At 56.7% G+C, this 57,671-nt stretch carries 42 protein-coding genes (1 of these 42 running past the window's edge); 30 read left to right on the top strand and 12 right to left on the bottom strand.

The features are described 5' to 3' along the window. Window positions 1-173 precede the first annotated feature (173 nt). On the bottom strand, window positions 174-707 hold the full coding sequence (locus tag WHS88_09170; protein MEJ5260345.1) for a hypothetical protein: 534 nt from the start codon (window positions 705-707) through the stop codon (window positions 174-176). Continuing rightward, window positions 707-2,707: a glycoside hydrolase family 127 protein gene (locus tag WHS88_09175; protein MEJ5260346.1), complete on the bottom strand. Its 2,001-nt coding sequence runs from the start codon at window positions 2,705-2,707 to the stop codon at window positions 707-709. Before WHS88_09175 ends, WHS88_09170 begins: the two co-directional genes overlap by 1 nt. 166 nt (window positions 2,708-2,873) lie before the next feature. Between WHS88_09175 and WHS88_09180 the strand changes: the two genes are divergently transcribed. Both WHS88_09180 and WHS88_09185 read left to right on the top strand, forming a co-directional pair. Next, entirely contained in the window at window positions 2,874-4,031 is a 1,158-nt protein-coding gene (locus WHS88_09180; GenBank protein MEJ5260347.1) for a peptidyl-prolyl cis-trans isomerase, read from the top strand. A gap of 913 nt (window positions 4,032-4,944) precedes the next feature. Next, window positions 4,945-6,114 (top strand): hypothetical protein, encoded by a 1,170-nt coding sequence (locus tag WHS88_09185; GenBank protein ID MEJ5260348.1) that lies wholly within the window; start codon window positions 4,945-4,947, stop codon window positions 6,112-6,114. Here the strand turns inward: WHS88_09185 and WHS88_09190 are convergent. Continuing rightward, on the bottom strand, window positions 6,107-7,087 hold the full coding sequence (locus WHS88_09190) for an FAD:protein FMN transferase (GenBank protein MEJ5260349.1): 981 nt from the start codon (window positions 7,085-7,087) through the stop codon (window positions 6,107-6,109). The genes WHS88_09185 and WHS88_09190 overlap by 8 nt on opposite strands. Before the next feature lie 99 nt (window positions 7,088-7,186). On the opposite strand from WHS88_09190, the gene WHS88_09195 reads away from it, so the two are divergent. Beyond that, entirely contained in the window at window positions 7,187-9,001 is a 1,815-nt protein-coding gene (locus tag WHS88_09195) for a TIGR03960 family B12-binding radical SAM protein (GenBank protein ID MEJ5260350.1), read from the top strand. Window positions 9,002-9,056: 55 nt separating this feature from the next. Here the strand turns inward: WHS88_09195 and WHS88_09200 are convergent, their stop codons facing one another. After that, window positions 9,057-13,418 (bottom strand): hypothetical protein, encoded by a 4,362-nt coding sequence (locus tag WHS88_09200; protein MEJ5260351.1) that lies wholly within the window; start codon window positions 13,416-13,418, stop codon window positions 9,057-9,059. Window positions 13,419-13,467: 49 nt separating this feature from the next. Further along, window positions 13,468-15,567, bottom strand: coding sequence for a PA14 domain-containing protein (locus tag WHS88_09205; GenBank protein MEJ5260352.1), 2,100 nt, complete (start codon window positions 15,565-15,567; stop codon window positions 13,468-13,470). Window positions 15,568-15,829: 262 nt separating this feature from the next. Between WHS88_09205 and WHS88_09210 the strand changes: the two genes are divergently transcribed. The 6 genes from WHS88_09210 to WHS88_09235 are packed head-to-tail and all read left to right on the top strand — an operon-like array spanning window position 15,830 to window position 21,621. Then, window positions 15,830-16,801 carry an alpha/beta hydrolase gene (locus WHS88_09210; GenBank protein MEJ5260353.1) on the top strand — a complete coding sequence of 324 codons (972 nt, stop codon included), beginning with the start codon at window positions 15,830-15,832 and terminating at the stop codon, window positions 16,799-16,801. Window positions 16,802-16,830: 29 nt separating this feature from the next. Beyond that, on the top strand, window positions 16,831-17,982 hold the full coding sequence (locus WHS88_09215; GenBank protein MEJ5260354.1) for a DUF4861 family protein: 1,152 nt from the start codon (window positions 16,831-16,833) through the stop codon (window positions 17,980-17,982). Between the two features lie 23 nt (window positions 17,983-18,005). Continuing rightward, window positions 18,006-18,836, top strand: coding sequence for a 5-dehydro-4-deoxy-D-glucuronate isomerase (gene kduI / locus WHS88_09220; GenBank protein MEJ5260355.1), 831 nt, complete (start codon window positions 18,006-18,008; stop codon window positions 18,834-18,836). A gap of 19 nt (window positions 18,837-18,855) precedes the next feature. Then, window positions 18,856-19,617 carry a 2-dehydro-3-deoxy-D-gluconate 5-dehydrogenase KduD gene (gene kduD / locus WHS88_09225; GenBank protein ID MEJ5260356.1) on the top strand — a complete coding sequence of 254 codons (762 nt, stop codon included), beginning with the start codon at window positions 18,856-18,858 and terminating at the stop codon, window positions 19,615-19,617. 14 nt (window positions 19,618-19,631) lie between these two features. Further along, window positions 19,632-20,732 (top strand): sugar kinase, encoded by a 1,101-nt coding sequence (locus tag WHS88_09230; protein ID MEJ5260357.1) that lies wholly within the window; start codon window positions 19,632-19,634, stop codon window positions 20,730-20,732. A gap of 19 nt (window positions 20,733-20,751) precedes the next feature. Beyond that, window positions 20,752-21,621 (top strand): DUF72 domain-containing protein, encoded by an 870-nt coding sequence (locus WHS88_09235; protein MEJ5260358.1) that lies wholly within the window; start codon window positions 20,752-20,754, stop codon window positions 21,619-21,621. 7 nt (window positions 21,622-21,628) lie between these two features. On the opposite strand, the gene WHS88_09240 is transcribed toward WHS88_09235, so the two are convergent. After that, entirely contained in the window at window positions 21,629-22,474 is an 846-nt protein-coding gene (locus WHS88_09240; GenBank protein MEJ5260359.1) for a type II secretion system protein, read from the bottom strand. Between the two features lie 316 nt (window positions 22,475-22,790). Here WHS88_09240 and WHS88_09245 point away from each other — a divergent pair, with 316 nt between their 5' ends. The 7 genes from WHS88_09245 (at window position 22,791) to WHS88_09275 (ending at window position 30,484) form a co-directional block, all read left to right on the top strand. Further along, a complete protein-coding gene (locus tag WHS88_09245; protein MEJ5260360.1) occupies window positions 22,791-24,116 on the top strand; it encodes a GAF domain-containing SpoIIE family protein phosphatase in 1,326 nt (441 codons plus the stop codon). A gap of 382 nt (window positions 24,117-24,498) precedes the next feature. Next, the gene (locus tag WHS88_09250) at window positions 24,499-25,359 is read left to right on the top strand and encodes a prepilin-type N-terminal cleavage/methylation domain-containing protein (protein MEJ5260361.1); all 861 of its coding nucleotides are present in this window, start codon (window positions 24,499-24,501) and stop codon (window positions 25,357-25,359) included. 124 nt (window positions 25,360-25,483) lie between these two features. Continuing rightward, window positions 25,484-26,167 carry a (d)CMP kinase gene (gene cmk, locus WHS88_09255; protein MEJ5260362.1) on the top strand — a complete coding sequence of 228 codons (684 nt, stop codon included), beginning with the start codon at window positions 25,484-25,486 and terminating at the stop codon, window positions 26,165-26,167. After that, on the top strand, window positions 26,154-26,846 hold the full coding sequence (locus WHS88_09260; protein MEJ5260363.1) for a lysophospholipid acyltransferase family protein: 693 nt from the start codon (window positions 26,154-26,156) through the stop codon (window positions 26,844-26,846). Before cmk ends, WHS88_09260 begins: the two co-directional genes overlap by 14 nt. A gap of 9 nt (window positions 26,847-26,855) precedes the next feature. Continuing rightward, window positions 26,856-27,707 (top strand): 4-hydroxy-3-methylbut-2-enyl diphosphate reductase, encoded by an 852-nt coding sequence (gene ispH, locus WHS88_09265; GenBank protein ID MEJ5260364.1) that lies wholly within the window; start codon window positions 26,856-26,858, stop codon window positions 27,705-27,707. A 134-nt stretch (window positions 27,708-27,841) separates the two neighbouring features. Continuing rightward, window positions 27,842-29,635, top strand: a complete 1,794-nt coding sequence (locus WHS88_09270) for a 30S ribosomal protein S1 (GenBank protein MEJ5260365.1) — start codon at window positions 27,842-27,844, stop codon at window positions 29,633-29,635. A 111-nt stretch (window positions 29,636-29,746) separates the two neighbouring features. Further along, on the top strand, window positions 29,747-30,484 hold the full coding sequence (locus WHS88_09275; GenBank protein ID MEJ5260366.1) for a sulfite exporter TauE/SafE family protein: 738 nt from the start codon (window positions 29,747-29,749) through the stop codon (window positions 30,482-30,484). A gap of 318 nt (window positions 30,485-30,802) precedes the next feature. Here WHS88_09275 and WHS88_09280 read toward each other — a convergent pair whose 3' ends face one another. Both WHS88_09280 and WHS88_09285 read right to left on the bottom strand, forming a co-directional pair. Continuing rightward, window positions 30,803-30,994 (bottom strand): hypothetical protein, encoded by a 192-nt coding sequence (locus WHS88_09280; protein ID MEJ5260367.1) that lies wholly within the window; start codon window positions 30,992-30,994, stop codon window positions 30,803-30,805. A gap of 248 nt (window positions 30,995-31,242) precedes the next feature. After that, window positions 31,243-34,527, bottom strand: a complete 3,285-nt coding sequence (locus tag WHS88_09285) for a glycosyl hydrolase (GenBank protein ID MEJ5260368.1) — start codon at window positions 34,525-34,527, stop codon at window positions 31,243-31,245. 212 nt (window positions 34,528-34,739) lie between these two features. On the opposite strand from WHS88_09285, the gene WHS88_09290 reads away from it, so the two are divergent. From WHS88_09290 to WHS88_09355, 14 genes are all read left to right on the top strand, one after another. Further along, on the top strand, window positions 34,740-35,435 hold the full coding sequence (locus WHS88_09290; protein MEJ5260369.1) for a cytidylate kinase-like family protein: 696 nt from the start codon (window positions 34,740-34,742) through the stop codon (window positions 35,433-35,435). Between the two features lie 125 nt (window positions 35,436-35,560). Further along, window positions 35,561-35,866: a hypothetical protein gene (locus WHS88_09295; GenBank protein ID MEJ5260370.1), complete on the top strand. Its 306-nt coding sequence runs from the start codon at window positions 35,561-35,563 to the stop codon at window positions 35,864-35,866. A 46-nt stretch (window positions 35,867-35,912) separates the two neighbouring features. Further along, complete coding sequence (locus WHS88_09300; protein MEJ5260371.1) at window positions 35,913-37,910, top strand: V-type ATP synthase subunit I; 1,998 nt, start codon at window positions 35,913-35,915, stop codon at window positions 37,908-37,910. A 26-nt stretch (window positions 37,911-37,936) separates the two neighbouring features. After that, entirely contained in the window at window positions 37,937-38,413 is a 477-nt protein-coding gene (locus tag WHS88_09305) for a V-type ATP synthase subunit K (protein ID MEJ5260372.1), read from the top strand. A 54-nt stretch (window positions 38,414-38,467) separates the two neighbouring features. Then, on the top strand, window positions 38,468-39,061 hold the full coding sequence (locus WHS88_09310; protein MEJ5260373.1) for a V-type ATP synthase subunit E: 594 nt from the start codon (window positions 38,468-38,470) through the stop codon (window positions 39,059-39,061). Next, window positions 39,061-40,098: a V-type ATPase subunit gene (locus tag WHS88_09315; GenBank protein ID MEJ5260374.1), complete on the top strand. Its 1,038-nt coding sequence runs from the start codon at window positions 39,061-39,063 to the stop codon at window positions 40,096-40,098. The genes WHS88_09310 and WHS88_09315 overlap by 1 nt, the downstream gene beginning before the upstream one ends. A 66-nt stretch (window positions 40,099-40,164) precedes the next feature. Further along, window positions 40,165-40,485, top strand: coding sequence for a V-type ATP synthase subunit F (locus tag WHS88_09320; protein MEJ5260375.1), 321 nt, complete (start codon window positions 40,165-40,167; stop codon window positions 40,483-40,485). A 46-nt stretch (window positions 40,486-40,531) separates the two neighbouring features. Beyond that, complete coding sequence (locus WHS88_09325; GenBank protein MEJ5260376.1) at window positions 40,532-42,310, top strand: V-type ATP synthase subunit A; 1,779 nt, start codon at window positions 40,532-40,534, stop codon at window positions 42,308-42,310. Between the two features lie 35 nt (window positions 42,311-42,345). After that, window positions 42,346-43,761, top strand: a complete 1,416-nt coding sequence (locus tag WHS88_09330) for a V-type ATP synthase subunit B (protein MEJ5260377.1) — start codon at window positions 42,346-42,348, stop codon at window positions 43,759-43,761. A gap of 12 nt (window positions 43,762-43,773) precedes the next feature. After that, window positions 43,774-44,394, top strand: a complete 621-nt coding sequence (locus WHS88_09335; protein MEJ5260378.1) for a V-type ATP synthase subunit D — start codon at window positions 43,774-43,776, stop codon at window positions 44,392-44,394. A 129-nt stretch (window positions 44,395-44,523) separates the two neighbouring features. Further along, window positions 44,524-46,407: a hypothetical protein gene (locus WHS88_09340; protein ID MEJ5260379.1), complete on the top strand. Its 1,884-nt coding sequence runs from the start codon at window positions 44,524-44,526 to the stop codon at window positions 46,405-46,407. A 348-nt stretch (window positions 46,408-46,755) separates the two neighbouring features. Next, the gene (locus WHS88_09345; GenBank protein ID MEJ5260380.1) at window positions 46,756-48,123 is read left to right on the top strand and encodes a hypothetical protein; all 1,368 of its coding nucleotides are present in this window, start codon (window positions 46,756-46,758) and stop codon (window positions 48,121-48,123) included. Between the two features lie 27 nt (window positions 48,124-48,150). Then, complete coding sequence (locus WHS88_09350) at window positions 48,151-49,701, top strand: Hsp70 family protein (protein ID MEJ5260381.1); 1,551 nt, start codon at window positions 48,151-48,153, stop codon at window positions 49,699-49,701. Then, complete coding sequence (locus tag WHS88_09355; GenBank protein MEJ5260382.1) at window positions 49,701-50,849, top strand: hypothetical protein; 1,149 nt, start codon at window positions 49,701-49,703, stop codon at window positions 50,847-50,849. Before WHS88_09350 ends, WHS88_09355 begins: the two co-directional genes overlap by 1 nt. 9 nt (window positions 50,850-50,858) lie before the next feature. Here the strand turns inward: WHS88_09355 and WHS88_09360 are convergent, their stop codons facing one another. From WHS88_09360 to WHS88_09375, 4 genes are all read right to left on the bottom strand, one after another. Beyond that, on the bottom strand, window positions 50,859-51,974 hold the full coding sequence (locus tag WHS88_09360; GenBank protein MEJ5260383.1) for a cellulase family glycosylhydrolase: 1,116 nt from the start codon (window positions 51,972-51,974) through the stop codon (window positions 50,859-50,861). Then, entirely contained in the window at window positions 51,971-54,433 is a 2,463-nt protein-coding gene (locus WHS88_09365) for a glycosyl hydrolase family 65 protein (protein ID MEJ5260384.1), read from the bottom strand. Before WHS88_09365 ends, WHS88_09360 begins: the two co-directional genes overlap by 4 nt. Before the next feature lie 162 nt (window positions 54,434-54,595). Continuing rightward, window positions 54,596-56,794, bottom strand: coding sequence for a LamG-like jellyroll fold domain-containing protein (locus tag WHS88_09370; protein MEJ5260385.1), 2,199 nt, complete (start codon window positions 56,792-56,794; stop codon window positions 54,596-54,598). A 47-nt stretch (window positions 56,795-56,841) separates the two neighbouring features. After that, window positions 56,842-57,671, bottom strand: partial view of an NPCBM/NEW2 domain-containing protein gene (locus tag WHS88_09375; GenBank protein MEJ5260386.1) — the final stretch only. Its footprint extends 832 nt past the window's final position; the window shows 830 of its 1,662 coding nt (coding positions 833-1,662); its start codon lies beyond the right edge, outside the window — the gene reads right to left on this strand; the stop codon is at window positions 56,842-56,844.

The raw sequence follows: 57,671 nt of genomic DNA on the forward strand, positions 1-57,671 counted from the left end.
CCCTCGCCCAAGTCCCCGTCGTTCCCTCGCAGGCCACCGTCATTCCCGCGCAGGCAGGAATCCAGTTTGGAAGCAGCTGACTGCTCTTTCGGTTTCTTATTTGATAACTGACCACTGATGACACACGACTGATAACTGATGACTGATGACTGACAACTGATAACTGACACCCGTCAGAGTTTTCCCGGGGCGGCAATGCGGACGGCCTCCAGAAATTCCTGCGGCTGCTGTGTGCCGATGAGAATCCTTTTGCCGTTTTTCAGTTCCAGCTGGATTCCCTGATTGCCGCGGATGTTATACGCCGTGCCGGCGCGGCCGAATCGAATTCCCCAGCCGCCGTATTCGAGAATCGGCGAATAGGTCCGCGCATACAACCGTTCAATCTCCTCCCAGGCAATTTGCCGCCGCAAAAACGTCAGCGGCAGGCACACAACCTCTATACCTTCTCTTCTTACGTAGGTGAGCATGCCCCCCGTAGCAAGGAACCCGTCCACTACGGCCGTAAATACCCAGCAAAGCCACAGAAGCCCCATTAAGGTCCCTGACAGAACCCCTTTGAACTGCAGGAAGAGAAGAACTCCTCCAAAAACGACAATCCCTGCCCACAGAGGCACCTGGAGCAGCAGCCCAAACCGCTGCCGTTCTTCAAACAGGGGCATCGACAGCCCTTCCCACGGTTCAGAGCCGGTCGATTTGTCTGTTCCCATTATTTCTTCCCCACAGCGGTTTCCGTATAAGGAATCCACACCGCCATCGGCCCTTTGCCGCGGTGCGCCCAGGCATAGTACGGAATCGCCTCGAACTTTCGCGGTGTGCGGCGGATTTGCCCGTCTTCGGTTCGGCTGACTTCCGCCGCCGTGCCCCGCAGCACCACCAGCCCGCCCAGCAGGTTCGCCCGATACACCGCCTCCAGCGGCGCATCCTTTTCAATCATCACGTTCAGCACCTGTCCGCCTTCGACATCCGGCCACTCCAGACAGTACACCAGCGGCCCGCGCTGAAAGGCCGTCTTGCCGATGTTGTCTTTAACCCGTTCATCGCAGACAATCCGCCGTATCGGCATCGGCAAATCCAGCATCACCGTATCGCCCGCCTTCCAGACCCGGTCGATGACGGCATAGCCCTTCTCCGTTTCCGGCTCTATCGGCTGGCCGTTGACCGCAATCGCCGCGGGCCGCTCCAGCGGTTTTGTAAACGTGTACAAAGCCGAAGAGGAGAAGGCATCCGTCGCCCAGTCCGGAATCCGAATCTTCAGCACCATCGGCAGATTATCCGACTCCGGCAGAATCTGCAGGAGCACCCGGCCGTCCCACGGAAAATCCGTTTCCTGCAGGATTCGCACGGTCCCGCCGTCGGGCTTGAGCCGGGCTTCCGACTGGCCGAACAGATTCACATATACTGCTTTGCCTCGCACGGCATACGCATAGCCCGATACAGACGCCAGAAACCGCGTGATATTGCCCGGACAGCAGGCACAGCCGAACCATTCGCTTCGCTCGTAGTTGCCCGCCGACTCGAGCGGATTGGGGTAAAAGAACCGTTTGCCGTCCAGCGATACGCCCGAAATGACGCTGTTGTACAGGGCCCGCTCCATCACATCGATATATTTGGATTCGCCGTCCAGCAGAAACATCCGGTGGTTCCAATAGACATTGGCGATATTCGCGCAGGTCTCGCAGTAGGCGCTGGCGTTGGGCAGTTCGTAATCGTTTCCGAAGGCCTCCCCCTGATGGCGGGCCCCGATGCCGCCGGTCACATACAGTTTTCGGTTGGCCACGTTGTCCCAGAGGGCATGAATCGCGCGGATAAAGTCTGCATCGCCGGTCAGGGCCGCCACGTCCGCCATCCCGCTGTACATATACCCGGCCCGCACGGCATGTCCGACCGCCTCCGTCTGTTCCACTACCGGGATGTGCGACTGCATATAGGCATCTTTGTGTCCGGTGCGTCCCCGCTGATTGAGAAACCACCGGGCCTGGCGGAGGTATTTTTCCTCGCCGGTGACCCGATACAGTTTCACCAGTCCGATTTCAATCTCCTGATGACCGGGGACGCCTTCGTGCCTGCCCGGCCCGAACGTCTCGCAAATCAGGTCGGCGTTTTTGACGGCGATATCCAGAAAGGTCCGCTTGCCGGTGGCCATGTAATGAGCCACGGCCGCCTCGTACATATGCCCGGCATTGTACAGCTCGTGGCTGGCGGGCAGATTGTCCCATCGCTCCTTATCATAGCAGCAGGTGATTTGGCGTTTGCCGCCTTCGCGGGCATTGGCCGTATAGGCCGTGTACAGATAGCCGTCCGGTTCCTGAGCGGCGGCGATATACCCAATCAGCTGGTCCAAATACGCCTCCATTTTCGGGTCCGGCTTGACCATCAGCCCGTACGAGGCCCCCTCAATGATTTTGTAAGGGTCGGTGTCGTTAAACCCGAACTCTCCCTCCCAGCGGCCTTCCATCAGTTTGCCGGCAATCTTGAAATTGTCGATGCGGTGCGTCTTTTCGCACATCTCGAAGGCAAACGGAATCGTCACCGTCCGATTGGTTTCGATCCGCGGCTGCCAGAATCGATCCGTAAACCGCACCTGCGTAAACGGCACCGGCTGATAGGGATAATCCGCTCCGGCCCAAAGCAGCGGATTTGACAGGACGAACACAAACAAAAAGACAAAGGCGGCAAAGACGGAACGATTCAGACACAGGCGTTTCATAGAGGCCTCCCAGCAACTCATCTCGGATTTTCGTTTTCGCCTGATGATACCCGATGCCCTCAGGCCGGTCAATCACCGGCTGAGAAAGGGGTTTTTCTCTTTTGCAGGGCCGGCAGGTCCGCTATAATCGACGGCGAAAAGAAAGGATTGTTTCAGGAGATGTTTTATGGAGCAAACCGCTCGAATCGGTATGCGGCTGACAGGATTGTGGACGGCCGGGCTGCTTTTGCTGGTCCTCGGCTGCGGCCCCAAAGTCCCGCAGGGAAAGTTCACCCAGGAGCAAATGCTCAATATCCCGCTGGCCAACCGCTACAACCTGCCTGCTCCGACCGGCGGAATGACCATCCGGGTCGGCTCCAATACGCTCACATCGGAAGAGATTCTTTCCGTGCCTCAGCTTCAGGAAGCCCTCGCTCCCTTGGCCAAACGGGGCAATCTGGCCGCCTATGAAGCCCAGGCCATGCCGCTGCTGCGAAGCGTTATCCGTTCCAAAGTCGCCGACCTGCTCCTATATGAAGAGGCCCGCAAGAACGCTCCCGAAAACATTGATGAGCAGCTGGAGGCCGCCGTCAAAAAGGAAATCGAGCGATTCATCGCCGATTACGACAACAATGTCGCGCTGGCAGAGCAGGAACTCAAACGGATGGGAATGGACTGGCGTTCCTTTCAGGAGTACAACAAGAAACTTATCATGACCCATTCGTTTATCTCCGCCACGGTGATGGAGGAAAAGAAATTCACCCGCCGCGAACTGCTGGACTATTATGAACAGGTCAAAAACGAGCAGTTTTCCCGTCCCGGGCGGCTCCAGTTTCAGCTCATTGAACTGGTGCCTTCGAAGCTGACTTCCGAACAGATTCAGGAAGGAGAAACCCCCGAACAGGCCGCCCGCCGCATCGCACAGGAGATTCTCGAAAAACTTCAGCAGGGCGGCGATTTCGGGGAGCTGGCCAAACAGTTTTCCCACGACCCCCTGGCCTCCGCAGGCGGACTGTGGGCGCCCGTGACGATGGGAACGGACTCTCTGGCCCGCCCGTATGATAAAATAGAGAAGATTGCAGAGACGATGTCGGTAGGAGAGGTCAGAGGCCCCCTCGAAGAACAGGGCAGGCTTTTCCTTGTCAAGCTGGTTGCCTTAACACCCCCCGTCTCCAAATCCTTCGACGAGGTCCAGCATATTCTTGAATCTCAGCTTCAGTTTCAGCATAAGAATCGAAAATACAACGAGTTAGTTGAGAAGGTGATTAAAAGGGCCGATTTTGTCGAGTTAGAGCGATTCGCTGAATTTTGCGCTAATGAGGCCTACCGGCGGTGGAGCCAATAAACAGGGGAGAAGCCTGGAGAGAACCTCTCGAAAAAACACGGCTCTATTTTTTCATAAGTAATTTATTTTTCAAGGGGATAAAAAACATCCCACTCGTTTTTGTTGTTTTCCGTCCCCCTTTCGGATATACTAAGCATTGTAGAAACAGTCATGGCTTCGGTCATGGGGGAATGAAGACTCTTGTGAAGGGGTTCAGAAATGGCAAGGTTTTATGAGAAGATTTGGCACCCGTTCTTTGCCGGCAAGAAACGCATCCTGATTCTGGCTGCCGCCGCGTACATTGCGTTGTGCTGAACCGTAAAACCAATTTTTGAAAGGATTTCATTCGAAAACGCCGGGGAAAGAACACCGCCCCCCGGCGTTTTTTCTTTCCGAAAGCGCGTAGCTTAAAAAAAATCAGGGGCTCCGACCCCGTCAGCCCCTGATTTTTAGGCCTGCGAATAGAAGTTGCAGGCACTGATTTTGGTGTCTTTTCATTAATAAGTCCGCACAATCCCCGCCTTCATTGATAGGAAAAATTAAAAATTTTTTAAATTCGAAACAGCCGCTGTTTTTCCCTTGAATTTCCATTTAAAGTAAAAACCATTTCATAATTTTTTATATGGCTTGTTTTCGGTATTAAAAATGCGGTTTTTTAAGGTTATAAATAGTGTTGAAAAATTATAGGGACAATCACCAGTGAATTTCGGATTGACAGCATCCTCTCCACAAATACAATATCATTATGTTGCGGATTGACCGGATTGTAATAGCGGATGACCCACATCACAATCATACCACTTAGCGGGGCAACAACCGTCAGGATGTCTTTTTTTATGGATGGAGACCGTTGTCTGTATCTGTCCATTCTGCGAGAATACCGTTGGGAGGTTCCATTTAAGTTATGTGCAGGTTAAAAGAAATATTCCGGATTATGTCTTTTTATGACCAATGCCGGTGGGAAGAAGCGAATAACTATAATTTTATAAACTTCTTTCGGCCGAATTTAGATGCAGACACAAAAATTCTCACACACTGGTTAAGTTATATAACTGACAGACAAATGCCTTTCAAGCGAATATGGGATATAGGCGGATTTGTCTTTTCTGAAATGGTGTATGAATTGAAAAGAAAGAAAACGTTAGATCTTTTGAATCCTGAAGCTCAAAATTCCTTTATCGAAGAAAATGGAGGGAAGTTCACTTTTATAAGCCAATCTGCCGCAGGGGAGAATCGGGTTTTAGCTGCTTACGGGGAGTTTCCAGAAAATGAAAGGGTAACGTTCAAGTCGAGGTTTTTCCCTTCCGACTATATGGCGATACTTTATACGTTGGTGTTTTTGGAAGACTACGGTTACAGTTTTTCTAAATTTATAAAAGAAGTTTATTGCCGACACAAAGATAAAGCTGATTTTATCAAGCGAATATTATTTTCATTGTCGCTCGTAACGTATGAGGGTATTGGACAACCGAAAAGTAAGAACATAAAAAAATTTGCTTCTAATGAGCGAAGGGCAAAAGAGAGGAAAGACGAAATAAAAAGGGTTTTGGATAATGCCGGTGAATTTAATAGAAAGTACAGTGAATTTCTCGAAGGCAGAATCTATAATCAGAAAAGAGCATGGTGCAGTCTGCGAGATTATTTAAAATCTCCTGTACTTAAGGAGTATTTTAGAAAAGCATTAAGGGAAAGAGGTCTCTGTGACGACGATTTTAAGCGATTATTTTCATACCAAGCACTTACCCAATTGGAATTGCCGGGGGATGTATGGAATAACAATTCCAAATTCAGGAAATGTATTTTAAGAGATACCGCTTATGAAGATTTGACGAAGGCATTAAATAGAATCTTAAGAGAGTTTTATGACACGAATCATAAAGAGATTGACGGTTATCCTGAACAGTTCGATATTACCTTTGATTTTGTGCCGAGAATGTGTGAAAAAAACAATTGTACTTTATGCCCTATATATAAACTGGATAATGAAGAGAATTACTTTAGTAAAATATGCATTCAAGATGAGAGTAAGTTTTGTCCGGTGGCATTGATAAGCTGCAACTATAAGAGCAGTTGTAAAGGGAAAAATAATTGTAAACTCATTTAAGCAAGTAGGCGGCGGCGCCGGAGGTGAAAATCAGCTCCTCGGGTTTGTCGGCGGCAATCACAATCGCCTCCGCTTCCGGCAGCGATTCAATCAAGGCCAGTCCCTTTTCCCGGCCCAGCACACTCACCGCGGTTGATAAGGCGTCGGCCTCCAGAGCGCTGGGGGCCAGAATCGTCACACTGATTAACTCGGCGGCCGACTCGCCGGTGGCCGGATTGAGGATATGGCTGAGTCGTTTTCCGCCTTTCTCGATGAATCGGCGGTAATCTCCGCTGGTGGCGACGGCCAGCTCGTCCAGCCGAATTTTGGCGCTGAGGGCTTCGGCTCTGGGGTTTTGAAGGCCGATGGTCCAGTGTTGGGCGGGCGGCGGAGGCGTCCCAAAACAGCGGATATTCCCCCCGACATCCGCCATTCCGCCTCGGATTCCCAGCTCTTTCATCGCCCCGATGGCCGCATCCACGGCATAGCCCTTGGCAATTCCTCCCAAATCCAGCCGCATTCCCTCCGCCTCAAACCGCACGGTCTGCTGGGTCGGATTCAAAATCACTTTTTCATAGCCCACCCGACTCCGGGCCTCCTGAATCTCTTCCGGCGTCGGCTCGATTCCTGTTTTTTCCATCCGCCGCCAGAGGGCCACGAGCGGTCCGACCGTAATATCAAACGCCCCGTTTGTCAGCCGGCTGTATTGTTGGGCCGCACAGAGCACCGCAAACAGGTCCGGGCTGACCGGCACTTCCTGTTCGAATGCTGTTTGGTTTATCTGGGACAGTTCAGAATTCGGATCGCGGTCATTCATCGTCCGCTGGACGTTTTCGAGGACGTCAAAAGCGACCTGAATGGCCCTGCGTGCGGCTGCCGGGCTGTCAGCCACCGCTGTCACCTGCACGACCGTCCCCATCATCAGATGAAATCCGCTGTGTTCGACCGCAGGCGGTTTGTATTGCCGGTGTATCTTCACGGCCGCCGCAGCCATGAGTACACCCAGCACGAGTCCAAAAAGAATGTCTAATTTTACTTTCATTGTCGGCAAATCGATTCAAAAAAGGTCGAGATTGTGTATAATAGCCGCTCTATGATAGAGCGGCCCATACAATCTGTAAAGGAACAAGTCAGCCGACGGCTCCTGCCGTTTGTGCGCAAACCCGCCCGCTACATCGGCGGCGAAATCAATCAAATCTGCAAAGACCCGGCGGCTGTCGAGGTCCGGGTGGGCCTGTGTTTTCCTGATATTTATGAAATCGCCATGAGCCACACCGGCCTGGCGATTTTGTACGAAGTGGTCAATCGGCTGCCGTGGGCGCTGGCGGAGCGCATCTTTGCCCCCTGGCTGGATGCCGAGGAGCGGATGCGAAGCGAGCACATCCCGCTGTTTTCTCTCGAATCCCGCCTGACCGCCGGCAGTTTCGATATAATCGGATTCAGCCTGACCAATGAGCTGTGCTATACCAACCTGCTCAATCTGCTGGATTTGGCGGGTCTGGCGGTTCGTTCGGAGCACCGGCGCCCCGAAGACCCGCTGGTCATTGCGGGCGGCCAGGCCGCCAACTGCGCCGAGCCCATCGCTCCCTTTGTCGATTTGTTTGTACTCGGCCAGGGCGAGGAGGCGGCGGTTCAATTGCTGGAGTTGTATCGGCAAAACAAACAGCAGGGGCTTTCCAAGAGCCAGTTTCTCCTTCAGGCGGCTCGAACCCTGCCGTTTGTCTATGTTCCTTCTCTGTATGAGTGGGAGTACGTCGGGACGCATCCGGCTGCGCTGCGGGCTGCACATCCGGACATTCCCCTGCGCATTCACGATGCCGCCCTCGATGATTTTGAGAATGCTCCGGTACCGGAAGCCCCCATCGTGCCGTTTGTGCAGACCGTCCATGACCGAATTACGCTGGAGATTATGCGGGGCTGTCCGGGGCGATGCCGGTTCTGCCAGGCCAGTTTCTGCCGGCGTCCTGTGCGGTATCGTTCGGTCGGGCGGATTGTCGAGCTGGCCCAAAAGCAGTACTGGAACACCGGTCACGATACCATCAGTCTGCTCAGTTTATCCACCGGCGAATACCCCTGGCTTGAGGAGCTTGTCGAGCGGCTGACGGGGTTTTTTCGCCCGCTTCACGTGGGCATTTCGATTCCCAGTCTGCGTGTTCAGCAGCAGCTGCGGCTTCTGCCGAAACTGATGACGTCCGTTCGCAAAAGCGGTTTGACGATTGCCGTCGAGGCCGCCTCCGAGCATCTGCGGCAGGTCATCAACAAGCCCATCTCGGATGCCGACCTTTTTGCCGGTGTGCAGGCCGCTTATGAGGCGGGCTTTCAGAGCGTCAAACTTTACTTTATGGTCGGTTTTCCCGGCGAAACCGAGGCCGATATCCTCCAGATTGTGGATTTATGCCATGCCCTTGCCCAGCTCCGCCGGCAGGTTGCGGGCCGACCCGCTTCTGTAACCGCCTCGGTCAGCTGGCTGGTTCCCAAACCTCACACGCCGTTTCAGTGGCTCGGGCAAAAGCCCATTGATTATTTTCAGCAGGCCCGCCGGATTCTGCTGGAGCGCAAACAGCAGCTGCGGGCCGGCGCCGTCCAAATCAAGTATCACACCCTCGAACGCAGTGTTCTGGAGGCGGCGATGGGACGCGGGGACCGGCGATTGGCCGATGTCATCGAGACCGCCTGGCGGCAGGGGGCTAAATTTGACCTGTGGGATGAAACGTTTGATTTCCAGCGATGGCAGAACGCCTTTGCCGCACATGGTCTGGATGTGCATCAGGAGGCCCAGCGGTCTTTCCAGCCCGGGCAGCTCCTGCCCTGGGCCCATTTGGGCGGCCCAGAAGAATCCTACCTGCTCAAACACTACCGCCGGGCCCTCGGACTGCCTGATTCCGTCGAGAACAAGACAGTTATCTGACGGCCCCGACGGCCGTTTTGTGCCCCAATGGAGCGGCCGTCATTCCGGCGGAATCTTACGGCATCGGCAGCAGATTTTCCCAGCGGACGACCCAGAGGCCGTTGTTCGGGAATCCCGGCGCATGGCGTTTGGGGCCCTCATCCCAGCCGGCGGCCATCATCGCTGTCGCGGTCAGCAGGCCGCCGTTGCCCGGCAGATACAGCGGCAGATTTTCCCGCTGATAATTGTGCCCGTTGGGCCAGTAGAGATTCTTTTTGGATTCGATAAAGAAGGCGTCCACGGCCAGCTCAGGCAGTCCCACGCGGGCGGCGGTCATTGCCAGCATCGGATAATCCCAGCCCCATGTATCCGGCCAGTGCCACTCGGCATAGACCCATTGAGCCGTTCGGCGCATGATGTCTTCCTGAACCAGGGGGGTTTTCGGCAGCACCCCCAGCGCCGCCAGCATCGACGGATGGTCGGTCAGATTTGTATAAGGCTCCGGTTCCACGGCGGTGTAGATTCCGTCACGGACCGGCAGGGCGGACAAATGGTTCATCACATGGTCCCATTTTTCCTCTCGCGGCAGGCCGAGCCGCTGCCGCCACTGCTGGGCGGTGTTCAGCCCCCAGTACCAATAGCACAATTCGAAAGTCGGATTCCACGTGTCGGCGTATTTGTAGTTTTCCTGAGCCGGAATAACCGGCGGCCCGAGGACATACCGCTTTTGCTTTTCGTCCCAGTGGGCAAAGTCCGCCATAAAGCGGGCCGTTTCGAAGACAATCTCTTTGAATTGGTTCAGCGTGTCCGCATTCGGCTTCTGACGGTACACCAATTCCGCATAATAAATCGGGTGCGGCTGCTGCCAAATCAGAAGCGGCCCGATGCCGGATGGGGAATCCTGCCCGTCGGGGCTGGTCATCTTGGGCCAGCGCACCCCTTCATAGCCCTGTCGGCGGGCGATGGCCCGGGCGGCGGGAAGTATCTCCCGATACCAATCCAGGGCGGACTCGAGCATCGGCAGGCGATTCCACAGGGCAAAATGCACGCTGTGCCACCAGTGCATCTCCAGATGAAACTTGCCGAACCAGCTGCTGCAGGTCAGCCCCGTTTCCTGCGGCGGATATTTCTGAACGGACTGAATGGCTGTCAGGTATTGGGAAAGAACAATCCGCCGCTCCAGTTCCTTCCAGCGCGGGTCTTTGCTCAAAGACAAGTCGATGGCGCCGCCGGTTTCCCAAAAAGATTTCCAATGACGTCCGGCAGCGGCCCGCACCGTGTCAAAATCCGTCGCGCGAAGGGGGCTGTCCTGCTCCTGAAACAGCACGAGGCCCTCGATGGTGCCGCCCGAATGCTTCGGCTGCCAGAGAAAATGATGTTCGGCGGTCTTTTGCCAATCCCCTCCGCCGGACAAAAGCGTTGTGCAGACATACCGCTTGGAATCCATCACCCGTTCAAAGCGGAATTGCCTGTCGTTTTCCTTTTTCAGAATGGTTGTGTGTTTATCAGGGCTGTTCCAGTCCGCCGGGTCGGGGCCCCAGGTGCCTGCGGCGTAGGGGAACCGGATTTGAATGCGGAGCCTTCCGCTTTCGATGAGGGGCGAATCGATTCGGAAAGCAAGGATATCCTGTTCGGGGTGAACACAGGTTTGGACGTGAACCGGCAGCCCTTCGATTGTAAAGGTACTGTCGAGGAGACCTTCCCAGAGATTGAGGGTTTGTTCGATGTTTTGAATCTCTTCCAGGGAAACCGGTGAGCCGTCGGCTTTTTGCAGCACCAGTCCAATCAGCCCGAGGGTGATTTGGTGCGGATTGGCCCGCAGGTAGTCCGCGGCCGGCCCTCTCTGGTTGCTGTTGTAGGGCACCAGCCGGCCGTAAGTGTCAATCTGGACAAAGGTATCCTCCAGTTTGTGGCCCGCGGTGTTGGGGAACGAGTGCCAGCCCCATTCGGCCATCGTCGTCAAGGGGATGCCTTTGGCATAGGCCTGCGGAAAGGTCTGCAGACCGGTGATGTCGGCGGTAAAAGCGAACTGTCCGTTCCCGACGGACAAGGGCGAAAACTCATGGAAGCGGTCCATTCGGACATTGTGTCGGTTCACGAGGGCCTGCCGGTCAATTTTGCCGAACGGGTCGCCGCCGCGGGCCAGATATTCGAGATACTCTTCGAGGCAGGTAAAGCCGTCGTCGTCGGGATCCGCATTAGAGTCAGAAAAATCGCCGGCCGGAGAATGGGGGTTGAGGTGATGAATGACTTCCCACCAGTCCGGCAGGCCGTCTCCGTCAGAATCGGGGGCGGCCGGACCGCCTTTTAGGGTCGGATAGCCGCCGACGTCGTCCTGTGAATCAATGATGCCGGGCAGTCCGTCTTTGCTGCCGCGATAGGTAAAGGAACGCTGACGCACCTCCCGGACAATCCGTTCGTCGATGGCATCGCGTTTGGGCCGAACGGCCCCGACATCGTCGAGCACCTTTTCGAGCAGCTCATCGGCAGAGTAGGTCGTCACATAAGATGGGAAAAACGGCTCATTGCTGCGAATGTCTGCTTCCTGAGCATAGTTCGGGGAAACCCCTTTCCAGTTGTCCGCATCGTATTGGGGGTATCCTTCCATTTTATTGCCGGCAATGTAAAACTTTTGCGGATTGCCGGTCTTCATTTGGTCCCCATCGGGACGCATCAGAAGGAAATGTTTGGTTGCCGGGCCGGGCAGGTAGAGATTGTTGACAAAGTTGCAGCGATAGACGCCGCCGTCCGTTGTTCGATGGAGCCAGTTATAGACAATATTGTTCCGAATATCACAGAACCCTTCGTATTGACCGTCCTGCCCGAGTCCTCCTGCCAGTGACCAGTTCCTTCCGGCACAATGGGCCAGCAGATTGTGATGAAAACTGCCGATGTTTCCGCTGATGGAGCCCGCAAAAGAATGCTTGCCGTAATGGTAGGAGTTGTGCAGGGCCTCTGAGATGATATTGCGGGAGAAGGTGATGTTTTTGGCGCCGCGGGTGCTGACTCCCTCATCCAGACTCCAGCTGATGGAACAATGGTCGATGATGCAGTGGTCGCAGCCGGCCATTCCCATCCCGTCCAGCGGTTTTTTGGCGGAATCACCGACGCGGGTCCGGATGAATCGGATAACGGCATCCGTCGTGTTGTTCATTCCGAAGGAGTATCGGGCCAGACAAATGCCGTCGCCGGGGGCGGTCTGGCCCGCCACATACACATCGCCTCCGTCCGGAGGGATGGTCAGGGTATTCTTGAGGAAGATGGTGCCGCCAACCCGGAAGATGACCACACGCGGCCCTTTTTCGACTTCAAGGGCCTTGCGGAGCGAGCCGTCAATAACCGGCTCGCCGGCCTGCGGGTCGTAGTCATCCAGTGTGGTGACGGCGATGACGCGTCCGCCCCGTCCGGCGCGGGCGAAGCGTCCGTATCCTTCCGCTGAGGGAAAGGCGAGCCGGCGAACCCGGAAACTCCAGACGGTGCCCTTTCGAATCGTGCCGTCCTCGGAAACGGCATCCACCCGCCAGAAATAGGTATGTTTGCTGTGGAGATTCTCGGCGGGAAACGCGGTTTGTCCGGCGGGCAGGCGCCCTTTGTAAATTGCTGAATCGGACAAAGACGCCTTTTCAACGGATAAGCGGTCTGTGCCGAGGTACACATCATAGAAAGCGGCCCCCGGAACGGCGGACCATTTTAGTTCCGTACGGCCTTTGCCGGCCGAACCGGGGCCGGGATGGTCATTGTGTGCAAAGACGTGGAAATCTCCGTCTGCCGGCGTCGGATTGTCCGGGGTGCTGCCGGGGGCATACGGGCGGTCGATTTCAAAGCCGTTTAAGACCGCCGAGCAAATCTGTTCATTCAGTTTTCCGGTCGGTTCAAAATCGATAATCACCGGTTTGCCGTCTTCGGCGGTGATTTCGAAAAATGCCGTTGTGATGAGCCGGTCATCCGTTGCGGCCTGGCTGGGCTGGATGGTCCGGACGGTCTGTCCATTGAAGCGGATTCGGCAGGGGCTGATGGTCTTTCCAAACCGCTCCGCGGGCCAGGGGGCGTTGTGATAGGTCGTCAGGGTATGCCGCCCGGAGGAAAGCCCCTCGAGCGTCATCCGGATGGTTCCGCCGGCAAAACTCGGGTGCGTATTTTTCCCGTCCTCTTTCTGCGCATACAGGCAGTCCATCGCCAGTTTGTAGCCCTTCAGACCGTCTTTGTTGTGCCAGCCGATGGTCAGCTTCGTGTCCGCAGGCGGCTCGAGCAGCTCAAAGGAGATTTTGACAGGGCCGAAAGACCGTTGGAACCCTTCTTCAGGCCGCCAGGACTCAAATCCGGCAGCGGTTGAATCCCGCCTCACGTCCAGGTCAATCCGAAGCGGCTGAGCGGATGAATGAGCGGGAAACACAAACAGGCATACCAGCCAAATCCAACCTTGCTTTCTTTTGTTCATAGGCACCTTTTTTCTATCAGGGGATTCGTCGATGGATACAAATCGGTTTTCAGGGGGTTTCCGCCAGCCAGTTTTGGGCCATGCGGGCAAAGACGGTCAGGTCGATGCGGCCGCCGTCCGTTTCCCAGCCGGCTTCGTATAGCCACTGTTCAGCCAGGCAGGACAGGTCTTCTATATCCACCCGTCCGCTGCCGGTAAAATCGCCGTACAGCCAGTCCCGCGTCAGGCGGTCGGCTTCAAGCGGACGCTTGGTGAATGAAGGGCCGGACCAGAAGACGGTCAGGTTCGGACTGCTGCGACAGAAATATTCAGCCCGAATCGGATGCAGACCGGCCTGGAGCAGAATAGAGCCGGCGGCCTCCTGCGGGCCGTGGACTCCGTCATTATCGACGACTTCGATGGAATGGACAAAGAGACGGCTTCCGTCGGTGCTGCTGACGGAAAAGGTGTACCAGCCGTCTTCGGGAACGTTCAGGTATCCTTCCAGCACCGCCCCAAAGGGAGGCGGGACCGACAGGGAGCTGAGATTGAAATCGCGGACGGCTCCTTTGGCCGCAGGGGACAGGGCGTCAAAGTCCGGCAGGAATGACCATGTGCCCGGATAGATTCGACAGGCCAGTCCCGGCCCGCGGGCGGCCGGCAAAACCGGCGTCATCGCCGGACGGATTTCGACAAACCCCAGTGCGGCGGACGCGGAGCTGCCCGGGGCCTGAGCAATCGTCAATCGGCCGTCTGAAACCCGCACCACCGCCTGATATTCGTCATAATCCCACAGGACGGCCCCATCCGGGTCTTCGAACAGGATTCCTTCGAGCAGGACGCTGTTGAGCCGCGGAATGTTGTTTTCAGGGAAGAGGTTTCTCGGGTCGCCCGGGTCGCCGCACATCAGGGTCACGTGATACCAGCCGTTCGGGAGGGCGATTTCCCAGAAACGACTTTCGGCGGCGGTTGTGAGGAAGGCATTGCGGCGAAAATCGGCATCGACCGGCACCAGGTAGGTTTCGCCTTCTTTGGTGGTGCGTGTCTGTCGCCAGAAGGCGTTGGCGGTGTTGTCGGCGTTCCATCCGTAGGTATATCCGTTTCCGCGGCTGGCGAATGCGGCACCGGTATCGGAGAGCATGCCTTTGACGTCCGGGGCGGACGCGGGCCGGAAGTTGATGCGAATGACCGGCGGTCCCATCCATTTTTCAAACCCGCCCGGGCCGGCTTTGGCCTTGACCATGGCCGGCACCTCGGCCGCAGGGTTCAGGACGTACGGGTACGGCGGGACAAAATCGTTTCCGCTGGCGACGGCCAGTCCCGTCATCGAATCGAGGATGCATCCGACGGCTTCAACCAGTCCGCCGGAGGTTTCGCAGTAGGCGTCTTTGCCCTGCTGAAAGTACAGGTTTTCCAGCCGCATTCGGGTCAGAGAGCGCGGCAGCATTCCGTAGCTGCGCAGGCCCAGCAGCCAGCAGTTAAAGACGTGCACATCCGCCCACTCGCCGGTTACATTCCGCTGGGTGGTGTTGTCAAACCAGCAGTGGTGGAAGGTGTAAGTGCCTATCGGACTTCCGCTGCTGGGGCCGTTGGCGATGGCGGTTTTGTTGTGATGACTGAAAATCGTCCAGGAAACCGTTACGTATCCGGAGGCATAGGTCATATCCAGCAGTCCGTCTCCGGCGCGGCTCAGATGACAATGGTCAATCCAGACGTGATGCGCATTCCGCAGGGCAATCGCGTCATAATCATTCAGCTTTCCGTCATAATCGCCCATCATATAAGAATCGCGGATTGTCAGGTTTTTGATGATGATGTTGCTGACGCCGTTGAGATTCAGTCCGTGGTTGATGAGGGCGGCGTCATTGCCGAGGCCGATGAGGGTTTTGCTGCTTTTGACGGTGACGGTTCCCGGCGTCGGGGAGACAATCGGCCCGGCAATCTGGATGATGTATTTGGCGGTTTGTCCGGCGTAATATTTCAGGTCGGCCAGCGTTGTAACGGTTACGACCGTGCCGCCTGCTCCGCCTGTGGTTCCGCCGGCCAGATATTGACTGCCCTGACCATCAAGGGCGGCAAAGCCGATGGGCCGGTCTGAAGCGAAGGCCGCGGCTGAAGCAGTCAGAAAAAGAAGGGTGAAAAAAAACCGCCGATTTTTTTGCTCTGTCATACCCGTTGTCCCAAAGAATCGTCCGTCACTTATAAGGGTTCAGAATACGGCCCCTTGCGGCATTATAATGATTCGGAAAATGGCGGGGAAGTCGGGCAGAGGTCTTTTGCTGATTTTTGCGCAATTTGTCTTTTTTTGATGCACAAAATAGTTGTCGGCGGGGACAGAGTGCCTTGATTTTTCCGGTTCTGAACGTTGTTGAAGGGCGAAGTTTGTGGTAGGATAAGCGGCCGATGTTCGAGTTGTTTTTGGAGAAGTAAAGATGCGGTATTGGCTGGGAATCTGGATGGCGTGCAGCGCAGCAGCTCTTTGGGCGGCGGAAAGTCCGCAGGCAAATTGTCTGGTTCTTCCGCTCTGGCAGGAAACCATCCCCGGGGCTCTGGGGTCGCAGGACAAGGACAAACCGATGCTGTATGTGTATCTGCCCAGCGAGGCATCCGCCCCGACGCCGGCTGTGGTGATTTGCCCGGGCGGCGGATACGTCCGACACGCCATGGACCACGAAGGCAGGGAAATCGCCGAACGGCTGCGGAAGGAAAACATCGCAGGAATTGTTCTGAAATACCGTCTGCCGGGCGACGGCTATCGGCATCCGATTCCGATTCTGGATGCGCGGCGGGCGATTCAGACGGTGCGGTTTCACGCCCGCGACTGGAATATCGATCCGGACCGAATCGGAATCCTGGGCTTTTCGGCGGGCGGTCATCTGGCCTCGACGGCTGGAACGTTTTTTGAAGACATTCCTCTGTCGTCCGCCGTCAAAGATGCCGTCGGCTCCGTATCCTATCGGCCGAATTTTCTGGTGCTGGTGTATCCGGTGATTTCGATGCAGGACGAATGGACGCATCAGGGCTCCCGGACCAATCTTCTCGGTCCTCAGCCGCCGAAGGAACTGGTTGAGCGGCTGTCCAACGAGCGGCAGATTACCAGGGATACGCCGCCGACCTTTTTAATCCATGCCGATGATGACAAAACGGTTCTGCCGGAAAACAGCATCCTGTTTTATCAGGGTCTGCGGAAAGCGGGTATTCCGGCGGAGCTGCATATTTACCGCAAAGGCGGGCACGGATTCGGGACGCGTCCGACGGCCGGTCCCGCGGCCGGCTGGCTGGAGGACTGTCTGAAGTGGATGAAGCAGATGGGATTTCTCCAGCCGGAACAGCCGGAATCGACGGCGGATAAGCCCGTTTCGTTTTTGATGCAGCAGACCAACGAATCGAGTATAGAATCCTGAACAGCCGGAATCGAGAAGAGAGGTGAATCATGAAGTCGAAGTTGTTTTTCTCTGTCGGACTGCTTTTGCTGGCAGGGGCCTGTCGGGCCCAGACGGAAATTCGTATTGCCGTTGTCAATCCCACCCAAATTCTTCGGGTCCAGGAGAGCATTGAGCTGGATTGGGCGGAGATTCAGAAACGCTCGGCGGACCTGAAGCCGGAAGAGACGGCGGTGCTGGAGGCATCAACACGGCAGCCGCTGCGCACACAGGTCCTGCAGATTGACGGCAGGACGTCCCTGCTTTTTCAGACGGATTTGCAGCCCGGACAAAAAAAAGAGTTTATTCTGCTCAAGCGTCCGGAAGGGATGACGGAGCCGGATTCGCCGGCCCGGACGTACTGCCGGTTTATTCCGGAGCGCAAGGACGACTTCGGATGGGAAAATGACAGGGCGGCGTATCGGATGTACGGCCCGGCGCTGGAGGATGAGACCATCACCAGCGGGATTGATGCCTGGGGCAAATGCGTGCCGTATCCGGTGATTGACAAGTTCATCCGCGATTACAATGAGAAGAAGATTTCCTATCACGAAGACCACGGTGAAGGCGGCGATTTTTACAAGGTTGGACCGACCCTCGGCTGCGGGGGCCTGGCTCCGTTTGTGGACGGCAAGGTCTGCCTGCCTCCCCGCAATTTTGTTCAGTGGAAGATTCTGGCCAACGGTCCGCTGCGTTCCGTCTTTGAGCTGACATATAAGGCGTGGCAGGCCGGTCCCTACACCGTCAGCGAAGTCAAGCGGATTTCGATTGACTTGGGCAGCAACTTAAGCCGCATCGAGTGCACCTACACCTGTCCGCAAACGGATACCCTGCCGCTGGCGGCGGGCATTGTCCTGCGGGAAACCAGTCAGCAGACCTGGAAGGCCCCGCAGAGCATTGCCTACTGGCTGCCGACGGATTTCATCAGCGGCCATATGGGCTGCGGAGTCCTCTTCGGCGCCGGCTGGGCGGCGGAGCCGACGGAGGCCGACGGACACCTTCTCCTGACGCTTTCCCACAAGCTCAGCAAGCCGGTTGTCTATTACGCCGGCTCCTGCTGGGATAAAAATGAAGAGTTTCGTACATTTGAAAAATGGCAGCAGTATCTGAAGACGTTCAAGCAGCGGCTGGACAATCCGGTCGCAGTGGAATGGCTGCCGTAACCTTAATTTCGTGAAAGGATGTTATGCAGGTACGTTATGTTCCGGACCCGGTGCGGTTTTGCCGGATGACGACGCAGGAGATTCGGGAGGCGTTTCTGATTGAAACGCTCTTTGCACCCGAGCGGATTGAGATGCTCTATTGCGATGTGGACCGTGTGATTGTCGGCTCGGCGGTGCCGGTCGGGGCGTCGCTGACGCTTTCGGCGGCTGAGCAGCTGCGGGCGGAGTATTTCTGCCAGCGGCGGGAGCTGGGCATTCTGAACATCGGCGGGGCCGGCCAGGTGGTTGTGGACGGCCGCTCGTTTCCGATGGCGAATCTGGATTGTCTGTATGTCGGACGCGGCAGCCGGCAGATTGAATTTGTCAGCGGCAATTCCGCGCAGCCGGCGCGTTTTTATCTGCTCAGCTACCCGGCCCACCGGGAGTATCCGACGACTCTGATTCCCAAGGCACAGGCCAACCCGGTTCATCTGGGCAGCATCGAGCAGGCCAACAAACGCACGATTTATCAGTGCATTCATCCCAAAGGCGTGCCGAGCTGTCAGCTGGTGATGGGCTTTACGGTTTTGGAGCCGGGCTGCGTGTGGAATACGATGCCGCCGCACACGCACGAGCGCCGGATGGAGGTGTATATGTATTTCCATATGCCGTCGAACGCCCGTGTGTTTCATCTGATGGGCAGACCCAGCGAGACCCGTCATATTGTTGTGGCGGAAGGGCAGGCGGTCATTTCGCCCAGCTGGTCGATTCATTCCGGCGTCGGCACGGCGGCTTATACCTTCTGCTGGGGCATGGGCGGCGAGAATCAGACCTTTGAAGATATGGATCACTTGACGATGGATGATATTCGGTAAGGAAGGAAGGCAGGACAGTATGATTCTGGACAAATTTAAATTGGACGGCAAAAAAGCGATTATCACCGGTTCGGCCCGCGGCCTCGGGCAGGCCATGGCCATTGCTCTGGCGGAGGCGGGGGCGGACATTGCACTGGTGGACATTCTGGATATGTCCGAAAGCAAGGCCCGCATCGAGCGGCTCGGACGCAAGTGCATCACCATCACGGCCGACCTGAGCAAAAAGGACTGTGTGGACGTGATTGTCAGGGAAACCGTCGAAAAGCTGGGCGGGATTGATATCCTTTTCAACAACGCCGGGATTATTCGGCGGGCTCCGCTGCTGGAGTTTTCCGAGAAGGACTGGGATGATGTGATGAACATCAACATCCGTACGCTGTTTTTCCTCAGCCAGGCGGTTGCCCGGGTGATGATTCAGCAGGGCCGCGGCGGCAAGATTGTCAACACGGCCTCGATGCTCAGTTTTCAGGGCGGGATTCTGGTGCCGTCTTATACGGCCTCCAAGAGCGCGGTAATGGGACTGACGCGGCTTTTGGCCTGCGAACTGGCCCCCTATAAAATCAACGTCAATGCGATTGCTCCGGGCTATATGGCCACCGACAATACAAAAGCCCTCCGCGAAAATCCCGAACGGAATAAGGCCATCCTCGACCGGATTCCGGCGGGCCGATGGGGCCAGCCGGAAGACCTGCAGGGGGTGGCGGTCTTTCTGGCCTCGGCGGCCTCGGATTATATGCACGGATACACGGTTGCCGTGGATGGCGGCTGGCTGGCGCGATAGGGAGGACAGAAATCATGGCAACTCTAAAACTGCGTCCTGCATTAGAATGCAAATACGATATCCTTTCTCTGGGGGAAGTGATGCTTCGGCTGGACCCGGGCGAAGAGCGGATTCATACCACGCGTACGTTTCGGGTCTGGGAGGGCGGCGGAGAATACAACGTCGCCCGCGGTCTTCGCCGCTGCTTCGGCAAGCGGGCGGCGGTTGTGACAGCCATTCCGGATAATCCCGTCGGGCGTCTTCTGGAGGATTTGCTGCTGCAGGGCGGCGTCAGTCTTGAATATGTCCGCTGGGTGCCGTTTGACGGCATCGGCCGCAAAACCCGCGTGGGCCTGAATTTTACGGAGCGCGGCTACGGGGTTCGGGCGGCGGTGGGCTGCTCGGACCGGGCCAACAGTGCGGCCTCGCAGATGAAAAAGGGCGATATTGATTGGGAGAAAATCTTCGGACGCGACGGGGTGCGGTGGTTTCATACCGGCGGCATTTTTGCAGGCCTTTCACCGACAACGCCCGATGTGATTCTGGAGGCGATGGAGGCCGCCCGCAAGTACGGCACGGTGATTTCCTACGATTTGAACTATCGGGCCTCGCTGTGGAAGGAATTCGGCGGCAAAGAGCGGGCCGTGGAGGTCAACCGCCGGATCGCCCCGTTCGTGGATGTGATGCTCGGCAACGAAGAGGACTTTTCGGCGGCGCTGGGTTTTGAAGTGGCCGGTCTGGATGCGGACTGCTCCAAACTCGACCCGTCGAATTTCAAGAAGATGATTGCCGAAGCCGTCAAGGTCTTTCCCAACTTCAAGGCCGTAGCCACGACACTTCGGAACGCCCGGACCGCTACGCGGAATGACTGGGGAGCGGTTCTGTACTATGACGGCAAATTTTACGATGCGACCCTGCGGGAGGATTTGGAAATCCTCGACCGCGTCGGCGGCGGCGACAGTTTCGCCTCCGGTCTGATTTACGGTCTGATGGAGGGCAAAAGCCCGCAGGAGGCGGTCGAGTACGGGGCGGCCCACGGGGCGCTGGCGATGACGACGCCGGGCGATACAACCACAGCGACGCTGGCGGAGGTGGAGCGGGTGATGAAGGGCAAATCCGCCCGCATCAGCCGCTGAGCCGCGGCGGTTTCTGTTTATGGAACAGTCTGTTTCGATTGCCGTTGGGACGGCCGGCTGGTCCTATCCGGACTGGGCGGGGATTGTCTATCCGAAAGGCTGCAAAGAAACACTGCGGTTTGTTTCAGGGCTGGTGGACTGCATCGAAATCAACAGCACGTTTTATCGTCCGCCGGAGAAAAAGACGACCTCCGTCTGGTGCAAGCAGGTGCAGGGACGAAAGGGGTTTTTCTTTACCGCCAAACTCCATCAGAAGTTTACCCACGAGGGACAAATCGATTCGGAATTGGTGCGGCAGTTTCGGGAGGGGTTGGCTCCGCTGCTGGAAGCAGGCCTGCTGCGCTGCCTTCTGATGCAGTTTCGATATGATTTCACTGCTTCGGATGACAATCGGCGCTATCTGGGAAATCTGATAGCGCAGTTCCGGGATATCTGCCCGATTGCCGTCGAAGTGCGGCATGCCTCCTGGCGGCAGCCCGCCTTTCTGCAGGAGCTGGAAGACAGCGGCGTAACGGTTTGTTCCATCGATTATCCGACGGGACCTGATTCGTTTGTTTTGGACGACCGAACCGTCGGTTCGGCGGGCTATATGCGTCTGCACGGGCGCAACGCCGCCGCCTGGTTTGCCAAGTCTACCCGCGATGAACGGTATGATTATTTGTATTCGCCGGATGAATTAAGGGAAATCGCTGCACGGATTCAGCGGCTGGCGGCCCATTGCCAAACCTATACGGTGATTGCCAATAATCATTACAAGGGAGCTGAACTGGCCAACGCCCTCGAATTGAAGTTTCTTCTGACTGGGTTAAGACAACACGTGCCGGACAGTCTGCTGGCCCGGTATCCTGCTCTGGCCCGGATTGCTCAGTCGGGGGGGTTGTTTGATTAACAGCGGATTATTTTTCCTTCGGCAGCGGTTTGGGCAGCACGGGCGAATAATTGGGTCTGGACCCTTTGTGCCAGGCCAGCGTCCAAAGCTGCTCGTGGACAAGGGTATCCACGTGCATATCCAGAAAAGCGACGTTGGTTTTTCGTCCGTGGCGGTTCAGGACAAATCGTCCGATGGCCCGTTCCGTGGTTCCGCTGGTCTGGTCGCCGGTATCATAGAAATTGGTAGTGCCGGAAATCGCATTGGCGGGCAGGGTATTGGTATTTTGCGGCCAGCCGTCCACCCAATTGGCATCGAGGAAAACGGGGGCCTCGCCGGCGGCTTTCACATCGTTTAAGCTGGCGTACGGGTAGTTCTGCATCGACGCCGGCACCCAGCGGTTGGCATCGCCGTAAAACCAGCCGTTAAAGCCGTAACTGCCGGTTTCATAGCGTTTATGCGACTGGGCCGAGTAATTCCACAGCCACGGGCGCATGGCAGTGCCCCACAGACTGGTTGAGCCGTTGTATTCATTTTCCACAGTTTTCAGCTGCGATGCCGTTTCCGGGCAGAGCCGGGCTTCGTCCACGTTTCCCATATTTTGTCCGATCGCATCCAGCCAGAGGACACTCGTTGTATTATCCGGATAGGGGAAGAATCGATTTTTGTTGTTGGTCAGGTACAGCTGCATGGCGGTCCCGAGTGTTTTCAGATTGTTTTTGTCGAGTGTCATTCGGGCCTGATATTTGGCCTTTTTTAAGGCCGGCAGCAGCACCGACAGCAAGATGGCGATAATGGCGATGACAACCAGCAGTTCGATTAACGTAAAAGCCCTGCGTTCTATCCGACTCGACCCCATTTTTTTGATTTCCATAAAAAACACTCCGTTCCCATTCTGCTTGTCCCCCTTTTATTTAATGTCCGTTTTTCCTTGTTTTTACAGGGAAAACGGCAAAAACTTCGAAAATCCGGAAAGAAACCGGTGAACAACGGACGAAAAATATCCATATACAACAATAATCGCGGGAAATATGGGACTATGTCTATACAGAATAGATAAGATATTGGCGAGTTTGTCAGGGATGTAATCGAAAGCTGACCAATTTCGTATTGTTTTTGAAGAAAAAGGATATAATGTTGGCTTCTTCAGACGTAGAATTTATGTTTCTTTTAAGCAGGGAGGAGCTTGAATGGATACCGTAATGACGGAATTAGAAAAACAGCAAATACAGCGGGAAGAAGAGATTTACCAGATTTCCACACTGGTGGCGGGGAACTTCCGCCTTCAGGAAGTGCTGGACCGTCTGGCGGAGGCGGCCGTGCGCGTCACCAACACGACGGCCTGTTCGATTCGGCTTTTGGATGAGGAAACAGGCGACCTGAAGATGCGCAGCACCTATGGTCTGAGCGAGGCCTATCGCAATAAAGGGCCGGTGACCAAAGATGACCCTGTGGTGAAAGAGGCCTTTGAAGGCAAGGCCGTCGTGCTGGATGATATGCGGGTGGACAGCCGGGTGCAGTACCGCGAGGCCACCATTCGTGAGGGGCTCATCAGCCAGCTGACGGTGGCGATGATATTCCGTGATAAACCCCTGGGGGTTTTGCGGCTTTACAGCCCGGAACCGAATCGGTTCGATGAAAATGCGATTCGTCTGGCCCGGCTGGTGGCGACCCAGTGCGCCGTGGCCATTACCAACGCCCGGCTGTATGCGGAGGCCCTCGAAGGGGCTCGGATGGCCGAGCAGATGCGTCTGGCGGCGGTCATCCAGCGTCGAATGATTCCCGAAAAAGCCCCCTGTATGAAGGGGCTGGATATTCAGGCGCGGTACCAGCCCTGCTATGAAATCGGCGGGGACTTGTATGATTTTCTGCAGCTGGATGACCATACGCTGATTGTCGGGATTGCCGACGTCATCGGCAAAGGGGTGCCGGCGGCGATTATGATGAGTATGTTCCGCGGGACGCTTCGGGCCTATGCAGACGGCGGTTACGGACGGCACAGCATGCAGGAAGTCATCGTCCGGCTGAATCGGGTGGCCTGCCGCGAATGCCGCGATGGAGAGTTTATCACCCTCTTTATGGCCCGGATCGATACGAAGGAAAATACCCTGACCTACTGCAACTGCGGGCATGAGCCGGGACTGCTTCGGCACGGCAAGGAGCTGCTCGAACTGGAGCAGGGCGGTCTGGTATTAGGGGTCTGGCCGGATGCCGAATATTCGATACAAACGATTCCCTTTGTGCAGGATGACCTGCTGATTCTCTACACCGACGGATTGATTGATGCGATGAATTTTGAAGGGGAAAGCTGGGGCAAAGAGCGGTTTTTTGAGGCCATCGGCAAGACCTGCACCCACAGTTCCGAGGCCTTTATTCGGTCGCTGATGACCTGGCGGCGTCGATTTGTCGGTCTGGCCAGCCAGACGGATGATACGAGCATTGTTGTCATTCGCCGGGATGATCAGGCCAACCCCCGCCCCGAAGACTGTCAGTGCGCAAGGGTCGATACAAAGTAAACCCTCTACCCGTCCCTTGAACTTGAAGGCGATTCTCAACAAAAAATAAGGGAATGGGTAGAAAGCGGGCATATAATAGATGTACCCTGTCTGTATTTATCTGTAAAATTTTTCGATTCCCTCTAAAAAATTCATAGAAAACAGGAGGAGTTGGAGCATTTAGTTTATAGAGCCGACCTGCGCAGTAGGACGGGCGAAAAAAGAAAAAAACTTGACATTTTTTTTTGAATGTCTACAATAAATGAATTAGAAACCGGTTTCTAATTTATTGAAAAAGGTTTCGGGCATCCTTGAAAATCACTGCAAAAACGATAAGGCCGGCGGCTATTGCTCTGTAGGGAGTACAGCCGAAAAGATAATAGACCCGAAAAAGGAGATTATTATGAGGCGGAAGACCGGTTTTACACTCATTGAGCTTCTGGTTGTGATTGCCATTATTGGCCTTTTGCTTTCGATTTTAATTCCCTCGCTTGCTAAAGTCAAAGCGATTGCCTGGGAGGTTTTCTGCAAGAACAATCTCAAGCAATATGCCGTGGTCGGAAAGATGTATTTGAATGATTATGCCGATACATTCCCGAACGCCTGGAACTCGATTTACCGCTCGGTGGATGAAAACAATCATCCGCGAATGTGCCAGTGGCACGATGCAGTCCGAAATCCGGACCGCAGACCGGATTTGGCCGGCCGGCTGTATCCCTATTTCGGCTCCTGGAGCGATATCCATGTCTGCCCGACGTTTGAGCGTTTTGCCATGGCGTATGGTCCTGAGCACTACGGCAGCTGCAATCCGTCGATTATTCCGATTCAGCCGCAGTTCGGCTACAGTATGAATGCCTTTCTGGGCGGCTTTGAACCGTCGCTGGCGGCGGAAAACCACCGGCTGGTTATCAAGTTGAGCCAGGTTGTCTCGCCTGCTACCGTTTTCTTCTTCTCAGAAGAAAACTGCTGGTTTATCTATCGAAACAACCAAATGGTTCGGTATGGGGCGGTCTTCAACGACAATGCCTTGTGCGGAGCCCCGCTTCATCCCCAGGACCCGGCGGCGTGGACCTATACAACGATTCCGGACCCGGATGTCAATCGGTTTTACGATTGTTTTGCCAGTTTTCACAAAACCACGCTTCAGAAGCGCAACGATGGGTTGGCCAACACAGTTTTCCTGGACGGTCATGTGGATTTTGTCAGCTATAAAGATACCTACAAATATGCCCGTCCGATGAAGCAGCAGCCCAGACTGCGGTAAGTCCATTTCTGTTTTCAAAGCTTTGTTCATTTCCGGCAGAGGTTCTGCGGAAGCAGAACCTCTTTACCTTTTTGTTTCAGAATGATATAGTTGTCGCATTCAAAACGGACAGAGTGTGTCGGATATGCAGACTTCCTGGGTCATTACAATTGACGGTCCGGCCGGTGCGGGCAAGAGCACTATTGCGCGAATGCTCGCGGAGCGGCTGGGAGCGGTGTTTCTGGATACAGGGGCTATGTATCGGGCCCTCACGGCGGCGGCCATGGATAAAGGCGTCGATTTGGAGGATGTTGAATCGCTGCTGAAGGTGTTCGAGACTACTCGTTTCCAGTTCGAACACGACGGGCAGGTGCTTCGGGTGCTGGTGGACGGGCAGGACTATACGCAGCGGATTCGTTCGCCGGAGGTTACGGAAAAGGTTCGCTATGCGGCCTGCCAGCCGGCCGTCCGGAGCCGGCTGGTTCAGATGCAGCAGGATTTTGCCCGCCGTTTTCCCAAAGTGGTTACGGAAGGGCGGGATCAGGGTACGGTGGTTTTTCCGCACGCGAAATGGAAGTTCTTTCTCGATGCGGATGCCGCGGAACGGGCCCGACGGCGCCAGAAAGATTTGGCCCAAAGCGGAACATACGTGAGTCTGGAAGAACTGAAAGAGCAGATTGAGAATCGGGATGCTTCAGACCGAAACCGTTCCGTAGGCCCCTTGACGGCGGCAGCGGATGCCGTTGTCATTGATACCACCCCTCTGACGGCGCAGGAAGTTGTGGAAAAGATTCTTCAGATTGTAGGAAGCGGCGATGGCGGAAGCTGATATCCTGGACAGCTGGGGCGGACGTTTGTGGCGCAGAATCGCTCAGTTTCTTACCGTGAGCGTTTCTTCGCTATTGTATCGCGTTCGAGTCTTCGGCAAAGAGAATGTGCCAGCGGAAGGCCCCATTTTGGTCCTGTGCAATCATCAGAGTTTTCTGGACCCGATGTTCAGCCAATCCTGGGTTCGGCGTCCGTTTTTGTTTGTGGCTCGGGAAACGCTCTTCCGCGGATTCTTCGGCCGGCTGATTTATTCGCTGGGCGCGATTCCTATTCGACAGGGTCAGGCGGATATCCGCTCAATCCGTACCGTGATTGAGTCCTTAAAAAAGGGCCGGGCGATTTGTCTGTATCCGGAGGGCAGCCGCACATATGACGGACGAATAGCGGTGATTAAGCCGGGTTTCGGGCTTATCAGTCGGCGGGCTCGGGCCCCGATTGTGCCGATGGTGATTGACGGGGCGTTTGAATGCTGGCCGCGGACACAAAAACGGCCCCGGCTGACGGGCCGTGTCGGCGTGCTGTACGGCAAACCGATTTCTCCCGAACACGTGGAACAGGCGGGCGATGAGGCCTTTGCGGAGGAGCTGACCGCTCTGCTTCGTCAGATGCACAATGAACTTCGAGCCAAAATGGGCCGGCCGCCTTTGGATTATTCCACGCCGGTGCCCACCGATTGGTAAGGAATCCCGATGAAGGTCCTCCTGGCGGAAAAATGCGGGTTTTGCCCCGGTGTTCGAAATGCCATCAAGCTGGCCCAGAAGACCCTGGCGGAAGAAAAAGAGGTCTATTGTCTGGGGCCGATTATCCACAATGAAGACGTCGTGCGGCGGCTTTCGGAGGCAGGTCTGAAGACCGTTTCCTCCATCGATGAAGTCCATTCCGGGACGGTTTTAATCCGTTCCCACGGGGCGACGCTGGAGGAACTGGACAAAATCAAGCGAAAAGGTCTGAAAATTGTCGATGCCACGTGCGTGCTTGTCAAACGGGTCCAGCAGATAGCCCGGACATTAAATGAAGAGGGGTATCGTGCTATCATCGTTGGAGACAAAAATCATCCGGAAGTAAAGGCCGTTGTGGGTTCTGCGCCGGATGTCCGGGTTGTCGCCGGGCCGAATGATTTGGATAACTTAAGTACCAATGAGAGGTTAGGCCTGATTTGCCAAACCACGCAGAGCCCGGATTATTTTGCAGAGACGGCAGCGGCGATTCTCAAGAAGGGCTTTTCGGAACTAAAGATTATTAATACACTATGTCGGGAAACTATGGCCCGTCAGGAGGCAGCCGTCAAACTGTGTCGGCAGGTGGATGTGATGTTTGTGCTGGGGGGGCTGCATAGCGCCAACACGAAAAAACTGGCCGAACTGTGCAAAAAGCACAATCCGCAAACGTTTCATTTGCAAAACTGGCAGGAACTTGATAAAAGAATACTTTCCGGAAAACGGACCGCAGGCGTTACCGCCGGAGCTTCGACTCCGGACTGGGTCATCGAAGACTTTGTCAGACATCTGCAGGAATACTCTCCGGAAGAACCGGCTCTTTGAGAAGGTGCAAAGACCGTCGGCTGTGTGGGCCGGCGGCAAGGAATAAATTAACCCGGGATGCAGAAAGCCCGGCGGCGTACATGTGGGGCGCCGTCGGTGCGGTTTGAACAGACTCCACAAGAGACGGATTTTTTATGGTAGACAGAAACATTATCAGCAAGCTCGGTCTGACGGCCGAGGAACTCGAAAAACAAGTCAGTGAAATCTTTACGGATGAGCATGACAAGCTGCTCGGCGAGGTTCTGGATAAGAATGTGGAAGCCCTCGTTCCGGGCACGATTGTCAAAGGGCGGATTATCACCCAGCTGGGCAATGATGTGATTGTCGAGCTGGGCTTAAAGAGCGAAGGCATTGTGGATGCTTCGGAATTTGATGACCCGTCTGAAATTCAGCCGGGCAGGGAAATCGAGGTGCTTCTGGAGGAAGTGGATGCCGAGGGGTCGATTCTGCTGTCCAAGCGGAAGGCCGATCGGATTCGCGGCTGGGAGCATGTGATTACACATCACAAAGAGGGCGATATCGTCAAGGGAGTTGTCAGCCGCCGCATCAAGGGCGGTCTGCTGGTGGATATCGGCGTGCCGGTCTTCCTGCCCGCTTCGCAGGTGGACATCCGCAAGCCCGGCGACATCAGCCGGTTTATCGGGCAGGAAATTGAGTGCAAGATTCTCAAGATTGATACGGAAAACCACAATATTGTCGTGTCCCGCCGGAAGATTATTGAAGAGAATCGGCAGGCCAACAAAGAAAAACTGCTGGCGGAACTGGAAGTCGGCCAGCTCCGCAAGGGCGTGGTCAAGAACATCGCCGATTTCGGCGTCTTTATCGACTTGGGCGGTCTGGACGGCCTGCTGCATATTTCGGATATGAGCTGGGGCCGCATCTCTCATCCGTCCGAAATGGTGCAGATGGACCAGGAAATCGAGTGCGTGGTCATCGGCATCGACCGGCAGGCCGAAAAGGTTTCGCTGGGACTGAAGCAGAAGACCCCCAGCCCGTGGGAAACGGTCGCTCAGCGGTATCCGGTCGGCAGCCGGGTAAAGGGCACGGTGGTCAATATTATGAATTACGGGGCCTTTGTGCGGCTGGAAGAAGGCGTTGAGGGCCTCATTCACATCAGCGAGATGAGCTGGACCAAGCGGATTGCCCATCCGGCGGATATCCTGCAGGTCGGCCAGGAAGTCGAGGTGGCCGTGCTGGACATCAACAAGGAAAAGCAGGAGATTTCGCTGGGCTTAAAGCAGCTGGAAACCAACCCGTGGTCGATTGCCGGCCAGAAATATCCGGTCGGGACGATTGTGACCACGAAGGTGACCAGTCTGACCAACTACGGGGCCTTTGTGGAAATCGAGCCGGGCATTGACGGGCTGATTCATATTTCCGACCTGAGCTGGACGAAGAAGTACAACCACCCCGGCGAGTGCCTCCAGAAGGGCCAGGAAGTCAAGTGCGTGGTGCTCGAAATGGATGAAGAGAAGCACCGCATTTCGCTGGGCATCAAGCAGCTGACGGAAGACCCGTGGGTTCGGGCGATTCCGGAAAAGTATATTCCGGGACAGATTGTCCGCGGTGTGGTGACCAAGCTGACCAACTTCGGCGTCTTTGTGGAGCTGGAGCCGGATTTGGAGGGGCTGCTTCATATTTCCGAGCTGTCCGACGAGAAGGTCGAGTCTCCGCAGGATGTCGTCAAGATCGGCGATGTGCTGGAGGTGAAGATTCTTCGGGTGGATACGGAAGCCCGCAAGATCGGCCTTTCGCTGCGTCGGGTCCGCTGGGCGGCGGAAGACCAGGCGGCCTCTGCCGGCGGCGAAGAGAAGAAATCCTCCTCGGAAGGCAAGCCGGAAACCCCGACTCGCCGAGGCGGTCTGGACGGCACGCTGATGCCCGGACCGATGAAGATTTCGTCGGAAAACAGGCCGGAAAACGCCTGATGGCTTGCTGGATTGTCTGCTGACATTCAAGCGCCGCGTTCGAACGAGAGCGCGGCGTTTTTTTTGGGTCTCGGGCGAGATTTTCAGCGGCAAACGATCATTTGGAAGGATATGGAACAGACCATTTCGACAGCGGGTTGGGTGATGTTGGCGTTTTGCGGCTTGCTGGTCGGGCTGTCCAAGACGGCGCTGCCGGGTGCAGGGATTCTGGCGGTGCCGCTGGCGGCGATGGCGGTGCCCGCGCGGGCTTCGGTCGGTCTGCTGCTGCCGCTGCTGATTTTTGCCGATTTGTTTGCGGCGGCATATTACCGCCGACAGGCCCAGTGGTCTTGTCTGCTGCGGCTGCTGCCGGCGGCGCTGCTGGGCATTGCGGCGGGGTTTGTCCTGATGCAGCGTCTGGATGACCGCCGGCTGGCGCCGCTGATTGGGCTTGTGGTTCTCGCGATGCTGGTGCTGAAGGCCCGCGGCTTTTCTTCCAACGGCGACAGGCCGCCGTCCGGACGTCTGTTTGCGTATGCGATGGGCTTTGCCGCGGGGGTGACGACGCTTCTGGCCAATGCGGCGGGCCCTGTGATGACGCTGTATCTGCTTTCGATGAAGCTGGACAAGGACAAGTTCGTCGGCACCTCCGCCTGGTTCTTCTTTGTGGTTAACTGGGTGAAGGTGCCGTTTCTGCATCATCTGGGGCTGATTACGCCGCAGTCCCTGCTGGCGGATGTGTACGTTTTTCCCGTTGTTGCACTCGGGGCGGTCGGGGGCATCATCCTGCTGCGGCATATTCCGCAGCGGCTGTTTGAACTCCTCACGGTGGTGCTGGCCGCCGCGGCGGCCGTCAAACTGCTTTTCTGACTTCGAGATACCGAGCTGCTAACAAGCAGAAAGCGAAAGTCAGGAAAAAGAAGAAATGGCTGTCCGAGCCTGCGAGGGAATCAGCTCCGGGCGCAAGCCTGGGGAGAAGGGACAACGCATCGATCTCTTTCCCACACCCTTGCGGGTGCGGCTATCCCATAGCGCCCGCTGCGCGGGCTCAAAAATCCGCTTGCCGTCATTCCCCGGCCTGCCGTCATTCCCCGGCCTGTCGTCATTCCCCGGTCTGTCGTCATTCCCCAGTCTGTCGTCATTCCCCAGTCTGTCGTCATTCCCGCGAAGGCGGGAATCCAGGGTTTTTTATCGATCTTTTCCCCACGGGCTGGCGCCTGTGGTTATCGTACAGCGCCCGCTGCGCGGGCTCAAAAATCCGCTTGCCGTCATTCCCCGGCCTGTCGTCATTCCCCGGCCTGTCGTCATTCCCCGGTCTGTCGTCATTCCCCGGTCTGTCGTCATTCCCCGGCCTGTCGTCATTCCCCAGTCTGTCGTCATTCCCGCGAAGGCGGGAATCCAGGGTTTTTTATCGATCTTTTCCCCACACCCTTGCGGGTGCGGCTATCCCATAGCGCCCGCTGCGCGGGTTCAAAAATCCGCTTGTCATTCCCCGGCCTGTCGTCATTCCCCAGTCTGTCGTCATTCCCCGGTCTGTCGTCATTCCCGCGAAGGCGGGAATCCAGGGTTTTTTATCGATCTTTTCCCCTCGCCATGGCGGGCGAGGCTTTCATTCTGCTGTCTTTGAATTATTCTTTCTCCGCAAGGACAGTCACGGGTCCCAGAAGCCCGGAGGGCTCCAGCCGCCAGTCGCGCCGGACGGTAATGTTGGTTTTGGTGCGGCGCTGGTCAGGCGGCAGGTCCCGGTCGCCGATGAGCCGATTGCGCCAGGAGTTGACCACTTCCACTTCGAGCACATTGACGCCGTTTTTCAGCACGGAGGTGATATCCGCCTGAAACGGCGGTGTCCAGAGAATCCCCAGCTCTTTGCCGTTGAGCGTCACTTTGGCGATGCCGACATCTTCCACGCGTCCGAGGTCCAGCCGATATTCCCGGCCGGGCTGAAGGGGCTTTTCGAGCTGGAAGCTTTTCTTATAGACCGCCGCCCCGGAGTAGAAACGCACGCCTTCCTGCTCGTGCTGGCTCCAGTCGAGCAGGTCGGGAAAGACGATTTCCTCCGGGCCGCCCCAATTGGGGTCAAAAGAAACCAGCCAGGGGCCGGTGAGAGTCTGGACAGTCAAATACTCCTTATAATTGGCTGCAGGAGCCGACTGCGCAGCCGCCGACGGCTGAAATACAACAAAGATGGAACCGTACGGGCCGAAGCGCAGCGGCACCTCGATGCGTCCGTCCGTCTGCCGGAAGGCGGCGGGTCTGACCTGTCCGCTGACAGGGTCCCACAGCTGCGGTGTTTTGCCGCTGATTCGGAAACGGCAGTCGGCCGTCACGACAGCTTCCGTCTGGTTGGAGACAAAATACACATCTGCATCCTCGCGGGTATAGTGAATGTAGTCCAGCTGCACATTGGAGTCGGCACTGGAAAATTCGAAGTCGGGACGAATGCGGTCTTCGAGCAGGACCTGGCGTGCGGTCTTGCCCCAGATGAGCCGGCCGGTGCCGATGGTGCGCTGACCGGCAGGCGGGGTCACTTCGCCCCACAGCTGATCGGTCAGCTGCTCGAAACGCTGCCGGGCCGACAGTCCGCCGACCAGGGAAACCATCCGTTCCGGACGCTCACAGAGGACCGTTGCCCCCTGACGAAGCAGTTCGTTGACTTTTTCGAGGGCCTCAAGCGAAAGGACTTTGTGATCAGGCATGACCAGCAGATGATAAGAGATGCCGCCAGGAACGACGATTTTGCCGGAGCGGACTTTCAGTTTGGCCAGAATGACTTCATCCGTGATGTCATAGTCGAATCCGGGCAGGACTTTGGCCGGGTCGTCTTCCTTGAGCCGGGCGATGTTGGGCACATGATCGCCGTAATAATACAGCACATCCGCCACAAATCTGCCTTTGCGGAGCATATATTGGCAGCGGTTGATGTACTGCATAAAGGGGATGGAATGATGCCACCAGGTCACCTGCGGGTTGACGTGGGTGCCCGCAAAATACTCTTGTCCGGGAATGCCCATCTCTTTGGGCGAGCAGGTGAAGGTGTGGAAGAAAATCTGATTCAGTCCGGCGCAGAACTCGTGGTCCATGGCGGGTTTCATCGTCTTCCAGAGCACATCGTTCCAGTGGCGTCCGATGGTGGTAAAGGACTCGGCGGCGACGATTTCTTTGCCGTAAATGTGCGCGGCGGCGGCCGCCTGCTTGACGAAGAAACGCACTTCCGGTGTGGGACGATGGGGGGAGGGCGACCAGAACTCGGACATGACGATATCGCTCTTGCCGTAATTTTTGATGCCGTCAATCGGGCCTGCGTGCGGACCGGCGGATTCGGGCTGAATCTGGAGATTGTGTTTGTGGGCTAATTCCGCAAAAACCGCATAGTGATTGTCGGCTACACAGTCGCCCAGCGTCTTGCGGAAGTCGGCCAGGAAGGCGTTGGACACTTGGCGGCTTTCGATAATCTTGCCGGCGATGACGGGAAGATACGGAATGGGGTCGTAGCCGCGGTATTTTTTGAAGTCTTCGGCAAAACGGTCCGACCAGTTCATTCCGCCGCATTCCCAGCTGTCGGTCTCCAGCTGCTTAAGGACGGTGCCTTTGAGGGGGCCTGCGGCTTCCAATAACGGCTCCACCACCTCGTTCCAGTAGCGTTCAAAAGCGCTGCGGCTGAGGTAATCGATTACCATGCCCTGCCAGCCGCCGCTGGAGGTGGAGACGCGGGCATCGGTGGGCGTATAGCCGAAACGCAGCACCGTCCAGGTGCCGGCGGGTACGGTCCACGTGAGCGTGCCGTCGGCCGACAGATGGTCTGTCAGGTTGAGGATGTCCTGCAGAGAGGCGTCTTCTTCCCCTTCCACAGAAGGAATATCATCCAGCAGGAACCGGCAGTCCGGAGCGGACATCCCCAATTCATCGTGCATAATTTTCAGCTGCAGATTCTGAATGCCCGGGCGGGAGATGGTTCCGGTGATGGGTTTTTTGTTTTCATCGAGCCAATGCAGTTCGGCCACCTGGACATTGCGAGGCCGGTCGGGATGCCGCAGGTCATAGGCCTCTTCAAAAAGGATGCGGAAGACAGTGCCGGTTTGTTTTCCGAATTCGATTGTTTTTGTTTTGCCGTCTTCGATGGAGACGGCCTCAAGCGGAGGATTTTCATCAATTTGGATGCGGACTCTTTTGGGACCGTAGCCGGGCCGGCCCAGGATTTGTGCACCGGTGATGACAATGGGTTTTTCAAAGGTAAACTGAAGCCACTGGGGCTTTTCAGCGGAGGGCCCTTGTCCGGGTTCGGTGCCGCCGCTGACCCAGAAGGTATCCGGATTGCCGTCAAAGACGAGGGCGGCGGGATAATCCTGCTGAGCAGAACTGCTTTGGACCGTCCAATGGATGTCGGAGGGCTTGTGCTGCTTCAAAGGAAAAGCCAGCACAGCAATGTCCCGATACCAATTCCGGTTTTCGGGCATCGGCAGTTTCTGTTTGTACTGCTGCGGGCCCTCAATCTGCACTTCGGACCAGGTCAGGTGTTTGGCGGCAAAATCGGCCGTTACATTGGGACCGCCCAGATTCCAGCCGCTCTGGATAGACAGTCCCAATTCCAGCCCGAGCCGCTGGGCCTCCCGGAGGGCGTGTTGGTACAGTTTGACCCACTCCGGACTTCCAAAGAGCGGCCCGGCAGGGACCTGGGCATTGCCCCGCTGTTCAGCGCCTCCGGCATCAAAAATCATTGCCCCGCTGAATCCCTTGGCTTTCATCTCCTCCAGGTCGCGGGTGATGGCCTCGGCGGTGACGTTGCTGTTCAGCCACCACCACCAGCATCGCACTCCCGCCCAGGCGGGAGGATTTTGAAACTCCTGTTCAGACAAGACGGCAAATGTCGGCCCAACAAGTGTGCACAGCAGAAGCCAGCAAACGAGGCACCGCATATCTCTTCCCTTTCTTCCGGATGAACAAAAAAAGATTTTCTATCTTATATCATAATGCCAAACGGTATCCAGAATTATTTGACTGAAAAACGGGCATGATTGCCTATTTTGACGGTGCATTCCGACCGAGAATTAGGGATTTTGTTGACAAAACTGAGGAATTCCGATAATTTATCCGGTGATTTCTGCAAACCTATTAAAAGGAAGAACCAATGAGCAAGCCAACCTTATCTGCCTATCTTCGGGATCATTTGGAGAATGTAAATCGCAAGCAGGAGCCCGGTCCCTTCTTGACCATTTCGAGGCAGTTCGGCTGTGATGGGTTCGAATTAGGGCAATTTCTTCTGGAAAAACTCAACCAGCGGGACGAATTAGGCCGTTGGAAACTGTATTATAAGGAACTGCTCAAGCAGCTGGCGGAGGATACCGGCCTGACAGAGGAACTGATTGAACAGGAACGGCGGTCCAAGCCGAGTCTTTTTAAGGATTTCCTGCGCGGTTTGCGAAAGGGAAATGTTCCGGACGGGTACGAAATCCGCAACAAAATAACACTAATGGTGCGCACCATTGCCTACGAAGGGTATGCGATTATTATCGGACAGGGAGGGGCGGCGGCGACCTATGATATTGACAACGGTTTGAGTGTTCGGGTGGAGGCGCCGAGAGATTGGAGAATTGCCAGAGTGAGCATACGAGAGAAAATAGATAAAACGGCGGCCGCTGTTAAAATAGATGAAATAGATAAACAGCGAGAGTTTATGCGGCGTTTCTATGAAGAGAAAAATCCCCGTGAGCCGGCGTTTGCGATTACGCTGGACAACTCGATTTTCAAAAAAGAACAGATGGCGGACTTGATTCTTCTGGCGATGGAGCAGAAGGGGCTGATTGGGGCCGCCAAAAAGCCATGAAGCAGGACAATCTGTTTTCTTGCAAAAAACAGCAAGTTTTCCCTTGTTCTGTGCAAAAGGGTTGCTATTATATCCCCTGACATACTGGGCAGAGTTTTCAAAACCGCCGAAAGCAGGACGATTCTATGGAACTGATTCAGCGAATCAAGGATGCCGAACAGCAGGCCAAACAGATTATCGAACAGGCCAAAAAAGAGGCCGCTGAGCTTCTGGAAAAAACGGCTGATGAACAGCAGCAGAAGCGCCGTCAGGCCGTCCAGAGGCGAAAGGAAACAATCGCGACGGCTCTTGCGGAAGCGGAACGGAACGGTCGGGCCCAGGCGGAATCTCTGCTGAAGGAAGGGCAGAAACAAATCGAATCGCTTCGACAGAAAACGGCCGGCCGAATGGAAGAAGGCATCCGTTTTATCTTGTCCCAGCTGCCTCAATGAAACCCCGTCGGGGATGAATACGGACGCGTAAAAAGGGAACAAACCGATGGCCATTGCGCCGATGGAAAAAATCCTGATTGTTGCTCACCGCAGCCAGGCTGCCGAGCTTCTGGAGGCCCTTCAGGAGGCCGGATTGGTGCATCTGCTGGATGCCGCTCAGGCGATGGTGAGCAAGGAATGGCCGGAGCTTCAGACGGAATTCCGCCGGCCCCGGGAGCTGGAAGAGCTGCTCGGACGTCTGGAACGGGCGATCGAGTTTCTCGAATCCTTTGCACCGGAGCCGTCCAAGGGCGGTTTGTTTTCCTCCCGGCTGCCTGTGGAGTCCTCGCGGTATTTGTCTATCATCAGCGGGCAGGAGGCGATGACCCTGCTGGAGGAGACGGAGCATCTGGAAGACCGGCTGGAAGAGCTCCGCAGCGAACAGGAACAGACCTCCGAGCAGCTGCACCGCCTTCTTCCGTGGCGGAATCTGACCTGCCGGCTGGAGGACTTGACGGCTTTTTCGAGCGTGGAGGTGTATGCGGGAATGATTCCCGTTCAGCATGCTGCTTCGGCCCAAACCGCCCTGGAGGAGCTGTCCTGTTTGGTTGAAACGGTCGGCCAGGCGGAGAACCGCAAGGCCTTTTTGGTTCTTTCCTGGGGCGGCCGGACTGCGGAGATTCAGAGGGTTCTCCGCAGTGCGGAGTTTGAACCGATGCACCTGGAGGGGCTCCAGGGAACGCCGTCGGAGCTGATTGAGCAGTGCCGCTGGCGGCTGCAGGAAATTGACCAGGAGATGGGGCAGGTCCGCCGACAGGCCGCCGACCTGTCGCAGCGCAGCGTGGAGCTGAAGGTCCTGGCCGACTACTATCGCAATCTGCTGGAGCGAAAGACCGCTCAGGCCCAGGCGGCGGCGACGGAACAGACGCTCTTTCTGGAGGGCTGGACCAAACAAAAGGATTATCCCCGGGTACAGGAGATTGTCCGTCGGTTCAGCGCCTGCGATGTGACGGTTTTGATTCCGATGGAGGGGGAAGAACCGCCGGTGGAGATTGAAAATGCGGGCCTGGTTCGGCCGTTTGAAACGATTACCAATCTGTATGGTGTGCCTTCGCCCAGAGATGTGGACCCGACCGTATTTTTGGCGCCGTTTTTTGCTGTGTTTTTCGGATTGTGTCTGACGGATGCCGGCTACGGGATTGTCCTGACGGCGCTGCTGGTCTGGGTGCTTCGGAAGCTTCAGGGCGACAAGCGGGCGATTCAGATGCTTTTGATTTGTTCGATTCTGACCATCGCGGCCGGTGCAGTGACCGGAAGCTGGTTTGCCGATACCATCCAGGCGCTGCTGCCGCAGGAGGAAGGCAGTCTGGGGGCCCGTCTGAATCTGTGGCGGGAGAAGCTGATGCTTTTTGACCCGATGCAGGATCCGCTGATTTTTATCGGCCTGGCGCTGGGATTGGGATATGTGCAGATTCTGTTCGGTTTGGCGGTTGCATTTGTCAATCTGCTGCAGCAGCGCCGGTATGCGGAGGCGGTCTTTGAGAAGCTGACATGGATTGTGCTTTTGAACTGTCTGCTGATTCTCGGACTGGCTTCCCAGAAGACGGTTCCGGCTTTTCTGGCGGCGCCGGCCGGATGGCTGGCCCTGGCGACGGCGGCCGTGATTTTCTGGTTTACGGAGCGGAAAAGCGGGCTGGCCGGGCGAATCGGCGGAGGAACCTTTGCCGTATTCAGCACGGTGTTTTATCTGGGGGACATTCTCAGTTATGTGCGTCTGATGGCGCTGGGAATGGTGACCGGCGGGCTGGGAATGGCCATCAATATTCTGACCAAACTGCTGATGGATATCCCGTACGTGGGTTTTGTCCTGGGGCTTGTTCTGTTCGTGGCCGGCCATGGCGTGAATATTGTGCTGTCGCTGCTGAGCGCGTTTGTTCACAGCCTGCGGCTTCAGTTTGTGGAATTTTTCCCGAAGTTTTTCAGCGGGGGCGGACGGGAGTTTTCCCCGCTGCGGACACGGTATAAGCATGTGTTGGTTGTGGAGAATCAAACAAGAAAAGCGTGAGTCTTTATTAAGGGAAGGTTACGACGATGGAATACGGATTGGCACTGGCATTCAGCGGAGCGGCGTTTGCAACATTTCTGGCCGGAATCGGCTCCTCTATCGGTCTGGGAATTGCCGGGCGCAGTGCATCGGGCATTCTCAGTGAAAAGCCCGAGCAGTACGGTCTGATGACGCTTCTGGTGGTTCTGCCCAGTACCCAGGGGATTTACGGACTGGTGATTTCGCTGTTTATCATGATTAAAATCAATTTGTTCGGAGGCAATCTGGCGGATGTATCGCTGGCCGAAGGCATCCAGATTCTGGCGGCTTCGCTTCCGGTCGGCATTGCCGGTCTGTTCAGCGGAATTCATCAGGGCAAGACCTGCGCGGGAGGCATCCAAATGGCAGCCAAGCGTCCGGAGATGGGTGTCAAGGCCGGCGTGGTCTATGCAGCGCTGATTGAATTCTACGCCATTTTGGGCTTTTTGGTCTCGTTCCTGCTGATTTTCATCGGCATTAAATAACCCGCTTCTTGGCGGACCCAACCGAAACCCCCGGACTTAGACAGGAATCGTACCATGAAAGCCGAGCAGGTCACGGAGAAAATCCTCAGCGAAGCCAGGCAGGAGGCGGAGCGGATTCTGGACGAGGCGCGCCGCCAGGTTCAGGCCCGACAGGAGGCGTTTGAGCGGGAATCCGCGGCATTCGAGCAGGAGACGGAGCAGCTGGCCCGCCGCAGCGCCGAGGACAAACAGGCGCGGATGCTGGCGGCGGCCCGGATGGAGCTGCGGAAAAAGATTTTGGCTGCCAAGAGAGAGCTGCTGGATGAGGTGTTCGAAAAAGCCTATCAGCGGCTGAACCGGCAGGAGGACGGCGCCTATCTGGAGCTGATGGGCCGGCTTCTGATGCAGGCGGTTGTTACCGGCGATGAAGAAGTGGTCGTCGGCAGAAACGAAACGCGGATTAATCAGGATTTTCTCAAGCAAATCAACAAGCGTCTGGGGCCGGGCTACAAGGGCAATCTGCGGCTTTCGTCCGAGCGGGCGGATCTGGACGGAGGATTTCTCCTTCGTCGGGGCAAAGTGCAGGTCAACTGCTCGCTGAAGGTGCTGCTGGAACAGATTCGTGAACGAATAGAGATGGAACTGGCTGAAAAATTATTCGGCAACTGATGGATTCGTTTCCGCCCATTCTGGATTTTTACCGGTATCCTCCAATCGGCGAGGAAGACTGGCGGTATGTGTACGCGACCGCGCGGGTTCGCGTGCTGGAAACGCTGATGCTCAAGCGGTCGATGCTGTCGGAGCTGGCTCATGCGGACGGGTTCGAAACGGCCGCGGAGCTGCTGAGCGGAACGGAATATGCCGTCGGTCGGCAGGCGTCGGCAGAGGAAATCGAACAGGTGCTTCTGGGCCGCCGGCGTCAGGTGCGGCAGCTGTTTGTGCAGCTGGCGGAGGAGCCGGGGTTTGTGCAGATGTTTCAGGCACGGGAGGATTTTTCCAATATGCGTCTGGCCGTGCGCCGCGTCGTTACGGACAGACCCCTGGGCACGGACTACAGCCCGGAGGGAGCGGTTCCGGCGGAGGAGTTTGAGGAAATTTTCGAACAGGAAAACTATCAGCGGTTTCCGGAGTATCTGCAGGAAGCGGTGGAGGCCGCCGTTCTGGCCTACTATGAAAACAAGGATGTTCGGCAGATTGATTACGCCATCGACCGGGTGGAGGCCGCCTGGCGGGTTCGGCACAGTCTGGCCATCGGCAGCGTCTTCTGTCTGTCGCTGTCGCGGATTCGAATTGATTTGCACAATATCCGGACGATGCTGCGGCTGAAAGCCGCCGAACGGACGGAGCGGAATCTGTTTCTGCCGGACGGTTTTGTGGATACGGCCCGGTTTCTCCAGGGGCTTGAGCATGGCTACGATACGCTGGCGTCGCTGTTTGCGGCGACTCCCTATCAGGAACTGGTGGAGGAAGCGGTCCGGTATCTGCGGGAAAAGGGGTCGTTTCTGGCCCTCGAGCGGGGCTGTGAAGATTATCTGATGGAATTTCTGAAGACCACGCGTCAGCTGGCGGCGGGTCCGCAGCCGATTGCGGCTTATCTGCTGATGAAGGAGGCGGAGATTCGAACGGTTCGGATGCTGCTGATGGGCAAGAAAAACGGCCTGTCAACCGAACTGCTGCTGGACCGGCTGGGGACGTGGATGGATTAACAGACCGGCATTCGGCCGGGCAAAAAATATAACCGGAAGCCGCTGTCGGCTTCCAAAGGGACGGAAATGGAAGGCAAAGCAGCCGTATTGGGAACAGCGGATTTTGTGATGCCGTTTTCGGCGCTGGGGCTGGATACGTTCGCCGTGGAGCCGACTTCCGAAGCGGTGCAGGAGACGGCCCGGGTCATCCTCCGCCAGCAGTACACGCTGGTGGTGGTGGCGGAAAATGTGGCCCGCCAGGCCCAGTCGGTTTTTGATACGACGATGCGGAAGGCCCTGCCCTGTGTGGTGGTGGTGCCGTTTACCGCCGAACCGTCCGGGATTGCAACCGAATCGCTCGGGCGGCTGATTAAACTGGCCGCCGGTATCAATATTCTCAAGCATTAGCGCACAGCCCATCAGGGAACTTTTTGAGCAAACGGAAGCAGGAAATATGACGGAACAAAAAATCGGAAGAATCGTCAAGGTGGCCGGCCCGGTGGTGGTGGCCGAAGGAATGACCGGCGCTCATATGTACGATGTGGTTCGCGTCGGCGAAGAAAACCTCATCGGGGAAATTGTGGAGCTGCACGGCGACCGGGCCAGCATTCAGGTCTATGAAGACACGGTCGGCATCGGTCCCGGGGAGAAGGTGGTCAATACCGGCGCCCCGCTGAGTGTGGAACTGGGGCCCGGGCTGATTTCGAACATCTATGACGGCATCCAGCGTCCGCTGAGCGCTCTGGTGGAAGCGCAGGGCAGCTTCATCAAGCGCGGCAGCGATATTCCGGGCCTTCCGCGGGACAAAAAATGGCACTTCCGCCCGACCCTCCAGAACGGCACCGAAGTCGGGCCCGGGGATATTCTGGGCGAGGTGCAGGAATCAACCCTGGTTCGGCACAAGATTATGGTGCCGCCCGGCGTGCGGGGACGGCTGGAGGGCCTCTCGGAGGGCGAGTTTACCGTTACGGACAAGATTGGTACGGTCCAAACGAAGGACGGCGAGCGGGTGCTGACGCTGATGCAGAAGTGGCCTGTGCGGCGGCCCCGTCCGGTTCAGCAGCGGCTGAATCCCAACAAGGTGCTTCTGACGGGCCAGCGTGTGATTGATGCATTTTTCCCGATTGCCAAGGGCGGAACGGCCTGTGTGCCCGGTCCGTTCGGCACCGGCAAAACGGTTGTCCAGCACCAGCTGGCCAAGTGGGTGGATGCCGACATCGTGGTGTATATCGGATGCGGCGAGCGCGGCAACGAAATGACGGACGTGCTCAGGGAGTTTCCCGAACTGATCGACCCGCACAGCGGCGAGCCGCTGATGAAACGGGTTGTTCTGCTGGCCAACACGTCGGATATGCCTGTGGCGGCGCGGGAAGCGTCGGTTTATACCGGCATCACGATTGCCGAATATTTCCGCGATATGGGACTGTCGGTGGCGCTGATGGCTGACAGCACCAGCCGATGGGCGGAGGCGATGCGGGAAATCTCCACGCGGCTGGAGGAAATGCCCGCCGAAGAAGGGTATCCGGCCTATCTGGGGGCGCGAATCGCCTCCTTCTATGAGCGGGCCGGCCGGGTCATCTGCTCCGGAAGCCCGCAGCGGGAAGGGGCCCTGTCCATCATCGGGGCCGTCAGTCCGCCCGGCGGCGACCTGTCCGATTCGGTGGTGCAGGCCACCCTGCACGTCGTGAAGGTCTTCTGGTCTCTGCTGGCCCGGCTGGCCCAGCAGCGGCACTTCCCGGCGATTGACTGGCTGACCAGTTATTCCTTCTATAAGCAGTATCTGGCGGAGACCTTTGAGGACAAAGACAAGGGACGCGAGTTCGTTCAGATGACCAAAGAGGCGATGGCTCTGCTGGAACAGGAAGCCCAGCTGGTGGAAATCGTCCGTCTGGTCGGAGCGGAGGCCATCAGTGCCGCCGACCGGATGGCCCTCGAAACGGCCAAGAGCATCCGCGAGGACTTCCTGCACCAGAACGCCTTCCACAAGGTGGATACCTACACGCCGATTGACAAGCAGTATGATATGCTCAGTCTGATTCTGCATTTTCATCGGCAGGGGCTGGCGGCGATTGAGCGCGGCGTAGAAACGGCGGAGCTGTTCGCCCTGCCGGTTCGGGAGGATATCGCCCGGGCCAAATACATTGATTATGCCGAGGCGGACAAGATTCGGGCGATTCGGGACAAAATCGACGCCCAGATTAAGGAACTTGCCTCTTCTGCGGCGGCCAAGTAAGCAACCCATCAGACAGCAGACACAGGAGTTTGCCGATGTTGAAAGAATACAGAACCGTTCAGGAAATCGCCGGACCGCTGATGCTCGTGGAGGGTGTCGAGCGGGCCAAATACGGTGAAATCGTGGATATCGAGATGGGCGACGGCACCATCCGGCACGGTCAAATCCTGCAGGTGGAAAAGGACAAGGTGCTGGTGCAGGTGTTTGAAGGGACCGAAGGCATCGACGTGCGGGATACGACGGTGCGGTTTCTGGGCAAGCCGATGGAGCTGGCGGTCTCGCCGGACATCCTCGGGCGGGTTTTCAGCGGAACGGGGCAGCCCAAGGACGGCGGCCCGGCCATCATCCCCAAAAAGCGGCTGAACATCAACGGCAACCCCATCAATCCCTATGCCCGCGACTATCCCAATGAGTTCATTCAGACGGGCATCAGCACAATTGACGGGCTGAACCCGCTGGTGCGCGGGCAGAAACTGCCGATTTTCTCCGGTTCGGGTCTGCCGCACGATGAAATCACGGCCCAGCTGGCCCGGCAGTCCACCGTGCTGGGCAAGGGAGAAAACTTTGCAGTAGTGTTTGCGGCGATGGGCATTACGTTCGAGGCGGCCCAGTTCTTCATCAACGACCTGACGGAAACGGGGGCCATCGAGCGGGCCGTGCTGTTCATCAATCTGGCCAACGACCCGGCGATTGAGCGGATTGCCACGCCGCGTGTGGCGCTGACGGCGGCGGAATACCTGGCGTTTGAAGAGGATATGCACGTGCTGGTTATCCTGAATGATATGACCAACTACTGCGAGGCACTGCGCGAAATCAGCGCCGCCCGCAAGGAAGTGCCGGGCCGGCGCGGCTATCCGGGCTATCTGTACACCGACCTGGCGACCATTTATGAACGGGCCGGCCGAATCAAGGGCAAAAAAGGCTCGATTACGATGGTGCCGGTACTGACAATGCCGGAAGATGACAAAACGCACCCGGTGCCCGACCTGACGGGCTATATTACGGAAGGGCAGATTATTATGAGCCGCTCGCTTCATCGGCGCGGGATTGCTCCGCCGGTGGATGTGCTGCCCAGCCTGTCGCGTCTGAAAGACAAAGGCATCGGACCGAACAAGACCCGCGAGGACCACGCCGACCTGTACAACCAGCTTTATGCGGCCTATGCCCGCGGCAAGGAAGCTCAGGAATTGGCGACGATTCTGGGCGAGGCGGCCCTGTCAGCGGAAGACCAGAAGTATATGAAGTTTGCCAACGAGTTTGAGGCCCGCTACATCTCGCAGGGCTATTATGAAAACCGGACGATCTTCCAGACCCTGGACCTCGGCTGGGAGCTGTTGAGTATGTTCGAAAATGTCGAACTGAAACGAATTGATATTAAACTCATTGAAAAGTATATGCCGAAATTCCGTGCCAAAAAGGGCTCGGATACGGCCGAAGCCGAAAAAGCCTAAACGCCGGAACCTATGCAGCAGAATATCAACGCAACCCGAATGGAAATGCTGCGGCTTCGCAGGCGCGTCGCCCTGGCCGTGCGGGGCCATCGTCTGCTCAGCCAGAAGCGGGATGAAATCAGCCGCCAGCTGGTGCTGATTTCCCGCTCCCTCAAGGAGCTGCGGCAGAAGGTCGAGCGGGAGCTGCTGGAAACGAGCCGGCGGTTTGTGATGGCCCGTTCCACGATGGAGCCGGAACACGTCCGGGCGGCTCTGGACGTCCCCACCAAAAAGTTTTCGCTGGCTGTGCAGTTTGCCAGTGTGATGAGCGTAAAGGTGCCGCAGCTGACCAAGCAGATTGAAGGCGATATCCTCTGCTATGGATTTGCCGCAACCAGCGGCGAAATGGATGTGGCGCTGCGGGCCCTGGAGCGGGCGTTTGATATGCTGATTGAACTGGCGGAAAAGGAAAAGCAGGCCCAGCTGCTGGCGATTGAACTGCAAAGCACCCGCCGGCGCGTAAATGTTCTGGAGCACGTGGTTATTCCGGAGCTTCAGGCGACGATTCGGTTCATTTCCAACAAACTCGGCGAGGCCGAACGGGACAACATCAGCCGACTGATGATTATTGCCGATATGATTCGCGGAGAATAACGGCGGATTTTCTATCGGAGACCTCCGTATCTCAGAAAACGGTTCTTGCCTCCCAGGTATTCTGCCTGTACAATATCTCCTTCATTGAACGGTTAAGCCGAAATCTTAACGAAACCGGTTTAGGAGCCGGTGCATAATCTTTTAATTATGGCAGAACCCAGTCCAGGCATAAAACCCGCCGGGCCTACCAAATCCTTTATGACGGCCGGCCCGACTTTGCACTACAGCCATGCGAATGTGTACAGCTGCTGGCTGCTGTCGATTGTGGTGTATGCAGGGGTTTGTCTGTTCTGGGGCCGCCTGACCAACGGGCAGTTTCTGGTTCTGAATCTTCTGGAGCTGTTTCACCCGCATCAATGGCATCTGGGACGGGTGGTTACGGAACCCCTGAGCATCTATGAGTATCCCTGGCAGATTGCGATTTTAGGCACACTGATGGGGATTCTGGCGGTCGGACCGCTGCTGACGGCCCAGCTGATGAGTTTTCGATTCAGCATCCCGATGATTGTGCTGGCTGTTTTTCTGGCCCGTCTTCCGATGCTGGGGGGCTTTCTGGTGCTGTCCTGTATTGCGGTGGCCTGCCGGCCGCTGCGGTTTCGTTCGCGGATTATTTCGCTGGCGCTGTGCATGGCCGGTCCGATGATTTACTGGGCGGCCTTCGGCGGGATTCACAGCAGCGACCCGATTCGATGGGGCATTTCCTATACCCCGTGGATTTACGCCTGGCTGATTGCGATGCTGATTGCCGGAGTCGTCATCGCCGTCGGGCATTATACGCGGTATCGTCCGGGGCTGGTCTGGCTGATGACGCTGGCGGCGGGTGCCGCCGCATTCCTGACCTTTGAAAGGACCATCGGGTTTGATGAACTGGACTTTCAGTTGTTTGTGGCCGGCCACAATCCGGAAGAGCAGGTGGAGTTTCACGACCATTCTCTTACGAAATATCTGGATCGAATTCTGGCTGATGAGATGCGGTACAGTTATTTTGCGGGCTATTTCTATCCGAGCGACAAAATCGATCTGCGGAAAAAACTTCGGGAGGAAATTGAAAATCTGCTGTACTACAACCGCTGGCCGCAGTGGTTTCTCAGCGACCTGCCGGAGAAGCTGCGGTATCAGTCCAAACGAAGCGAACTGCTGGCGCAATACAACTATTTTCTGGACAAGAGACCGAACAGCCGCCGGGTTCCGATTGCCCTGTATTTCAAGGCGATGCTGAACGAGCTGGCGCCCGATGCCCGCTATTTCGGGCAGACGGAAGTGCTTCGTTTCTATCGCGACTATCCTTTTTATGAAAATCTTCACATCTGGCAGGACCTTCTGGTTCGGTTTCCGCAGAGCCCGGAGGCGCTGGAGTCCCGATGGCGTCTGGCGGTTCACATGGCCGGGCGGGGCCGCTTCAAGGAAGCCCATGATTTGTGTACGGTGGCGCTGGCTCTTCTGGAGCAAATGCTGCCGTCTTTTTCGGAGCCGCCGATTGCCGCCGGCAGTTTTACAACAGCGTTTGGGCATCCGATTCAAACGGCGATGACCCGGTACAAGCTGCAGGACCTTCGAAGCCGTCTGCTGATGCTGATGGAGCTGATTTCGCCCGCCAACCAGGGCGGCAGCGAAGCGGAGCGTCAGCGTCTGGCCCGGTTTGTTCTGCTCAACCCGTACGGAATCCAGTATGCCCGGCAGATTGAGGACCTTCTGGCGTCTTCCTGGGAGGAGGATCCGCTTCGCGACAATCTGCTGGTGGCGCGGACCCGTTTGATGGCGGATTTGCAGGCACGGGCGGCGGCCCTGCGGGAAATCTGGGAAAAATATCCGGACCGTGACGGAGGGATTCAGGCCCTTTATGAACTGGGGGCCCTGCGCCTTCAGCAGTGGAAGGAGGCCAGGGCGGACGGAGCCAAGACCGAGCTGCTGGCGGAGGCCCGTTCTCTGCTGACCCACCTGATTCAAACCTATCCGCAAAGCCCGTTTGCCGATTCCGCCCGTCGGCTTCTGGCCCCGCTGGCCAACCTGTAATCAACTCCTGAAAAAGTGAGTTATCGGACGTCCGGAAGCGGCTGCCAAAACTCAACGGACATTCAGGAAGCATCTGTTTTGAAATGCAACCTTCCGGACCGATAAAAACCTTTTTGACAGTTCGTCTGAAAACCAACGGCGTCTTCTTTTTTTGAAAAACGTTTGCGGACTTACCTGCCGCCTCAGTTTGGCCGATAGAGAAAGCGGATTGATTGTTATAGTTTAAAAGACGAGGACCTGCCGGAACGAAGGTCCGCCCTGATTTTGTTTTGTGAAGGAAGAAAGAGTCGGGCCCTGCCGTGAATCGGGCCGCCGGCGCCAAACCTCAACCTCCAAACGAGGCCGTTTATGGATGCGGACAGGGAAAACGGGAAAAACAGTTCAGCCAGACACTGGCTTACCTGGGCCCTGCTGGCTCTGCTGCCCGGTCTGACCGGATGGTGCATCGTTTTGACACAGCGGCAAATCCAGCAGAACCGGACGGACAGCTATCGGGAAATCAGCCGGCAGGAGAAGGAAGAATTTCTTCGAATGTATGAGGAATGGAATCGTCTCAGTCCTCAGGAAAAGGCGGACAATCCGTGGGGCAGCGGACCCTACGGGGGACCGGAGATACAAAAACGGCTGCGGTCGCATCAGGAAGAACGGCTGATGGCCGACCTTCCGGAACTGATGGCCGACCAGGCCTTCCCGAGTGAGCTGGGGGATATTCTTTACGGTCCCGGCTGGAGGCAGCGGGTTCAGAAATATCAGAAACAGATTGAGTTTCAGGAAATCCTGAGCATCTTTTCCACGATTCTGCTGGCGTCCGGCGGGCTGGTGCTTTTCATTGGAACGCTGATTTGGCTGGTCGGATCCGCCAGGGCGGCCGCGGAAAAATCCGAATCAGAGGAATGTTCAGTGGGCACCGAGGATGTTTCCGCCGGCGGAGTATCGGGGGGCATGGCGGAGCAGAAAAGTACCGACCCGCAGCCAAGTCAGGCCAAGGAGGTGTTTCTGTTCCCGCAGCGCAGCGCCTCCGAGAAGAAAGCTGCCGAGGCCGTCAGCGGTACTCCATCCTCCGACACGTCTCCCAACCCGGAGCCGAAAAAACCCGCGGCGGATTTATCCGGCGGCAAACGGGTCAGAACGGACAAGCCGGCTCTTGTGCCGGCCCAAACGGATGAGCTGCAAACCACCGCCCGAACGGCTGCTGCCGTTTTGACGGAACCGGAGCCGGCGGCTGCAGACCCCATTCTGGCATCGCTGATGGCCCCGATTCCGGTCGTCAAAGGACTGTCGGAAATCAGCGAACAGATGTCGGCCATTCGCGAATTCGCCGCCGAACAGCAGAACCAGGTCCGAAAGTTTCAGGACGGCTACGACTGGATGCTGATTAAGCGGTTCTGTCTGCGGATTATCCGCTGCATTGACAATCTGGAGGACCGCATCCGGCAGCTTCAGAACGCCGGCCAGGATGTTTCTATGCTCAGGGACATCCGGGATGAAATTCTGTTTGCCCTCGAATCCAGCGGCGTCGAGCAGTACGAGCCGGAAATCGGGCTGGACTACAAGGGCCTGGAGCGGTATGCCGAATCCGTCCGGGAGAAAAAGGAAAACGATGACCCGAGCAAGAGCGGACGCATCGCAGAAGTCGTCCGTCCGGGCTATCAATATCTGATTAACGATGAGGAAGTCAAAATCGTTCGCTGCGCTCAGGTGAAACTGTATGCGTGAGCGAGAACAGCATAAGGACAGAAGACTATGGGCATGATAGCAGGCATAGATTTGGGAACTACTTTTTCGGCGCTGGCGATTCTGAACAAAATCGGCCGTCCGGAAGTGGTTCCGAACAGTGAAGGAGAGCGGCTCACGCCGTCTGTGGTGTATTTTGATGAAGACCAGGACGCCACGGTTCGTGTCGGCATCGAGGCGCTGAACTGCCGGCAGCTCAATCCGGACCGGGCAATCCGCTGGATAAAGCGGCACATGGGCGATTCCCAGTGGCGAAAGACCATCGGCAATCGGGTCTGGACGCCGGAGGAAATCTCCAGTCTGATTCTGAAAAAGCTCAAACAGGATGCGGAGATGATTTATCCGAACATTGAGCATGTCGTCATCTCCGTGCCGGCGCATTTTGACGAGGTTCGCCGAAAGGCCACAATGGACGCCGGTGCCATGGCCGGGATGAATGTCATCGGCATTGTCAACGAACCGGTGGCGGCGGCGCTCTATTATGCTACGACGCACGATGTCAACGGCCGGGTGCTGGTCTATGACCTGGGCGGCGGCACATTTGACGTGACGATTATGGATGTCAGCGGCCAGAATATTCAGATTGTCTGCAACCAGGGCGACCATGCCCTGGGCGGTGTGGATTTTGACCGGAAAATCCTTCAGATGTTCGAAAAGGCCTATCAGGAGCAGACCGGCCAGCCGCTGATTACCAACTTGCAGGAACAGGCCCAGTATGAAGACGAGGCCGAAGATGTCAAAAAGACGCTGTCGCGCCGCCCGGTGGCCAAAAAGATTCTGTACGGCAAGGCCGGCAGCGCTCGGATTGAAATTACGCAGGCCCAGTTTGAGGAGGCCGCCGAGCCGCTGGTCGGACGCACGGAGATGCTCATTGACGTCAGTCTCCAGGAGGCGGGCTGCACGGTTAAAGAAATTGATCAGGTCCTGCTGGTGGGCGGCAGCACCCGCATCCCGCTGGTGCAGAAACGGCTGACCGAAAAATTCGGCAAGCCCCCGCTGGTGGCCGTCAATGTGGATGAGTGTGTGGCGCTGGGGGCGGCCATCCACGCCGGTTTGACCCTGCTGCGGCAGAATCCTAAACAGGTAGAGGCGGGCATTGCCGCCGGCCTGCGCGACATTAAACTCAAAGATGTCTGCAACCACAGTTACGGAACGCTGTGTGCCCCGTTCGACGAGGCTACGGGCAAGCACGTCATTCGCAACAGCATCCTGCTGAAGAAAAATACGCCGCTGCCGTGCGAGGCCACGCAGACCTTTTATACGATGTGCGAAGGGCAGACGGAGCTTCAGATTACTATCACGCAGGGAGAAGATGAAGACCCGGATTTTGTCAACAAAATTGCGACGGAAATCTTTGAACTGCCCCCCAATCGGCCGGCCAATCGTCCGATTCGGGTTCGATACAGTTATGACCTCAACCAGCGGATGCACTGCACGTTCTGCGACGAGGAGTCCGGCCGAACACTGGAAGTGGACCTGGCTCTGACGCCCGACGGGTCGGCCGTTCAGAAATCCATTCATCAGAAAACAGAGGAAATCGCCAAATTCCAGGTTCGCTGATGACGGAACGGGTCTTGAGCATTCTGATTGTTGTGCTGACGCTGGGAGCGATTGGGGCGGCCCTCGGCCCGGCCTGTCTGCGGCGATGGCTCAGCGTGCTGATACCCGCCCTGGACCCGCGGCGGTTTGCCTGTCGCGTGCTTGTGTTTGAGGAGGAAACAGGCGCCGGCTGCCGGGATATCCTGAAAATTCAGATTCAGGGTGCGATTCGGGCCCCGCATCCGAATTGTGATACCGACCTGCTGATTCAGCTGACCGACGCAACCGACAAAGGGACTGTCAAGCCGGTGCTGTGCCGACGCACGGAATGGACCACGGACGGCACACCCGCCCATCAATACCGCTTTCACAACGGTCTGCTGCCGGCCCGGGTGTCGGTCCTGAAGGACTGGGTTACCATTGCCGAAATCGGTGTCTGGGAGCTGGTCTTTCCGCGGCGAGGACCGGCGGTCCTTGAATGCGAAGTGACCGTTCTGGATAAGGCAGCCGGCAAAGCCCTGGCCTGTGCACGAAGCCAAGTTTCGCTGTTGTCCGAACACTTCGGCTATGAGGAAATTCAGCAGCAGAAGCTGGCCAAACAGAGTGCCATGCGTCAAATTGTCTGGGCTGTCTGGCGGATGACGGCGCCGAATCCGGCGGGCAAAGAACTGCTGGAACGCTGGCTGCAGGAACGAAAGCTGCCTGCCGCCGAAAAGGCTGAACTGTCTGCGGAGCAGGCCGCTTCTCTCGTTCAGGAGGCGTGCGAGCAGCTGGCGGGCTATGCGGACCCTGCCGACGGCTGTGCCGTTCTGGAAATCTGTATGCGGATTGCCGCCGCCGGCGAATCGATTCCCCAGTCCCTTTTATCTGTGCTTCAGACTCTTGCCGCCAACCTCGAAATCCCCAAAGACCGCTGGGAGGCCCTTGTGCAGAAATACCTGAGCCGCCAGGCCGAACACATCCAGGACCCGATGCTTCTGCTGGGGCTTCACGAGCGGATGACAGAGGCCCAAATCCTCGAAAAACTCACCAGTGAATACCGCAAATGGAACGCCCGGGTAACCCATCCGGACCCGGCCGTCCGCAAGCAGGCCGACCAGATGCTGAACCTGATTGCCCAGTGCCGCAGCCGGTTTGCCCGTCAGGCCTCCGGAAGCAGTCGCGGATAAGCTTCTTTTTTACGGCGAAGAAGCCGACGGCTCATCCGCCCCGGCCGGCTGGTCATCGTTTCGCTTTTCGTAGAGATAATCCTTCAGAAAGCAGCCCATCTCATAGGGCCCGCAGCGCAGCGTCCAGTCGGGGTTGAACAGTCTGGGCTCCCAGTCATAGCTGGCAGCCCAGCAGGTGCTGCTGATTTTGAACTGTTCGATCCAGTCCATCAAAGGGCGTCCGTAGTTGTCAATTGTGGCCGGCGGAATATGGCGGTGACGGAAACTGCGGCTGAACCCCCACTCGCTCATAAAGACCGGATGCACCTTCACGCAGCGGAGGATATGGTCTTTGTACCACTGGGCGTTCTCGCTGAGCCAGTGCATCGGATAAATATGGGAAACGATGGCATAATTTTTGCCGCCGATGGGGTCATCGATGGGATAGTCAGCGGCGGGTCCGATGATTTGCGAATAGTTGGCGCCGGCAATCAGCAGCAGCGTCCGCGGGGCATACTGCCGAATCAGGTTGACCCACTCCTGCATATCTTTCCGCACACTCAGCCAGCATTCCTCATCCGTGCCGACCTTGTTAATCGGCTCGTTGAACAGCTCAAAAATAACATGGCTGTCCTCGGCAAACCGCGGCGCCATATACTCCCAGAACTGCCGCGTCGTTTCGCGATGGTCGAAGGTGTTGCCGATGTAGTGCCAGTCCACAATGGCATACAAATCCTTGCTTTTGCAGTAGTCCACCACAGGGCGCAGCAGCTTCTCATAGAAATCATCCCGGCCGGGAATAAACGTCCACGGGCTTTTGTAATCCTCTTCATCCGGCGGATAAATCGGAATGCGGATGACCTTCGGATACCAGCCGGGAGAAGAACCCTGCGGGTCATTGCGGTTGGTCAGCCGGTCAATCATCCGAATCGCCCCGCCGAACTGTTTTTCCGTCCCGCCCAAATCAATCAAAGACACGCCGCGCAGAACTACCACATTGCCCGCCGGGTCTTTGAGGACCGTTCCTTCCGCGCGCAGCCAGGGGGTGGCTGCTGCCGACCAGGCTCCGAGAAACAGAAAGAAGCCGAGGGTGCTGCTGTTCGGCCGGAATGCGGCAATGTCTGATTTTTTGGGTACCTGTTTCATGGTTTCGTCCCCATTTCTGCATTGACACGAACGGTTTGGCCGGCCGGAAAGACCGGCACGACTTGTCCCTGAATCGGTGTTCCGTTGACCAGCAGGCGGCGGATGCCCTTCATCACCCCGCCCGGATTGCTCACGTGAATTTCATACCGGCAGCCGCGGAAGAGCCGATGCACGGTGAAACCCTTCCAGTCCGGCGGGATGCACGGGTCAATGCACAGCCCATCGTATTCGGGCCTAATTCCCAGGATATATTGCGTGAGGGCGACATAGGTCCAGGAGGCGGTGCCGGTCAGCCAGGAGTTTTTGGCCTCGCCGGGCAGCGGGGCATCCTTGCCGGCGATAGTCTGAGCAAAGCAGTAGGGCTCGCTGCGGTAAACATCCAGCCGGTCCTCTTTGGCCGCCGGACAAATCCGCCGATACAGCTCCCACGCCTTGTCCCCGCGTCCGAGGATGGTTTCGGCGATAATTATCCAGGTGTTGTTGTGGCAGAAGACGCTCGCATTCTCCTTATAGCCGGGCGGATACGAGGTGATTTCGCCCAGATAGTCGCGGTAATAGGTAAAGGCGGGCTGCACAAGGACCATTCCATTCTCATCGGCCAGATGCTCCCAGGCACTGTCGAGGGCCTGTCGAGCTTTCCCATCCTCCAGCCCCAGGCCGGCCATCACGCCCCAGCCCTGCGTTTCGATAAAGATTTTGCCTTCGTCGCAGGAGGCCGAGCCGACGGGCCGCGAAAAATGGTCATACGCCCGGCGGAACCATTTGCCGTCCCAGCCGAACTGCATCACGGCTTCTTTCATTGCGGCGGCTTCTTTTTCGTAGGCATCTGCGGCTGCCGCATCGCCTCGCCGGCGCAGCAGGGCCGCCAGCCGGCCTGCGCTGTAAATGAACAGCTGGGCGACCATCACTGATTCGGCCCGGCCGCCTTCGATATCGCCGGCCAGCTGAAAGCTTTCGCCGGGGGTATTGCTGAAGCAGTTCAGGTTCAGACAATCGTTCCAGTCGGCATGGCCGATCAGCGGCAGATTGTGCGGCCCTCGGTCTGCCAGCACCCGACGGGCCGACTGGTGCAGGTGGTCCAGCAGGGTTGTACGCTCGGCACTCTGGGGCTTGTCCGCATATCCGACGGGAGCATCGAGAATCGATTCATCGCCGGTTTCGCGAATGTAGGCGTCCGTTGAAACAATCAGCCACAGCGGGTCGTCGCTGAAACCGGTGCCGGCTTCGTGGTTGCCCTGTTTGGTGAGGGGCTGGTACTGGTGATAGCAGGTGCCGTCGGAGTTCTGCGTGGCGGCCAAATCCAGAATCCGCTGTCGGGCCCGCGCGGCTACCATCTGCACGGAGCCGAGCAGGTCCTGATTGGAATCCCGAAACCCCAGCCCGCGTCCGATGCCGGATTCAAACGAACTGGCCGAACGCGACACATTGAACGTAACCATACATTGATACGGATTCCAGGTATTGACCATCCGCCGAACCAGCGGATTGTCTATCTCGGTCTGAAGGGTTCCGAGGAGCTGCTCCCAGTGCCGCCGAAGCTGCTGAAACTTCTCCTCAATCTGCTCGGCTGTCTGAAACCGCCGGAGGACTTCATAACATCGTTCTTTGTTGAGCACGCCGGGAGCGGAAAATTTCTTTTCGGGCGGATTTTCCAGATACCCGAGAACAAAATGAAACGAGCGGGTTTGACCTGCCTCCAGCGTCAGCCGCAGATGGTGGGAACCGACCGGCGCCCAGCCGTGGGCAATGCTGTCAGAAGACTTTCGTAAAAGCACGGCCTGCGGACAGCCGTAATCATTCATATTCCCCAGAAACGCATCGCGGCTGCTGTCAAATCCGACAACCGGTTCGCTGGAGGCGAAAAAGGCATAATGATTGCGGCGTTCGCGGTATTCAGTTTTGTGATAAATCACGCTGCCTTCGACTTCGACCTCGCCGGTGTTCCAGTTTCGCTGAAAATTGGTGGCGTCATCCCAGGCATTCCACAGACAGAACTCCGCATAACTGAAGATGTCGATGGTTTTTTTGCGTCGGCTGTGATTGGTCAGCTGAACCGCCCAGACCTCCGCATCTTCATCGACCGGCACAAAATAGGTCGTCCGGGCTTCGATTTCTCCGAGCCGGCCGGTAATTACGGTATAGCCGAGGCCGTGACGGCACTGGTAAAAATCCAGCGGGCGCCGCATGGGCTTAAAGCTCGGGTTCCAGGTGTCTTGCCCGTCGCAGATGTACAGATAACGGCCGGGATTGTCTTTGGGCACCGCATTGTAAAAATAACGGGTAATCCGCCGCAGCCGGGCATCCCGATAAAAACTGTAGCCGCCGGCCGTATTCGAAATAATCCCCAGATAATCCTGAAATCCCAGATAGTTTATCCACGGAAGAGGGGTGTCGGGTCGCGTGATGACGTATTCCCGAGCCGCCTCATCGAAAAAGCCGTACTTGGATGTCGTCTCCATTTTGCCGTCCTAACCGTGCAGTTTTGTTCCAAATGGCGTTTTCTCTATTGTCTAAAATATTTGCATTAGGGGTTTCTGTAAAGATTATTTTTGGAAGAAAACAAAAAAGGGCCTGCTTTTTTGCAGGCCCCGTCATCCGGAAGGGATGTTTTTTTGTGACGATTACGGATAAAAGCCCTCTGCCAGCCAGTTTTGAGCCATCATGGCAAAGTCCGCCAAATCAACGCGGCAGTAAGACGTTCCCGTGTTATCTACGTTGAAGTGGCTGCCCGGGAAGTCCGTATAGATGCAGCCGGGTTTGCCCGTCAAATTATAGTATTCCTGGGCAATTGTCTCCGGAGTGAGGACATAGTTGTACACCCGCAGGTTGTCAATCAGCCCGTTGAAGTACCGATGGATGCCGCCCTGCGTATCCTGAGGCGATGCTCCGATGAGCATTCCGTTTACCCACGGCAGGAAGGTGCTGCTGGAGGCACTGCCGGAGGTGGCAATGAGACTGCCGTCCACATACACCCGCATGATGTCATCCATCGCCCAGGTCGCCGCAATCATATGCCACTGTCCGTCGCCGGCCATGTTGAAGTTGTTCACCCATGTCGGCCGCCAGGACACCCACGATACCTGAGCCGTCTCGCCCAGCACAAGGGCCCGGGCGTTGGTATAAGTGGAATCCAAATCCGACTCCACCGCCAGTTCAAAAGCCGTATGCGGCCAGCCGTCTCCGTGATTCCAGCCGGACAAAATCGCCGCCACCTTGCTGTAGGGCTCCCCGCCCGGCACGGAATTGACCTTCACCCAGCAGACAATCGACCCTCTGTCCAGACCGCCGCCGATGCCGCCGGCATCCAGCAGACCGGCTTTCGGAAAGCCGTTGTTGCCCAGCGTGACATACTGGTTGAGGCCGTTCAAAGACAGCGCTTGACCGCCGCCGACGCCCGGGGCAAAGGTCGGGCTGCCGACACCGGTGCCGTTGATGTTGTGTCCGCTGGTGTCATTGAGGTTGCCGTCAAAGAGGTATTCGGCCACCTTGCGTTCCACAACCAGCGTAACGACATTCGAATAGAGGTCCGGGAAAGACCCTCCGCCGGATTGGGTCGCCGTATTCCAGACTCGGCAGTAGTAATAGCCCTGATAAGCGCGGTTCGGCGAGGGAATCGTCAGCGTCGGACTGTTGCCGCCAATCGAAGCGCTGATGGCAACGTCGGACGCATCAATCACCCCGTCCTGGGAGAAGTACCACTGGTAGCCGGGCTGCGTGACGCTTTGAACCGTGATGGTAAACTGCGGGTTGGGGCCGCCGATCAGATACCGGGTGCTCACCGGCTGGGCTGTAATCACCGGCAGCGTGCTGAGCGTGTTGAAGGACCAGATGGGACCGATGATGTTGTTGGGTTCCACATCCGCCAGTGTGCTGACGCCGACGGTAAAGGTTTGTTCAAATCCTTCGACGGCTTCCACCACCGCCCAGCGGAACGTGCTGTTAATCGGCAGAAGGATGGGACCATACTGGGATTCAGTCATCGTCAGGCCCGGGTCCACGCCGGTTCTGCCGTGATAATACAGATTGGGATCATCAATGGTCTTGCTCATAAAAACATATTCATCCGCAATCAGCGGATTGACCTCGTATTGTCCGTTGGGGTCTGCTCCCGGTCTCCACTTCAGAAGAGCATTGACGAAGTCGGGATTGGCGGCAAACTCCTGCTCCACGGAGGGATTGCGCGGCCCGAACTCATCAATGATTCCTTCCGGCCAAATCCAGATGTTGTCAATATAAATCGTTGCGCTGCTGCCGGTACCGGTATTGATGCCGAATCCGATATTGGCGCCCCAGCCGCCGATGGCATTGATAATGGCATTTCGCGTTTCCTCATCTATTGTAAACACATACCGATGGGGCAGACCGTCCAGAACCAGCGGCTGCCACATATACAGATTCCAGCCGCCGCTGGGGGCCGCCGTGTTGTGAATAAACCCCAGTTCACACCAACCGGCTGTTATTTCTGAGGCAAACGCCGTCACATCGACCGAAACAACGCTGTTCGGAGACAGAATGGCCTGAATCCAGGGGTTGTCTAAACTATTCCCCATCACAAACAAAGGCAGCTGTACCGTAGCACCCCAGCCGCCGTCGGCATCCACACATTTTAACGAATGGGTTCCCCGCGTAGCGGCCACCGCCGGCAAAAGCGTGTCGGAAATGGCCAGTCCGCCGTTAAACCAGTGGTCATATCGATAGGGTGTAAAACTGGTGTCCGGGCCGCTTTCAAAATCTCCGATTAAAATCGGGTCCATCGCAAAACCGGCGGACAGAAAAAGAAGTCCGAATCCTATACAAATCCAAAACCTGTTTCTTTTCATCTGCTTCCCCTTTCCTTTTCTTCTTATGACTTGAAAATCATTGCCTTTTAGTATTTTCCTCTCAATTCCAGGCGCGGCTGTTCAAACAGACACCAGTCATAACTGATTCCGTCGCCGCCGTCGGTGACGGCCAGTGTCAGAAACCGCTCCTCTGGCCGAATTTCAATGTTGATTTTCTGAATCGACGCCTGCTGATGCGGATTGAGATGATGAAACCGCACCTGACCGTCCACGAGCACCCAGAATTCATTGGCCATTTGCGCCAGCGCATTGGCCGAAACGCCGCAGCGGGCGGTAAAGCGGACAATTTCCAGATTCGGATACTGCCGCCGCAGGGCGTCCAGGTCAAACGTAATGCCCGCGTTGGAGTGAATCACCAGCACGGAGGAGGGGGTTTTGGACGGCTCCAGCGACACCTCCATCGGCTGACCTTTCAGGAGTTCCTGATTGTCCCCCAGGCGTGCGGTGTAAATAATCGGCTGCGTGAGGATATCCGCCCAATATTCGCCGGCCGTCCGCGGAAAACCGCCGAAGGTATGCCCGGCTGAAGACACCTGCACCGGTTGCTGACCGCCGTTAGGGACAAACACGCCATCGACGAACGGAAGAACCGACACCGGATGATAGGCCCCCGAACCGCTTCGGATATAGCCCTGCTCGGCCTCCGGATGAACCTGTCCCGCAGCCGGGTCGATTCCCATTGGGGACGGAACAGATTCTTTGCCGCTGCCGCCGGCGGCCAGGTTCGCCAAATCCAGATAGGTCTGTCCGTACCAGACGGACTGCTCCTGCGAAGAAATCCTTCGGGCAAAATATAATTCCTTAAACTCCGCCGGCCGGATTTTTCCATCCGGTTCAACCCGACGCGCCTGGGCCG

The sequence above is a fragment of the Anaerohalosphaeraceae bacterium genome (assembly GCA_037479115.1).
Classification (GTDB): Bacteria; Planctomycetota; Phycisphaerae; order Sedimentisphaerales; family Anaerohalosphaeraceae; genus JAHDQI01.

Coding starts and splice junctions, on each gene's coding strand:
- WHS88_09170 (MEJ5260345.1), bottom strand. CDS start 707: ATGGGAACAGACAAATCGACCGGCTCTGAACCGTGGGAAGGGCTGTCG.
- WHS88_09175 (MEJ5260346.1), bottom strand. CDS start 2,707: ATGAAACGCCTGTGTCTGAATCGTTCCGTCTTTGCCGCCTTTGTCTTT.
- WHS88_09180 (MEJ5260347.1), top strand. CDS start 2,874: ATGGAGCAAACCGCTCGAATCGGTATGCGGCTGACAGGATTGTGGACG.
- WHS88_09185 (MEJ5260348.1), top strand. CDS start 4,945: ATGTCTTTTTATGACCAATGCCGGTGGGAAGAAGCGAATAACTATAAT.
- WHS88_09190 (MEJ5260349.1), bottom strand. CDS start 7,087: ATGGCTGCGGCGGCCGTGAAGATACACCGGCAATACAAACCGCCTGCG.
- WHS88_09195 (MEJ5260350.1), top strand. CDS start 7,187: ATGATAGAGCGGCCCATACAATCTGTAAAGGAACAAGTCAGCCGACGG.
- WHS88_09200 (MEJ5260351.1), bottom strand. CDS start 13,418: ATGAACAAAAGAAAGCAAGGTTGGATTTGGCTGGTATGCCTGTTTGTG.
- WHS88_09205 (MEJ5260352.1), bottom strand. CDS start 15,567: ATGACAGAGCAAAAAAATCGGCGGTTTTTTTTCACCCTTCTTTTTCTG.
- WHS88_09210 (MEJ5260353.1), top strand. CDS start 15,830: ATGCGGTATTGGCTGGGAATCTGGATGGCGTGCAGCGCAGCAGCTCTT.
- WHS88_09215 (MEJ5260354.1), top strand. CDS start 16,831: ATGAAGTCGAAGTTGTTTTTCTCTGTCGGACTGCTTTTGCTGGCAGGG.
- kduI (MEJ5260355.1), top strand. CDS start 18,006: ATGCAGGTACGTTATGTTCCGGACCCGGTGCGGTTTTGCCGGATGACG.
- kduD (MEJ5260356.1), top strand. CDS start 18,856: ATGATTCTGGACAAATTTAAATTGGACGGCAAAAAAGCGATTATCACC.
- WHS88_09230 (MEJ5260357.1), top strand. CDS start 19,632: ATGGCAACTCTAAAACTGCGTCCTGCATTAGAATGCAAATACGATATC.
- WHS88_09235 (MEJ5260358.1), top strand. CDS start 20,752: ATGGAACAGTCTGTTTCGATTGCCGTTGGGACGGCCGGCTGGTCCTAT.
- WHS88_09240 (MEJ5260359.1), bottom strand. CDS start 22,474: ATGGAAATCAAAAAAATGGGGTCGAGTCGGATAGAACGCAGGGCTTTT.
- WHS88_09245 (MEJ5260360.1), top strand. CDS start 22,791: ATGGATACCGTAATGACGGAATTAGAAAAACAGCAAATACAGCGGGAA.
- WHS88_09250 (MEJ5260361.1), top strand. CDS start 24,499: ATGAGGCGGAAGACCGGTTTTACACTCATTGAGCTTCTGGTTGTGATT.
- cmk (MEJ5260362.1), top strand. CDS start 25,484: ATGCAGACTTCCTGGGTCATTACAATTGACGGTCCGGCCGGTGCGGGC.
- WHS88_09260 (MEJ5260363.1), top strand. CDS start 26,154: ATGGCGGAAGCTGATATCCTGGACAGCTGGGGCGGACGTTTGTGGCGC.
- ispH (MEJ5260364.1), top strand. CDS start 26,856: ATGAAGGTCCTCCTGGCGGAAAAATGCGGGTTTTGCCCCGGTGTTCGA.
- WHS88_09270 (MEJ5260365.1), top strand. CDS start 27,842: ATGGTAGACAGAAACATTATCAGCAAGCTCGGTCTGACGGCCGAGGAA.
- WHS88_09275 (MEJ5260366.1), top strand. CDS start 29,747: ATGGAACAGACCATTTCGACAGCGGGTTGGGTGATGTTGGCGTTTTGC.
- WHS88_09280 (MEJ5260367.1), bottom strand. CDS start 30,994: ATGACGACAGACTGGGGAATGACGACAGGCCGGGGAATGACGACAGAC.
- WHS88_09285 (MEJ5260368.1), bottom strand. CDS start 34,527: ATGCGGTGCCTCGTTTGCTGGCTTCTGCTGTGCACACTTGTTGGGCCG.
- WHS88_09290 (MEJ5260369.1), top strand. CDS start 34,740: ATGAGCAAGCCAACCTTATCTGCCTATCTTCGGGATCATTTGGAGAAT.
- WHS88_09295 (MEJ5260370.1), top strand. CDS start 35,561: ATGGAACTGATTCAGCGAATCAAGGATGCCGAACAGCAGGCCAAACAG.
- WHS88_09300 (MEJ5260371.1), top strand. CDS start 35,913: ATGGCCATTGCGCCGATGGAAAAAATCCTGATTGTTGCTCACCGCAGC.
- WHS88_09305 (MEJ5260372.1), top strand. CDS start 37,937: ATGGAATACGGATTGGCACTGGCATTCAGCGGAGCGGCGTTTGCAACA.
- WHS88_09310 (MEJ5260373.1), top strand. CDS start 38,468: ATGAAAGCCGAGCAGGTCACGGAGAAAATCCTCAGCGAAGCCAGGCAG.
- WHS88_09315 (MEJ5260374.1), top strand. CDS start 39,061: ATGGATTCGTTTCCGCCCATTCTGGATTTTTACCGGTATCCTCCAATC.
- WHS88_09320 (MEJ5260375.1), top strand. CDS start 40,165: ATGGAAGGCAAAGCAGCCGTATTGGGAACAGCGGATTTTGTGATGCCG.
- WHS88_09325 (MEJ5260376.1), top strand. CDS start 40,532: ATGACGGAACAAAAAATCGGAAGAATCGTCAAGGTGGCCGGCCCGGTG.
- WHS88_09330 (MEJ5260377.1), top strand. CDS start 42,346: ATGTTGAAAGAATACAGAACCGTTCAGGAAATCGCCGGACCGCTGATG.
- WHS88_09335 (MEJ5260378.1), top strand. CDS start 43,774: ATGCAGCAGAATATCAACGCAACCCGAATGGAAATGCTGCGGCTTCGC.
- WHS88_09345 (MEJ5260380.1), top strand. CDS start 46,756: ATGGATGCGGACAGGGAAAACGGGAAAAACAGTTCAGCCAGACACTGG.
- WHS88_09350 (MEJ5260381.1), top strand. CDS start 48,151: ATGGGCATGATAGCAGGCATAGATTTGGGAACTACTTTTTCGGCGCTG.
- WHS88_09355 (MEJ5260382.1), top strand. CDS start 49,701: ATGACGGAACGGGTCTTGAGCATTCTGATTGTTGTGCTGACGCTGGGA.
- WHS88_09360 (MEJ5260383.1), bottom strand. CDS start 51,974: ATGAAACAGGTACCCAAAAAATCAGACATTGCCGCATTCCGGCCGAAC.
- WHS88_09365 (MEJ5260384.1), bottom strand. CDS start 54,433: ATGGAGACGACATCCAAGTACGGCTTTTTCGATGAGGCGGCTCGGGAA.
- WHS88_09370 (MEJ5260385.1), bottom strand. CDS start 56,794: ATGAAAAGAAACAGGTTTTGGATTTGTATAGGATTCGGACTTCTTTTT.